Here is a 56,503-nt window from a genome sequence, read left to right on the forward strand (position 1 = left end):
GTTCATCGACGAGGGCCGGACCCATCTCGAGCGCGGTGACGTCGCCCCGTTCATCGAGGCACTGCCGGCCGCCAGCCGATGGCGGTGTTATGAGAACGTCAGCGAGCAGACCTGCTTTCTGGATATCGAGACGACCGGGCTCGACGCGACGATCAACGACGTGACGACCGTCAGCGTCCATCGGGGCGGCGAGACGAAAACGTTCGTCAAAAATCGAGATCTGACAGCCCGACGGCTCGAGACCGAACTCGAGGCGTCGTCGCTGCTTATCACCTTCAACGGCCAGCGTTTCGACGTTCCCTTCCTCGAGACGTGTTACGACCTCGAGGTGACGACACCGCACGTCGATCTCATGTACCCCTGTAAGAAGATCGGACTCGACGGTGGCCTGAAAACGATCGAACGCGAGCTCGGAATCGACCGTGACCGACCCGACCTCAGCGGCCGAGATGCCGTCCGCCTCTGGCACGAGTACGAACGCGGCGACGAGGGCGCACTCGAGACGCTCGTCGAGTACAATCGCGCGGACACGCGAAACATGGAGCCGTTGATGGAAATCGTCGCAGATCGGCTCCACGAGACCGTCTTTGAAGCTGCCTGTGTCGACGAATAACGGGCCAGCTGTGCGTCGATAGGTACCTATACGGCGATTGATACCGTCGACAGTCGACAATGGGCGACGATATCGGCAACAGCGACGACAGCGACGATTATGTGGTGGCGATCGACGTCCGGCTCCGAGATATCGACTTCATGGGCCACGTCAACAACGCGACGTACGCGACGTATCTCGAGGAAGCCCGCCAAATGTACTTCAGAGACGTCGTCGGCGTCTCGCTGGTCGACGTCGGAACCGTTCTCGCAAATCTCGAAATCGATTACGTCCGACCGATCGAGGCCGACGCGGACGTTACGGTTGCCCTCCGTGTACCAGACCTCGGCACCTCGAGTCTCCCGATGGAGTACGAGATTCGGGCAGATGGGAATCGAGCGGCGACGGCGCGAACCGTGCAGGTGCTCGTCGATCAGGAGACGGGCCACTCGAAGCCGATTCCGGACGACTGGCGAGCGCGGATCGCCGCGGCCGGGAGTGACGATCGGAACGACTAACTCGATCTCCACACCGATACACGATAACTGTGCGATGGGGTGTGTATCGACGGTCAGCAACTCCGAGAGTTACCGGGTGCCGTCTTGCTCGACGGCCTCGACCTTGCCACTGCTGTCGACGATGATCTGATAGCCACAGAAGGGGAATTCAACGGACCCATTGGCTCGCTTCGAACCGTCTTCTCGGGGCGCAAAGAGCATATCGAGCGCTTCCGGATTGATCACATCGTACAGCGCATCGTACTCCGGCGGTTCGATCTCCATCGGGTCGACGCCCTCTTGTTCGGCAACGGCTGCGATAACATCGAAACTTACTGAATGCAGATCGGCAGTGTCCGTGCGATCGACTGAGAGTAGCATTGGGCGGACTCTTACTGTCATCGACTATAAATCCTCTGACGTCAATCTGAACTTGATGTATAGATCGCCACTCTAATGTACAAACTCGATCCTTAGTGTATATATTACGAGCTTATACTAGTATGATATTAGCACGGTGATTATATTTGTATTTCTTCACGTAGTAATATTCAATCTACAGGCACCCATTGTAGCCACATACGCGATGTCTCACCGGGTGCGACCGCTTTCGAAACGTTCGTGAACGGCGTGTTACCGAACATATTCGGAAGTGGAGTTTCACCGAGTGAACCCATCCATCCGATATGGCAACCGAAACAGCTCAGAAAGCGCGAGAAGAGCAGGGCCAGCCACAAACGACCGTCACCGTCCGCTGTACTGGTCACATCCGCGACGCCGTCGGAACCCACGAACTCGAGTTCACGTTCGCGGGCGACCGACTTCGGGAGTTCCTCGAGGCGTTCTTTGCGGTCTATGACGTCGAAGACCTGCTTATCGCCGAAACCGAAGCCGATGCGACCGCCCACGGCTGGGCACCGGTCCCCGACGACCTCCCTGGGACCTGGCGCAAGAACCCCGAGGGCGATCAGACCCGGACCTACGCCCGCGTCTGTATCAACGGTCGGTTCAACGAACACTTCGAGGGGTTCGAGACGACACTCGCGGACGGCGATCGGGTCGCGCTGATCTACCCGTTTATGTTCTGTTGTTGAGCGTGGCCAGTTCGGCCAAGGCGTGAGGATCCGAGTCGCCTAGAACTGGTGAATCGCGTTCTGGCGGTTGGCTGCTCGGTCGCGGCCGCGGTTACGGGGCTGTGTTGCAGGCTCGGGTCGTCCCTGCCCGTCTGCGATTGCTAACACGTCGCCGTAGTCAACGATGCCATCGCCCGTCGTGTCGAGCGCGCGCTGGACAGCCGTTTCGACGGGGCCGACGTACCCGACACAGGCGATGTAGGCGTCGCGCGGACCGCGTGGGCCATTGCGTTTTATCCGTTGTTCCCAGCGCTCTAAGTCCCGTCCCTCGGGCATCTCGAGGGAGTCGCCAAACAGCATGAGCGCCGTGATGGTCGCTGAGAGGTCGGTGTTGTCGAACCAGCCAGTAAAGCGACCGTCCCCGAGACCGGCAGCGACCACTAACTGAGCAGGGCCGGTGTGGCGTGTCGACGCCCAGCCAACGCCGAGGTAGTCGGCGGTGATCTCGGCGACAGCATCCGAGAGCGCCCAGCCGTCGCTCCCACGTTCGTTTTCGATTCGGGTCGCCTCCTCGGCCGTGATGGTCACATCGAGCGTCTCCTCGATGACCGCACGAGCCGATTCGCCGTTTTCGATACGCTCGGCGATCGCACCACAGGATGCCGAGGCGTTCTTGATGCACTTGCGGGCGATAGGGGCACCGTAGTCCGTCCCGGTCGCCATCCCGCCGGTCTCGTGGTCGGACGTGACAACGACGAGCGTGTCGTCCCGATCAGCGGCGTACTCGAGCGTCCACTCGACGACCTCGTCGAACTCTTTGGTCTCGTCGACGGTCGTCTGTACGTCGTTGCCGTGTTCGGCGTGGTCGATTCGGCCACCCTCGACCATGAGGAAGTAGCCTTCCTCGCTTTCGAGTCGGTCGACGGCTGCTGCGGTCATCTCGGGCAGCGACGGGATCGTGTCGGGGCGATCGAGCCGGTAGGTGATGTGGCTGTGATCGAAAAGCCCCAGCAGCTTGCCGTCGTCGGCTGTCTGAAGGTCCGAGCGGTCGTACAGGACGTCGTATCCGATCGTCTCGGCGCGCTCGAGTTGATCGTCATCCCACTCACGCCGGCCGCCGCCGAGCAGGACGTCAATCTCGTTCTCGAGGTACTGATCGGCGATATCGCCTTCCTGTCCGCGGTTGGCGACGTGGGTCGCATACGTCGCAGGGGTTGCGTGAGTCAGTCGCGTGGTCGTGACGAGACCAGTCTGTTTGCCGACGGCCTTCGCGATCTCGGCCTGTCCCATGACGGTCGTCAGTTCGTCGCTATCGGCCCCATCTGGACCGTACACGCCGACCTGGCCGTTGAACGCCTTGAGGCCGGTCGCCAGTGCAGTGCCGGCAGCGGCGGAGTCGGTGACCGCTCCGGACCGCGAACTCGTTCGGTTGAATCCGGAATCGACGAACTCCTGCATCGAAAGCTCGTTCTGAACTGCCTTCGACATCGTCAGGTCGTCGTAAACGGTGCTCGTCGTCTCGATGGGATCGAACCCCATCCCATCACCGATGAGGACGATGACGTTGTTGACCCCAGGATGCCCCCGTAGCCCGTTCCCTTGGTTGCCGTTCTCGGCCGTTACCTGTGTGGTTCCCGTCGAACCGAGCAGTCCTGCCGCAGCCAGCGTGCCCATGAAGTGTCGTCGTCGCATGATGCAGGTGATCGATCGGAGAGCAGCGCATAATACGTTTATAATAGAGATAAAATAATCTCCTAATGTGCGTGGAGAAGATTAAAGAAAAACAGTGAGTAACGATATCATACATCTCTGTTCGTGACGATCGGAGACCCACTCACGCTCACCGTCTGAGAACAGCTACGAACTGTCGGTTCCAGCTGTCGAATCGCCGCTCGAGAACGCGCACCGACGGTTCAGCGACCGGTCAACTAATCTGCAGCACCACCGGTCGCCGCGAGCGCCTGCAGTCGCGAACCGCCGCGGCGCTTGCGGCGGCGACGCTTTCGAGGTGTTTCCAACGGCCCGTCTTCGGTTTCACGGACGAATAGCTCCCACTGTTGCTCCAGGTCGGCCCGTCCGGCCATCTCCACCCGCTCGAGTGGCCGAACCTGTTCGTGGCGCCCGGTCGAAAAAATCGACTGCTGGTTGCGGCTGTTCGATTGCCGCGGCGTTACTCGAGGACGACCAGTACGTCGCCCATGTCGACGCTCTGGTCCTCTTCGATGGCGATTTCGGTGACGGTGCCGCCGTTCGAGGCCACGATGTCGTTTTCCATCTTCATCGCCTCGAGGACGACCAACACGTCGCCGGCAGCGACCTCGTCGCCGACCTCGACCTTGATGTCGAGGATCGTGCCCTGCATCTCGGCGTCGACGGTCTCGCCGTCACCCTCGATTTCGGTTTCGCTACTCGAGCCACCGGCCGGCTCCGGACGGCTGGCCTGTGCGTTGCCACCGGTATCGATGTCGCCGGCCGGAATCGCGGGTGCGCCGTGTTCCTCGAGTTCGACCTCGAAGCGTTTGCCGTTGACTTCGACGGTGAACTCGCGTTCGACGCTCTCCTCGTCGTCGCTTTCACCGTCGCCGGTGTCACCGCCCCACTGCTCTTGGGCGTCGTCGATGCGACTCGGATCGAGTTCATCGTCGAGATACTTCGTCGTGTGTGTGCTTTCGACGAAGCGCTCGTCGGTGAGCATCAGGCGGTGGAAGGGGATAATCGTCGGGATGCCTTCGATCTCGTACTCCCGCAGGGCACGCAGCGAGCGCTCGAGACACTCGTCGCGGTCCTCGCCCCAGACGACGAGTTTGGCGATCATCGAGTCGTAGTCGGTGACGAGTTCGTCGCCCTGACGCAGCGCGTCGTCCATGCGGACGCCGACGCCGCCCGGCGGATCGTACGTCTCGAGGGTCCCGCCGGTCGCGGGCGCGAAGTCGTTGGCCGCGTTCTCGGCGTTGATCCGGAACTCGATTGCGTGGCCGTCGATCGAGACATCGTCCTGTTCGAAGTCGAGTTCCTCGCCGGCGGCGATCTTGAGCTGTCGTTTGACGATGTCGATCCCCGAGATCTCCTCGGAGACGGTGTGTTCGACCTGAATCCGGGTGTTGACCTCGAGGAAGTAGAAGTTCGTGTCCGCCCCGAGTGGGCCGTCTCGACCGGGTTCCTCTTCGACGAGGAACTCGACGGTCCCGGCGTTGGTGTAGTCGGCCGCGGAGACACCGCGACGGGCTGCTTCGGTTATCTTTTCACGTAGTGCATCCGACAGCGCCGCCGACGGGCCTTCCTCGATGACCTTCTGGTGGCGGCGCTGGAGCGAACAGTCACGCTCGCCCAGATGGCAGACGTTGCCGTGCTGGTCGGCGACGATCTGAACCTCGATGTGACGCGATTTTTCGAGGAAGCGCTCGAGGTAAACCGAATCGTTGTCGAAGTAGGCCTCACCCTCACGCTGGGCGCTCTCGAGTTGGTCCTCGACGTCGCTTTCGTCTCGGACGACCTTCATCCCGCGGCCGCCACCGCCGCCTTCGGCCTTGATCGCGATGGGGTAGCCGTGTTTCTCCCCGAACGCTTTGACTTCCTCGTGGTCGGTGACGGGATCGGTGGTTCCGGGCACGATCGGAACGTCTGCTTCGTCCATGATCGATCGGGCCTTGGTTTTCTCGCCGAGGGCTTCCATCGAGTCGCCGGACGGGCCGACCCAGGTGATGCCCTCAGTTTCTTCGACTTTGCGGGCGAACTCGGCGTTCTCCGCGAGGAAGCCGTAGCCGGGGTGGATGGCGTCGGCGTCCGCTTTCCGTGCGGCATCAATGACGGCCTCGTGATCGAGATACGAGTCGGCCGCACGGGCCGGGCCGACGTTGTACGCCTCGTCGGCATAGCGGACGTGCCCCGAGTCCTTGTCGGCCTCGGAGTAAATCGCGACAGTCCCGACATTTAGCTCCTCGCACGCACGCATTACTCGAACGGCGATTTCCCCACGATTCGCTACCAGAACCTTCCTAAACATTCCTGTGAGAACCAACGCGAAGCCCCTACCTTACTTTTTCGCAACGGGTCGCTCGAGGATGGATATCACAGTCGCTCCAGGAGGCGGAAACTGTGTGCCTAGCTAATAGGACGACGATGAAGACGAAGATGAGGAGTGGGCGCGGAGTCGCTCGTTCCCGGGAAACGAGCGTGCGACGGGCCGGAGCGACGCGCAGTGCCGGTCGTGACGTGAAAAGCGCCGTCAACCGGCATCCGTACTACCGAGGCGTAGAATAAAAAGACAGCGGTCGATCTTCTGGACTCTGGACGGCTATAGTCGCCGGTCGCGAAGCGCCGGAAACTCCTCGCGGACCCGCTCGAGCGCCCCGAGATCGAGCTCGGCCATCACCAGCGCCGGCTCGTCGCCGCTCGAGGCGAGCGTGGTTCCCCACGGGTCATAGACGGTCGATCGGCCGAGCAGCGTCGCGTCCGCGCGCTCGAAGTGGCCGGAGCCGTTAATCGTCGCGACGAACGCCTGGTTTTCGATCGCGCGCGCTCGCGAGAGCGTCTGCCAGTGTTCGACGCGGGGGTAGGGCCATGCACTCGGAACGAGCACCAACTCCGCGCCGGCGTCGATCAGTTGCCGGTAGAGTTCCGGAAATCGCAGGTCATAGCAGGTCGTTGCGCCGACGGTGACGCCACCGATCGTCGCCGTCTCGATGCGCTCGCCGGGGACGAGCAGCTCCGATTCCGCCGACTGGTAGCCAAAGAGGTGGTGTTTTCGGTAGACGAGCTGTCGGTCGCCGGTCGCATCGAACAGCGCAGTGGTGTTTGCGAGCCCCTCGTCGGCCGGTGTCTCGACGGTTGCAGTCGCCGCTAGATCCTCGACAATACTTCCCGCGAGGACGGCAATCTCGTGGTCGGCAGCGGCCTCCCGCAGCCGTGTGAACGTCTCGCCCTCGAAGGGTTCAGCGTGGCGCTCGTAGCTGTCGAACGCGAAATAGCCCACGTTGAACAGTTCGGGGAGCGCAACGAGGTCAGCACCACGCGAGGCAGCATGTGAGACCGCTTCGAGTGCGCGTTCGACGTTCGCCTCGATCTCGGTCGCCTCGACGTGGATCTGGGCGAGTGCAACGCGAAGTGTGTCGTTGGTCATCATCGGTCCTCGGATTGGGTCGTCTGCAGGTCGCGCTCGAGCGTGCGTCGGAGGTTCTCGAGTTCGCCATCCAGGTTGCGTTTGAAGAATTTCTCGACGCCGGGCAGTTTGCCGTCGACGACGAAGTGGTTCTCGAGTCGCGTACCGGTGTCGGTCTCGACGATCTCGTGTTCGCCGGTGACGGTCATCACCTTCGATTTGCCGACGAACTTGACGTACGTCGGCGGCTCGCGCGTGACGTCTTCGGTTTCGACGCGAACCGTTTTGCGCACGAGCGGGATCGGTAACTCGACGTGCCACGTCACCCGTCGACCGTCCGGATCGTCGACGGAGTACTCTTGGACAACGCTGATTGCCCGCGCACGGTTTTTTGGATCGGCAATAAACGCCCAGACGTCCTCGGGGGCTGCCGACAGCTCGAACGAACGGTCGACCCGTACAGTCATGCCACTAACTGAGACCGTCTGTGATAAAAAGACCGCGGCCCAGGCTCGAACATCGAACGCGGCGTCGCAAGCGAAGCGATCAACTGAGCGTAACTTTCCACGTGGTCGAGCGAGCCCGACCCCACTTCTCGATATCGACGTCGTCCGATTTCTCCGCGAGGTGGGGGAGCCGAACGCCGACCTGTTTCGACGAGAGTCCGATTGCGTCGGCAATGTTTTTCGCCCGGAAGTACTGTTCACCTCGGGCGGCACTCTCTCTGAGATACGAGAGAATTCGCTGCTCTTCGTCGGAGTAGTCGGTCATCGTCCGTAGCCGCCTATACGGTGTCGTTGCTCTTAACTGTTGGCGGACATTCGGCGACCAACCGCCGGACAGGACCGGGATCGAGGCGCAGTTCTAGTAGAGGTGGATCCCGACGACTGCGAGCGAACTAAAGATCATTGCCGCTGCAAAGCCCCATGCTGCCGTGGTATCCGGTGCGCCGGTAAACATCAGCAGTGCGCCGATGGTTGCAGCCGTGCCAAGCGCAAGCGCTAGTCCAACATTCATGTCCGTCGTTGACTCGGTTTCAGTGGCCATACTCGGGGGTTGTGGGTGATGCATATTAAAGAGTTTGACAGCAGAATGCTCGAGCCACCGGGGCCGGAACCGATACGGGTTGCTGTACCGATGTCCCGGCGCGACCGCAGGACTGCTCGTGGTTGCGCCGGAACTGACGTACAGTAGACCGTATGAAGGTGGTAGCCCTCCCAACCGCGATCTTACTGAGAGACGGCAGCCGGCTCAGAACCGGCTCGTTCGGCCGGCAGCCGACCACGGATCCGTCGGCGCGTCACGAGGCACACGGACGGTCCGACTCTGGTGGGCCTGTACGCGGCCAGCAAACGACCAGCGCTTGCCCTCCCAGGTCTCCCCGCCACTTGCCGCCGCTGCCGCGGCGACAGCGAGCGCGTGATCGTGAAGATGTGCCCCGATTGCGGCGGCGATCGCGGCCGCTTCTTCTTCGGTGGCGTCGTCGGGAATATCGAGTTCGACGTCGGAGAGGACCGCCTCGAGCGAGGCAGGTTTGCCGGCCGATGGCTGTGGTCCTGAATCGGCGGCGTATCTGTCGTCGACTTCGACGTTCGACTGTTGTGACGTCATCTTACAGAGGGATGTTCCCGTGTTTCTTCTCCGGTTGCTCCTCGCGTTTCGTCTCGAGCATCTCGAGGTCGGCGATCAGGCGTGGACGCGTCTCGGTTGGCACGATGACGTCGTCGAGGAAGCCTTTGTCCGTCGCCGTGTAGGGGTTGGCGAACTCCTCGCGGTACTCCTCGATGAGTTCGTCACGGAGTTCGTCGGGGTTGTCGGATTCGGCGAGTTCGTTCCGATACAGGATGTTGACGGCACCCTGTGGCCCCATGACGGCGATTTCGGCGGTCGGCCACGCGTAGTTGACGTCTGCGCCGAGGTTCTTCGAGGCCATGACACAGTAGGCCCCGCCGTAGGCCTTCCGGGTGATAACCGTCAGCAGTGGGACGGTCGCTTCAGAGAAAGCGTACAGCAGCTTTGCGCCGTGGCGGATGATCCCACGGTGTTCCTGATCCGTACCGGGCATGTAGCCAGGAACGTCGACGAAGGTGACGATCGGGATGTTAAACGAGTCACAGAAGCGGACGAACCGCGACCCCTTCATCGAGGCGTCGACGGTGAGCGTGCCAGCGTTGACTCGAGGCTGGTTTGCGACGATACCGACCGAACGACCGTCGAGTCGGCCGAAGCCGACGACGATGTTCTGGGCGAAGTTGTCCGCAACCTCGAAGAACGAGCCCTCGTCGACGACCGAGTCGATGACGTCGGTCATGTCGTAGGGCTTTTGCGGGCTCGGCGGCACGATGGTCTTTAATTCCTCGTCACGCCGATCCGGATCGTCCCACGGCTCGACACGCGGTGGGTCCTCGACGTTGTTCTGGGGGAGATACGAGAGCAGACGCTTGATGTCGTCGAGCGCCTGTTCTTCGCTCTCGCAGGCGAACTGGGCGACACCGGTCTTGCCGGCGTGGGTCATTGCCCCGCCCAGTTCCTCGTGAGTGACTTCCTCACCGGTGACGGTCTTGGTGACGCCGGGGCCGGTGATGTACATGTGGCTCGTGTCTTTCACCATGAAAATGAAGTCGGTGATCGACGGCGAGTAGACTGCACCGCCCGCACAGGGGCCCATAATACCCGAAATCTGTGGGACGACACCGCTGGCTTCCTGGTTGCGCCGGAAGATTTCGGTGAAGCCAGCGAGACTCTTGACACCTTCCTGAATACGCGCGCCGGCAGAGTCGTTGAGTCCGATGACCGGTGCACCAACCTCCATCGCCATGTCCATTACCTTACAGATCTTCTCGGCGAACACCTCGCCGAGCGAGCCGCCGAAGACGGTAAAGTCGTGTGCGAAGACGAAGACGGTTCGGCCGTTGACCTCACCGTAGCCCGTGACGACACCGTCGCCCGGCACTTTCTTCTCTTCCATGCCGAACTGGCTGGTCTGGTGGGTCCGGAGCTGGTCGAACTCCGTGAAGGTTCCCTCATCGAGGAAGTAATCGATCCGCTCGCGGGCGGTCATCTTCCCCTTGTCGTGTTGTTTTTCGATTCGATCTTCGCCGCCACCAAGGCGAGCCTCTTCGCGAAGATCCTCGAGTTCGTCGATGCGCTCTTCCATCGTCATGCTCGAAACACCCCTATCGGATTCATACGGGTTTCTGCGAGGACCAACAGGAAAAGGATTCCGTAACTCTTTCACGATTAATAACCGGACGAGGGGGAACTGATAGCAGGGGTATAAAAAGTTATATCTGACCGCTCTTTTAATCAGGGGGATATGGTGCAACGCGAGACATGGGCAACAAGAACAGGCTTTATTCTGGCTGCGGTCGGGAGTGCAGTCGGGTTGGGGAACATCTGGCGATTCCCGTTCGTTACGGGTGAAGGTGGTGGATCGGCGTTTCTGTTGGTCTATCTCCTTTTCGTGGCACTGATCGGGTTTCCGGCGATTCTGGCGGAGTTCGTCGTCGGCCGCAAAACCGAACGGAACCCGGTCGGCGCGTTGATGGAACTGGGCGGTAACACGTGGAAATACGTCGGTGGTGTCTTCATCGTCACCGGGTTCGTTATTCTCTCGTACTACAGTGTCGTCGCAGGGTGGTTCATTCGGTACTTCCTCGAGGGCTTCCGCGGCAGCTACGGGACCCTCCTCGCGGGACACGAAAGTGCCGCAGCCGAAGCCGGAGTACCAGCGGCCGCGGTCCTGTTTGGCGAACTGTCGACCGGGCTCGACGCCTTCGTCTTCCACACGCTGTTTATGGCAGTGACGATTGGCGTCGTCGCACTCGGCATCCGACGCGGGATCGAACTCGCAGTGAAGGTGATGGTGCCGGCGATCCTCATCTTGCTCGTTGGGATGGCTCTCTGGGCGTTTACGCTTCCCGACGCTGGTGCCGGCTACGAATACTACCTCTCGCCGGAGTTCGGCGTGATCGCCGACAACTGGGCGACGTTGCTGCCAGCCGCCGCCGGACAGGCGTTCTTTACCCTCTCGCTTGGGATGGGTGTGATGATCACCTACGCGTCCTATCTCGGTGAAGACCGTAACCTGACCAAAGACGGACTCACCATCATCGGCTTCGACACCGGAATCGCGTTCTTGACCGGGTTAGTCGTCTTCCCCGTCTTCTTTGCGGCAGGGATCACTGAGCCGGGTGAGGGTGGTGCCGGTGCGATCTTCGTCTCGATGACCGAGGCGTTTGCGACCATCGGTGGCGGCCACATCCTTGGCTTGCTCTTTTTCGGCACTGTCGCGATCGCAGCACTCTCGAGTGCCATCTCGCTGCTCGAGGTCGTGACGGCGTACGTCATCGACGAGAAAGGCGTCGAGCGATGGAAAGCAGCACTCGGTATGGGCGGAATTATCTACCTGCTGGGAGTGCCAGTCACCTACGATCTGATCTTCCTCGACCTGCTCGATGGTTTCGCCGACGGCATCCTGCTGGTGTTCGGTGCGCTCATGCTAGTGATCCTCGTCGGCTGGATCACACCGAAAATCGCCATCGAAGAACTCGAGAAAGGAATCGGTAACCTCGGCGGACTCGGGACGGCCTGGATCTGGGCGATTCGTGTGCCGATCCTCATCGTCCTCGTCGTCACGCTGTATCTGGGTGTCGAGGGCTACGTCGAATTCCTCAGCAGCGACTTCGCTGACTGGATCGGCGCGAACCTGTAACGGACGACGACTCTTTTCGCGATTGTCACGTCTCGGCGTAGACGGGCACCGCAGCACCGCTTGTCACTGCTGTGCCGTCGCTACAGAGGACGGCAAGCATATCCGCGATCTCGGCCGGCTCAACCCACGAGTTGTGATCCGCGTTGGCATCATGGAATACGGTGGCTCCCTCTCGGAGGACTGCATCCCATGGTTGAGCGACAGATAAAACGGTCATAGAGCACACGACGTTACGGCTGTTTCTTTCCGCCTGGTCTCATCGAAACGGTGTGGCTCTACGGTAGCGATTGCACGATTTCTCCACATGTGGTCGTATCGTGCCATGGCGATACGAAGTCGAGACGGTATCCTGTCCGATACCGTATCAATATAGATACTGTTCGGGAAAGGTATATATAGAAGACATTGCCACAATTACCCATGGTGCAGAGACTCAATCGAAGACGTGTTCTCGGCGGTATCGGTGCGACAGGTGTTGTTGGCCTCGCCGGCTGTATCGGGGATGAGGGCGACGTTGAGTCCGGGGGACCGGACGTCCTGAACATCATTGGCTACCCGGAGAGCGGAATTCAGATCTTCCGTGATTTCTACTCCGACTTCGACAACGGAACCGAGATCATCGTACCTGACGGGATGCAAGATGGGGACCTTCCGAACGAAGTCGGCAACGAAATGGCAAACGTTACCGGGACGGGACCGTCCTCGGACGGCCCGAACGAAGACGCGTACACCGACCTCTACGAGGACGAGTACGACGAAGCCCCAGGAGTTTTCACCGCGCACACGTTCGACGCCGTTGCCGTGTGCATCCTGGCGAACATCGCGGCCGGCGAGAACGACGGCGAAGCGATCCGCGGCCAGATGCGACGGATCGCAAACCCCGAGGGCGACGAGTATGGACCGGGCGAACTCGAGGACGCAGCCGCAGCGGCTGCCGACGGCGAAAACATCAACTATCAGGGGGCCTCGAGCACGGTCGACTTCGACGACGTTGGCGATCCAGCGGAGGCAGCCTACGACGTCTGGGAGTTCGACGACGGTATCGAAACGGTCGATACGGTCACGTTCGAAGGATCGGAGCCCGGCGGCGAGATGGACGACGACGCCCCCGGCGGAACGGACCGCGACGACGTGATGGTCTCGATGTTGCTCCCGGAGACGGGTGACCTGGGACAACTCGGAACACCGATGGCCCAAGCGGGCGAACTCGCAGCAGACCAGTTCGCCGGGACCGATTTCGACATCGATCTGCAGGCCGAGGACACCGAGACGGACGAGGACACCACCATCAGTAACGGCGGTGCCCTCATCGACGCCGGCTACCCGACGATCGTCGGCGCAGGTTCGTCCGGTAACACCGTCTCCTTCGTCGGGAACAGCAGCAGTGCAAACGTCGTTCAATGTTCGCCATCCAGTACGGCGCTCAGCCTCTCGAATATCGACGACGACGGCTACTTCTTCCGGACTGCTCCCAGCGACCTGTTGCAGGGGCAGGTCATGGCCGAAGTCGCAGCGAGCCGCCTCGAGGCGGACACGGTCGCGACGCTGTACGTCAACAACGACTACGGCCAGCAACTGTCTGAGCAGTTCGTCGACGCATTCGAAGAGGAGCAAGGTGGCGAAGGACTCAACCAGGTCTCCTTCGAATCCGAACAGGGGTCATACAGCGGCGAGCTCGAGTCCGCGCTGTCGGACTGAGCGGCGATCGAACCCCGATCCGATTTTTGACTGGTATCGTCTCTCTCGAGTCATAGTCACCGCCGTTCGTCTGATTCCGAGACGATCGGAGTGATAGACCACAGGGCGGCGGCGCGCGCACGAACCCATGGTGGGGAAAGCGAGTTCCGAGTTAAACCGTTCGCGCGAGCGCTCAGTGAGCGAGCGCGCGCTACGCGGCGCGAAAAAACGAATCAGGTTCTGCCGGATCGAGGACGTGCTAGCCGCCGAGGAACTGCTGGCGGACCTCCTCGTCGTTCAATAGAGCGTCGCCGGAGTCGACGTACCGGTTCTGGCCCTGGACGAGTACGTATCCCCGGTCACACCGACGAAGGGCTTCCTTCGCGTTCTGTTCGACGACGAGCAACGCGGTCCCGTTGTCGTTGATCGCGTCGACGTGATCGAACATCTCGTCCACCAGATCCGGCGCGAGGCCGGCGCTCGGTTCGTCGAGCAACAGAAGGTCCGGATCGAGCATCAGCGCTCGCCCCATCGCGACCATCTGCTGTTGGCCGCCGCTCATCGAGCCAGCTTTCTGGTCCTTGCGCTCACGCAGGATAGGAAACTGATCGTAGACGCTCTCGAGGGCCGCCTCGGGTACCTCGTCCAAGATGTACGCCCCCATCTCGAGGTTCTCCTCGACCGTCAACGAGGGAAAGACGTTGTCGTTCTGGGGGACGTAACCGATTCCCTGGTGGATGATTTCGTCGGGCGTCCGACCGGTTATCTCCTCGTCCCGGAACTCGATCAAGCCGCCCATGTACGTTGTCAGCCCGAAGACGGACTTCATCGCCGTCGACTTCCCCGCTCCGTTGGGGCCGACGATGACGACGTACTCTTCTTTGGCCACCTCGAGGTCGACGTCGCTCAGGATCTGCAGGTCGCCGTACCCCGCGTCGAGGCCGCTGACGTCGAGCATCGACATCAGACGTCACCTCCGAGGTACGCCTCGATGACTTGCTCGTTCGAGGTGATCGTTTCGGGGTTCCCTTCTGCCAGCACCGATCCCTGATGCATCACGATGACGCGTTCGCAGTTTTCCATGATAAGGTCCATGTCGTGTTCGACGATGAGGAACGTGTACCCCTCCTCGCGGAGTTCGTGGATGTGGTCGAGGAGTTTGTGCTCGAGCGTTGGATTGACGCCAGCGAACGGTTCGTCGAGCAACAGCATCTCCGGTTCGATCATCAGCGCCCGCGCCATCTCGAGCAGTTTCCGCTGGCCGCCCGAGAGGTTGCCCGCCTTCTCTTCGGCGATATGTTCGATCTCGAAGAACTCGAGGATGTCCCACACCCGTTCGAGCAGTTCACGCTCCTCCTCGATGACGTCCCGCCGGGCAAACGGCATCACCGACCGCCACAGTTGTTCGCCTGACTGCTGTTTCGCCGGCAGCATCAGATTCTCGAGGACGGTCATGTTGGCCATCTCGCGGGCGATCTGGAAGGTTCGGACGAGCCCGTAGTCGGCACACTGATAGGGCCTGATACCGGTAATATCGTTTCCCTGGAACCGGACCGAGCCGCCATCCGGCCGGTGGATACCGGTGATGCAGTGGAACGTCGTCGATTTCCCGGCACCGTTCGGACCGATCAGTCCGGTCATCGACCCCGATTCGACCTCGAAGCTCGCGCTGTCGACGGCCGTAATCCCGCCAAAGCGCTTGACGAGTCCGTCGACTTTCAGTTCGACGTCGTTCTGTTGTCCCTCCGGTTGGACGGTATCGCTTTGGGATCCGATTTCGGTGTCGCTCACGACGAATCACCACCGCGACCGGCCGTGCTATCGTCGTTCGACCGTCTTATCAACGGAATCGCCGCAGCCGTCTCTTCACGATGGCCGAGTAACCCCTCAGGTCGGCGATGCATGAGGAAGACAAGCGCGACACCCATCAGGACGAACTGGAGCGTCTGGAACTCTTCGAAGGTGTAGCGCACGAACGGGGCAGTGTTCCCCGAGAGGATCGGTGCGACGGACCCGGCGAACGTATTCGGCGCGTCGCCGAACGTGATGACCTGTTCGACGAGTCGGCGGAAATACTGTGGTCCCTCGAAGAGGATGGCGACGAACAGCCCTGAGCCGAGCACGCTGCCGGTGTTCGAGCCTGCGCCACCGATGATCAGCGCGATCCAGATGTAGAAGGTCACGTGCGGCCGGAACGCCTCTGGCGTGACACCCGTTCGGCGGAATCGCCAGAGAATACCGGCCAGTCCCATCAGCGCACAGCCGAGCACGAACACTTTGATCTTGAAGTGGTTCGTGTTCTTCCCGAGCGATTGGGCCGCCTCCTCGTCCTCGCGAATCGCCTTCAGCACGCGGCCGAACGGCGACCGACTGGTTCGCTGAATAAGCCAGTATATTCCGGTCAGCACGATCACCAGCACCATCGAGTAGGCCAGTGCTCTCGCCTGTCTCGGACCAAACCCGAACAGGCTGTTCGTCAGATCGACGAACGAACTGAACACCTCGAGTTCGAAGATCACGTTCATCGGATCACCGTAGTTTCCGATGAGCCCTCGGCCGCCCCCGGTTCCGAGTTCGATGCCGAACAGACTGAACTCCTGTAACGCACCGGAAGTGATTCCGAGGCGAACGATCTCGGCGAACGCGATAGTCGTGATCGCGAAGTAGTCAGCCCGCAATCGGAGTGCCGGTATCGCCACAATCAGTCCGGCGAGACCCGCGGCGACGACGCCGCCGACGATCGCGACCGGCATCGGAAGGCCGAGACCAGCGTACTGTGCCGCACCTGCCGGATCCGTCGGCTTCGCCAGCATCATCGTCACGTACAGACCGACTGCCATGAAGCCGGCAATACCGATATTGAAGATGCCGGTGTACCCCCAGTGTAAATTCAACGCCAGCGTTACCATCCCGTAGACGGCGATCAGGTACGTCATCCGCCGCAGCGTGTTGACGATCCCGTCGAGCGAGTAGCCCAATGCGAGTCCGATCAGGGCGTACGTGAGGTAGATCACGCCGAAGATGGCGAGGATTTTGACGGCGTCGTGTTCCCACAGCGTCTCCAGTCGGACTCGAGTGTCCGTGGCGTTCGTACTCATGCTGTCGTCTTCCCTCCGAAGAGTCCGGCGGGTTTGATCATCAAGACGAGAATCATGATCAGGAACGCCGTAATGGTTGTAAAGTCACCGCCGGGGAGCCACACCATCGAGAGGTGCATGCTGATCCCGATGGTCAGGCCGCCGAAGATGGCGCCGTAGATCGAGCCAATGCCACCGAGGATCACCGCGGCGAAGATCAACAAGAGGAGCAACCAGCCGAACTGCCAGTCGATCGTTCCCGTCCACAGCACCATGAGGTAGCCGGCACTGCCAGCCAGCCCACCGCCGATCATCCAGGTCCAGCGGATGATCTGTTCCGTCGGAATCCCCGTCACGAGCGCCAAGTCCCTGTTGTCCGACATCGCCCGCATCGCTTTCCCGAGTTTCGTCCGCTGGAGCATCAGGTGTACGCCGAGCATCAGTGCAATGGCCGCGATGATCAACGTGGCGTCGTGAGCATCGACTGAAACCCAGCCGTCAACCAACAGTAAATCCAGCGACGGGAGGTCACCGCTGGTCGTTCCGCGGGTTCGGTTCGAGTACACGAAGACGATGAGATAACGGAGCGCGAAGGCGACCCCGATGCTGGTGATCAACAGCGGAATCCCCCCCGACCCGCGCATCGGCTTGTAGGCGATCCGGTCGATTAGATACACGAACAGTGCAGTACCGACACCGGCGACGAGTAATCCTGCCATTATCGCGACCGGTGTCGAAGTGATCGTGATCTCGAGTTGTGAACCCCCGACACCGCGCTGTGGGCCGACGAGTACCAAGTGACCGAAATTGGCGGTCCCCCAGCCGGCGACAAGATAGGTAACACCCCACCCGAAAAACGCACCCGACGTCACGTAATCCCCGTGTGCGAAGTTCGCGAAATTGAGGATGCTGTACGTCATCGAGAGCCCGATCCCTGCGAGCCCGATAATGAGCCCGTAGAGCGTCCCTTCCACCGCGTATCGAGCGACACGCGAGATACTGTACGTTCCATTCAGGATCCCGATAAACAGATCCCCTAGCAACAGGAACGCGCCGAGTCCGACAACGAGCGTAAGCAACTGCTCAGTGGTCATCCCTCGGCCACGATCGATCACTGTATCAACGGTAGACATTCACAAACCTCCGTGCTGGTCGCTAGATTCTGCGTATGTGTGTTATATGTTGTGGTAGGTAACGGCTATTGTTAACATCAAAAACACGATTTGTGAGGCCGAGAGCGAGTTGGGAGTCGTCATATTGCATCGCTTCGCTCGCTCGGGTGAGAGAGTACAGTGACAATCGAGAGGATAGCTATTGTATGGTACAACGGGAACGTCCTCACCCGCGTGGTTTTCAGGCTTCGCCGTAGACGGGCACCGCAGCACCGCTTGTCACCGCTGCCCCGTCGCTACAGAGGAAGGCAAACATGTCCGCGATCTCGGCCGGCTCGACCCACGAGTCGTGATTCGCGTCGGGCATCATCTCCCGATTCATCGGCGTGTCGATCACGCTCGGCATCACGCAGTTTGCCCGAACCGTCCCGCGGTTTTCCTCTGCGAGCGTCTCCGTGAGCAGGCGAATCCCGGCTTTCGTGATTCGGTAGGGGCCGTCGCCCTCGCCGCCCTCGAGCGATGAGCGTGCGCTCACACTGACGATCGCCCCCGCCGTCTCCTGAAGGTGTGGAAGAGCGTGTTTCGAGGCCAGAAACGCCGTTTTCAGATTGATGTTCATCAGCATTTCGAACGCCTCGAGGTCGGTATCCTCGATGTGCTCACCACCGCGCCACGTGCCCGCGATGTTACAGAGGTGGTCGATCCGGCCGTGGTCGTTGACGATGCTCGAAACGAGGCGAGCGACGTCGTCCTCATCGGTCAGATCGGCCTCGTAGAACTGGACGCCCGAATCGGGCTCGAGCAGGCTGTCCTCGTCGTCGGGGGCGACGATGTCGACGGCACAGACGGTTGCGCCAGCGGCTCGGAATCGATCGACGACGGCACTTCCGAGCGCGCCGCTTGCACCCGTCACGACGGTAACAGTGTCGTCGAAATCGACATCGAATTCGGCTGTTGGTGACATACCACATGTACTTCGGCGGCCTCGCAGATTAATCACGGGGTGACCACTCACGAAAGCGACAAATCATAGGGGTTCTCGTCGCCAGCCGGGTATCGCTGCCCAGCTGTGCAGGTTCCGTGGCTCGGTTTCCGTGCCGTAACCCGCTGAACGGCTCCGAGAACCCCTATCAGTCGACCGATGGCACCAACGCCGATCAGGAAGTGATCGGCGGTAAGGCAGCGTGCCTAAACCAAAACGCCGCGATGGCGTCGACCATGGCAGCGTACTCGTCGGGGTCCGTCGGCTTGATGAGATAGGCGTTTGCCGCGAGTTCGTAACTCTCGAGGATATCCTCGGTGGCGGTCGAACTTGTGACGACGAGAACGGGTAGCGAGGCAAAGCTCGAATCGTCTCGAATCGCCTCGAGAAACTCGAGCCCACCCATTCGGGGCAGATTCAGATCGAGAAGGATGAGGTCCGGGACGGACTCCGTCTCGTGGTCGTGTCGCGTCGAGAGGAACTCGAGGGCGTCGGTCCCGTCGGTTGCGACGTGAATCGTCGTTTCCATCGATAGCTGCTCGAACGCGTCCTGTGTAAGCCGGGCGTCGCCGGGATTGTCCTCTACCAACAGCAGTTCGATCGGGTTCTCGAGCCCCCCGCTCATGCGTCGATCACCACCCGATACCACAGCATCGGAGACGTCTCGAAGCCATCAGGAACGATACTCGTTCACCCGTAGCGTCGACACCCGGTTAAGCATACGTACTAAATGCTTTGGAACTCGCACCCGCTTTCGGCCGAAAACCGAGCGACAGCAACGGGATCACTAGCGTCGGATTCGGAACCGAACTGCTGTGACGGTGACTGCAACGCCTCAGTCGCTGACACAACGAGTCACTAAAGCCGTTTGCCACCAACGTGGCAGTGAATGCGCCTGATCGCCCACCGCGGATTCGCCGCGACGGCACCCGAGAACACGATCGCAGCGGTCCAGTCCGCAGCCGAGTACGCAGACGCCGTCGAGTTCGACGTTCGTCGCTGTGGCTCGGGCGAACTCGTCGTCATCCACGACGAGACGATCGATCGCGTGACTGGCGGCACCGGCGCGGTCGCCGACACCTCACTCGAGGCGCTCCAAACCTACACCGTCCTCGACTCCGAGCAACGGGTGCCGACGCTCGAGGCGGTACTCGAGGCGCTCCCACCAACGGTCGAAGTCAATCTTGAGCTGAAGGCCTCCGAGATCGCTGCGGACGTCCTCAAGGCCATCGCCGACGTCGAGAACCGCGTCGTCACGACCTCGTTTCTCCTGTCCGAGCTACGGACGATCCGCGAGCTCGATCCGGGCCAGCCGTCGGGCCTGCTCGTTAATCGCCACCTCGAGACGCCCGTCACGACGGCCATCGAACTCGACTGTGACGTCATCGGCGCGAACTACTGGCGGTGTCTGTCGACGTGGCTCGTCTCCCGTGCGAAGGCCGTTGATCTCGAGATCCATGCGTGGTCGCTCGAGCGACGGCTGACGGCGAAGCTCCTCGAGTGGCGAGGCGTCGACTGTGTGTCGGCGGATCGACCGCTCCGGGTCACATAAGGCCTGGCTACTCGCCAACGGTGGTCACCACGACCGTCCGCGTGCGCGGCCCATCGCACTCGACCAACAGCACGGATTGCCACGTGCCGAGTGCCAACTCGCCGTCTTCGACCGGAATCGTCACGTCCGGCCCAATAAGTGCTGCCCGGAGGTGAGAGTCCGCATTTCCATCGAGCTGATCATGAGCGTGACCCTCGTCGGGAACGAGTTCTCGAAAGAACGACTCGAGGTCGTCGCGCAGTCGTGGTTCGTTCTCCTGGACGAGGAGGCCAGCCGTGGTATGCTGGACGAAGGCGGTTACGGTGCCCGACTCGAGGTCGTCGGGGACGGCGTCGGCGATGCGATCGGTTACGTCGACGGTCGTCAGCCAGGCGTCGGTTTCGACGGAAAACGTCGACTGGGGCATACGAGTACCGACGCAGGCCAGCCTCGATTAGTTTGGGGGCAATTAGGAAAGTCGATCCAGCGCCCAGTCGGCCCGTTCCCGGACGGTCGATGCGGGATCTTCGCTGGCGAGCGTCGCGAGTCGGTCCGTCGCCCCCTCGACGTTACCGTGGCCGAGGGCGACACACGTGTTCGCTCGCACGCGTTCGTGATCATCCTCGAGCAGCGCGAGGAGTTGCTCCCGTGCGGGATCGATTGCCGCCGGCATCGCGATCGCGATGCGAGCGAGCGCCACCGCGGCGTTAGCACGCGTCTCCGGGTCGTTACACTCGAGGGCAGCCGTCAGCTCCGGACGGGCCGATTCGACCGCACCGGGCTCGATGTGGGCCACATCGGCGAGACAGCCAATCGCGTTGTTGCGCAGCGTGTCCTCGTCGTGATCGATGAGTGCCACTGCGTGGTCGACGAACTCGAGCGTCGGCAACGACGCCTCGGCGTTGGCCAGCCGACCCAGCGCCGAGAGTGCGGGTCCACCGTTTGCGTCTGGGTTCGTCGCGAGCGCGTCGGTAAGGACGGGGACGGCCGGTTCGATCGCGGCCGGCCGTTTCATCGACAGCTGCCTGAAAACACGAACGCCCCAGCGGTCGTCGGCCGGTCGACGGTCGACCACGTTGGCGATCGTCTCCACGTGATCGACGATGACGGCCGGTTGCTCGGCTGCGATGGTCGCGAGACAGCGAAGCAACTCGCGCGTCGCCGGCTGTTCCGGGTTCTCGGCCGCAAACGAGACGATTCCATCGACCGATGGTGCGACGTCTGTCGGTGACTCATCCGCAAGCTCCGCCAGACAGTAGGCGACCTCCTCGTGACACTCGAGTGCAGGTTGTGCGAGCAAGCCCCGAAGTTTCGGAACTGTCGGAATACACGCAGCCGGCTGGTCCCCCAGGGCGTCGCGGATCGTCTCGACGGCCGCCCGTTGCTCGGCTGGATCGTCCGTATCGAGTCGTGCAAGAACTGATGGCAACTCGAACGCAGACACCTCGGTTCGCCGTTGTTGGATCGCGTCGCCCCCTTCCCCATCCATAGTATCCCCAGCATGTGTGATCGACGGCAAAAGCTTTCGGGATTTGATGCGAACAGTAACGGACAAAAAACCTATCAGGCAAGCCACTCGTCCGGCTTCGTATCGTAATCGACGTCGTCGGCCGCGAGATGGTCGACTTCTTCCCACGGGACGTCCTCGACGGTCACATCGGTACCGTCGTACCGGAGCAGTTTGCCCCGTTCTTCGGGTTCGGGTTCGCGATTGCGCCGCTTTGCCACCTCAATATCGTGTTCGTCGACCTCTTTGACGATCGTCAGCAAATTCACCGGCCGACCCCAGAGTTCGAAGATCCGCTTGAGCGTCTCGCGGGCCTGCCCGAGATCGAGCATGACGCCGTTGTACTGGTGGCCCAATAGGAGTTCGTTCGCGTTGTTGTAGTTGCCGTCGTAGACCGCGATCGTCGGCTTCCCGAAGTTAGTAAACTGCAAGAGCAGCTTCTTTTTGACGTCTTCGGCGGCGTCGCTGGCAACGTGGAACTGCCCGGTCGCCTGGGAGTGTTCGTAGGTGAAGTAGTTGTTCTCCGTAATGAACTCCTGTGTGAGGAACTCATCGAGGAACGTCACGTCGTTGTGGCTCTCGCGAATATCGTACATCCGATCCCAGCCCGCAGTGAACTCGACGTCTGCCAGCGCCTCCTCGACGCTCTCATAGCGCGCATCGTCGAAGAGATAGCGACCGATCTGTTCGACGTCGTTCTGACTCACACGCGTCAGGAAGCCACGGTGTTGGCGCTTGACCAGTGAGTAGTGGCGGCGGGCCAGCCCCTCGTAGGTCAACACCTTCCAGGGGTACTGCTCGACATCGATCTCGCCCTCGCGGGCCGCTTCGAGCGCCTCGTGGTCGACCCATTCGTCGGGCACGCCCTCGAGAGCGTCGAGCGTCTCGGCGGTGATCGTGTCGATCGCTTCGGGCGGCTCGAGCGTCTCGAGGACGCCCTCGAAGTCGACGACGTCCATCAGGTTGCGCCAGGAGACGCCCTCGACGCGCAGCAGTCGCTCGAGCACCTCGCGACGGTTCGTCCGGTTCTCGACGTACTCCCAGAGCTCCATCCCGAGGCTGTAAGGGTTGAGCCCGCCCGACGCAAGGACTTTCGCCATGTGGTCGGCGTAGTTCATGAACTCGTCGTCGCCGGCAAAGACCTCGTCGGTCATCATCGTCGACTCCCAGTAGGCCGCCCAGCCCTCGTTCATCACCTTCGTCATCTTTTGGGCGGCGAAGTAGTACGCCTCCGCGCGCATCATATCGAGGATGTCGCGTTGCCACTCTTCCATCTCGACTGCCCGACCGGTCTCGCCGTCGTACTGTTTGCCGTGTTCGCGGACAAAGGCAAGGACGTCTTTCTGGGGGGTTTCCGGGAAGCTGACGGTCTCGTCCTCGGCCTCGAGTTTCTCGAGCCACTCGTCGTCGAACACTTCGCCTTTGACCTCCTCGGAGAAGCCGAGTTCGTCCAGTTTCGCCGCGAGATCCTCATCGATCGCTTCGGCCGGCCCATCGACATCGAGGCGACGCGTGAACACCTGGTGCTGGTCGATGTTATCCTCGAGGGAGAGACAGTGGTCGATCCACTTCTCGACCTCGGCACGGTCGATCTCGGGATCGGACATGTACTCGTCGATCGCCCGCGCGTGGCGTTCGAGCATGGCCGCGGCGTTGACCGCCGCCTGGTCGGCGCGGCCACCGGTAAAGAGGCCGAACCACTCGTTGTTCGCGAAGAAATCGGAGTGAGCCTCGACGTGGGTGATGACGGCCTTCTGGTCGGCCAGGGTATTCGACTCCTGGAGGAAGGCATGCGCCGGGTTGTCGTTGTTGACGATCTCGAAGGCTTTTCCGCCGCCGTACTGGCCTTGTTTCTGTTGCTTGTCGTACTGCATCCCCCACCGCCAGTGCGGGTAGCGACTCTGGAAGCCTCCGTAGGCGATGAGTTCGTTCATTTCGTCGTAGTCGATGATCCAGTACTTGACCGCGTACGGCTCGAGGCCGAGTTTCTGGGCCAGGTTTCTGGCCTCCGTCACCGGTTCCTCTAAGTCGCTGGCGATCGCCTGTTTGCGGAATCGATCCGCGTTGGAGTTGCGTTTACTCATCTGTTTCACCCTCCGTCGAGAGGATCTCGTAGATCGCGTCGGTCACATCGTCTTTGGTGTTGACGTACGCCACCGCGACGTCGTCGGAATCAGTTCCGAAGTGGCGCTCGAGTTCCTCGGCGTGGGTGGCGTTGATCGCGTTGCCGCTTGGCTGGGTTTCCACGTAGGCGTGGAGATTGGCGGGGATCTCCTCCATCATCGGGATGACGCGCTCTTCGGTGTCATTGCTCGAGTTCTCGGAGTCGCCGGCCGCGAAGACATAGCGGTTCCAGTCGCTCCAGGGGTACTCCTCTAACAGTTCGGCGGCGAGTTCGTACGCACTCGAGATCTTCGTCCCGCCGCCGGAGCGGATGCCGAAGAAGTCGTCGCGTTCGACCGCCCAGGCGTCGGCGTCGTGGGCGATGTAGATGAACTCGGCGTTGTCGTACTTGCCCTGGAGATACCAGTCCAGTGGCGTGAACGTCCGTTCGACGAGTTCGCGTTTCTTCTCGCGCATCGACCCCGAGACGTCGCGGATGTTGACGACGACGACGTTCTTCTCTTTTTCCTCGATGATCTCGGGGTAGCGGTAGCGTTCGTCCTCGCGGCGGAAGGGGACGTGTTTGATCCCCTCCCGGCGGATCTTCTGCTGGACGCTCTCGCGTTCGACGTTCGCTTCGACCGCCTCGATCGAATCCCACATGCCCCGTTCCTCGTCGGGAATGTCGTTGTAGGCCTCCTCGACCCACGCCATCGACACCGGCAGGTTCTCGCCGCGGGCCCACTCGAAGACCTCGCGGGGTTCGATGCCCTCGACCTTACAGAGTTCGCGCAGGAACTCCTCGTCGAAGTCCATCGCGAGTTTGCGCTTGAGCCCCTCCTTGAACATCCGCTCGAAATCGAGCGTGCTGTCGGGCCCCGACCGGGTGAGGTCGGTAAACGGCCCCTCTTTCTCCTCGATCACGCGCTTGCCCTTCGGCTCCAGGTCGAGGCCGAGTTCCTCGTCGAGTTCTTCGGCGAACTCCTCGGGGTCCATCTCGTAGTACTCGTGGTCGCCGCCCTCCTCGCCGGGGTCGCCGTCGTCACCGTCGTCGTCACCCGGCTGTGGCTGGGGCTGGCCGACCGGCTGGCCGGTGTCGGGCGTTCCACCGTCGCCCTGGCCGACACCGCCCTGGTCGCGCTGGTCGTACTCGAACTCCGGCAGCGAGACGATCTTGACCGGGATCTGGATCGATCCACGGCCGCCAGCGAGGTCGCCGTACTGAATAAAGTCGGCCAGATCCTCGCGACGCTGTTCGCCCACTTCTCGGAATCGCTCGAGGTCATCTCTCAGTCCCATCGGTAGCTCACCTGTCCCATAACGTGTCTGCTGGTTAGTTCGGCCGACGCCTCGGAGTAGTCGAAGCGCTCGACCATCGTCTCGATCGTCTGTGCTTTGACTGTCTCCGTCTCCGTTCCGCTCGGTGGGTCATCCCACTGCCGGGGATCGAAGTCCTCGAACGTTCGTTCGACGTCGTCCCAGTCGTGGCTCTCGAGGACGGACTTGATCACCGGAATCGCGGTGAGATCGACGTCTTCGACGGCGAAGTCCTCGTCGCGGTGTTCCCACGCGTGGCGGTTCAGTGACGTGATCACTTTCTCACGGCGGAAGTTCCGGACGCTTTCGCGCGGTACGTTGCCGTCGTACTCGGCCTCGGAGAACCGGCCAAGGTGTTCGACCTCGAAGAGCTTCATTTTCAGCGGATCCGGCTCGATGCGCTCGCCGCGGTCGTTGTACAGCGGTTCGTCGGTTTCCCACGCGTAGACGTTTTCGACGTACTCGGCGACGGTCTCCTCGTCGACGCGTTTGTCGTGCATAATCGCCTCGATGACGTCCGACTCCTGACGGTCGAAGATGTAGTTTTTCACAGGCACGATCCGGTTTTCGAACTCCGAGCGCTCGCCCATCGAGAAGACGGGTGCGTCCGCGAGTCCCTCGGCCATCGTGTTCAACACGTCTCGTGGCATCACGACGTCCTCGACCGATAGCTCGGCGTGGTGGCGGTCCCGGTCGGTCTGGAGGAGTTCCGCGAGGGTATCCCGCGTGTAGGTCACTGGGATCCCGTGTTCGCCGTCATGGGCCTCGCTATCGAAGTCAAACTCGTCTTTCTCCCGGCGGGAGTCGCCTTCCTGCAGAAAGCCCTGATCGAAGATCAACGCCTTGTCGACCAGATCGAGGCCGTTCGGCAGGTTCTCCTCGTCGAGTCGGGTGACGACGGCATACAGCGCGGCCGCCTCGATCGCGTGGGGCGCAAACTCCTGGTGGCGCGTCTCGCCGGCCTGGTCTTTGACCGTCACCGACACCGGCTCGCGAATCCGTTCCTCGAGGTCGGCGTAGCTCTCGGCCTCCCAGACTGACGTCTCGTTGGTGAGTTCCCGACGGATGAGTTCACACTCGAGGCTGAGATTCGTCAGGTAGCCAAACTGGTGTTTATCCAGTCGGCGCTTGAGTGCCTTCAGCGGGTCCATCCCGTTCCGGTCGGAGTGCTGGTTGAGCTGGGCCTCCAGGTCGGGATTCGAGATGATCAGCATCTGGGTGTCGACGTCCATCCCGATCCCCTTGTCCAGTTTGACCGACTGCTCGTCGGGGACGTTCAACAGCTTCTGGAGCAGGTCGGCGTGTTGGGCCGCGTCCTCGACGATCGTCAGGACGCCGTTGCCCTGCGAGAGGACGCCGTCGTAACTGAACGCCTGTGGGTTCTTTCGGCCCCGCGAGTCCAGTTCCTGCAGCATCCCGTGCATCCACGAGCCGACGAGTCGTTCCTTCGGCGACCCGTCGTCTTCGGAATGGAGGACGCCGACACCCTGGCCGACGTCGACGACGTAGTTTTTCACCCGGAGATGGTCGTCGTCGGTGATCGCCGAGAACAGCGCCTCCTTACCCTCTCGGCGGTAGCGTTCCTCGAGGAAATCGTACGCCTCCCGCGAGAACGGATCGAGTTTCGAGTCGACCCGGACGGGAACGTGGTCCTCGAGTGAATCGTTGAGATCCGCAAGCAGGGTCTCGCGGACGTCCGCGGGGAAGACCGACAGCGGGTGGGCCTGTACCGGACTCTCATACCAGTGTTTGTCGTCCATCGCGGTCGGATCGCTGTCGCCGTAGCTCAATCCGCGCTCGTCGGCTCCAGCGGTGGTCACGTTCCACTCGACGGTGTAGCGACGGCCCTCGGGTGTTTTGGAGTACTCGCACAGTCCGTTGACCAGACAGCGCTTGAGCTCTGATTTCCCCGTCGCCGTCGGCCCTTCGAACCAGATGATCTTCTCGTCTTTCGCCCGGCCCGAAGCGATCGATCGCAGATCGTCGACGAACTCGTTCAACACCTCCGTGTTGCCCAGGATCGCGTGTTCGCCGTCGTTGTGTGGATCGTCGAAGAAGCGATAGCGCTCGTTCTCCTCGCCTTCCTCGACCACGGTTCGGGTGCCCGCGGCCTCGATCGCCTCGAGGAGGTACTTCGAGGCGTGGGAGGCGATCGTCGGGTTCTCGAAGATCCGATCGACGTACGCCGCGAGGCTCATCGGCTCTTCGTAGGTCTCTTCTAGCGTGCGGTCGGCCTCGGTGACGTAGTCGTTGCCAGTCATGTTAGTCTTCGATCTCTGCTTTGGCGACCTCCGCGCCGGCGAACTCGAGTACCTCTTTGGCCCCGTCCTCGGAGTAGCCCTGTTCTATCAGCGCGTCGATCCACGACGAGCGCTCGTCGTCGTCGAACTCGTTGGCGCTGACCAGCGCCGAGAAGTTGATGTTGTGTTTCTTGTCCTCCCAGAGCTTGCGCTCTAGGGCACGGCGCAGGCGTTCGTTGTCCTGTGGGTTGAACGCCTCGCCCTCGCGAGCGCGCCGGGAGACCCAGTTGCTCACTTCCTGGCGGAAGTCCTCCTTGCGGTCCTCGGGGATGTCGAGTTTCTCCTCGACGCTTCGGAGGAACGTCTCGTCGGGTTCCTGTTCGCGACCCGTAAGCTCGTCTTCGATCGTGTCGTCGTCGATGTAGGCCATCACGTGGTCCATGTACTTCTCGCCCTGGCGCTGGATCTCGTCCAGGTCGTAGGCCAGTGCGTGACGGACGTCCTCGATGGCGCGTTCCTTGTACTCCTCGCGGACGGTCTCGAGGTAGCGGTAGTACTTCTCGAAGTTGTCCTCGGGGATCGAGCCGTGGTGCTCTAAGTTCTCCTCGAAGAAGTTGAACACCGTCAGCGGCGAGAGGAAGCCGCGCTGGCGGTGTTTCGAGTCCATGATCGCCTCGGCGATCTCGTCGCCAATAAACCGCGGCGAGATCCCGACCATCCCTTCGCCGATCTCGGCTTTCGCGGCGGCTTCCTCGCGGAGTTTTTTGACGTCGATGTCGTCGCCCTCGTCGATCTCGTCGTTGTACGCCTTCGCTTTCGAGAGCAGATCGATCGTCTCGGTGTCGGGTTCCTCGATTCGCGTGAGGACGCCGAACAGCCCCGCCATCTCGAGCGTGTGTGGCTCGACGTTGATGTCGGGGACGTCGGCGTTGTTCAACATCTTGTTGTAGATCTGGGCTTCGTCTTCGTAGGACAGGACGTACGGGAAGTCGATCCGCTTGGTGCGGTCATTGAAGGCTTCCATCTTCTCGTCGCCTTTCTTGTCCTTGTACTCGGGCATGTTCGTCCGGCCGACGATCACCTGGTCGATGTCGATCCGCGGGTTGTTTTTCGGCTTGATCGTCTGCTCCTGGGTCGCATGCAGGAAGTCATAGAGGAACTCCCGCTGGAGTTTGAGCAACTCCTCACCGGAGAAGATCCCGCGGTTTGCGTTACAGAACGCGCCGGAGTAATCGAACGCGCGCGGGTCGCTTTCGCCGTAGATAGCGATCTTCGAGTAGTTGACGTCTCCCGTCAGTTCGGTTTCGTCCTGGTTTTTCTTGTCCTTGGGCTCGAACGTCTCTAAGCCCTGGCGCTTGTTCTCGTCGGCGACGAGCCGGATGATCTCGACGTGGTTCTCGAGGACGGCCTGCAGGTCGTCGTCGTAGTACGCCAGCAGCTTGTCCATGTAGAACTCGCTTTCCGGGTCCAGCGCCTGCTCGTTCTGGATGGTGTACGGCGCGTCCAGACGCTCGTTTACGTCGTCGATCACGTGCTGGCGCTGTTCGACGGGCAGAAGGACGAGCGGATCCTGGTTCATCGGTGATCGGACGGTGTCGTCAGCGGGGTCCTGGTCTTTGATGACGTCACAAAGGTTGGACCAGCGGAAGGTGTACATCCGCCCCTCATCGCGGAGCGTGTAATCCTCGAAGTATCTGCGCACTTGCTTGTCGAAGTGGGATTTCCCGGAGCCGACCGGTCCAAGCAGGAGTTTGATCCGCCGTTCCGGCCCGAGTCGGCGGGCACCCGACTTGACTTTGTTCACGAATTCGTGGATCGACTGATGGATCACCTTCCCGTAGAACGTGTTCTCACCGTCGTTCAGCGGGTCCTCCGAGGCGAGGAGGTACTCGACCATCCCCTCGGTCTCGTCGTAGGTCGTCCCGTAGTAGTCGAACATATCCGCGACTCGCTGGTGGGCGTTGCGAGTGATTTTTGGATCCTCGTACAGCGCCTCGAGGTACCAGTCGAAGGACTTGGTTTCCCGCAGGTCTGCGGGCATCGATTCCTTGTAATCCGTACTGAGCGTCTCGAGTGTCTCGATGTCACCGGTCATGGTATCATTGCCAGTTGCGGGTTCCCCCGTCTGCATCGTCCCAGGTGGACGGTTCTGAAGCGGACGTCGGTCGGCCAGCCGTGGCATCGTGGCCGAACAGTCGGTATCCGTCGAACTGCATTCCCGACAGACACACGGGACTGCGACGTTCGGGTGGCACGTCGAGTGGCAGGCTCGCAGTGCGTTCCGAACCGCAGCGGGCGGCAGTCTGTCGTGTCATATGTGATCGACCACCACGTTATCGTCGCGGACGCCCGTATCACGGACATGAGCAACGATGCGTCGGGGACGGACGCGGGGTGGATCGGTCCATCGGACGGATACCGATAGTATTTAATGAGTGAGTAATCCAGCTACTTAAATTTGGCCCCAAAAGATATTTATTAGGATCTTATTACAGGCAAATACCGCCAGAATAGTAGACTGTTACTTGCTACCGTGCAGCTTGTTCGGCCGAGTGGCATATAAATTGCCGGCCTGCAATGGCCGGGAATGCTCGCGCGCGGTCGGCGCGCAGCCCACGGATGTCGACAGTATATACGGATGCCAGCGGTATCTAGGGTATGACCGACACGCCGATCGACGACGCCGAACGCATCCGCGAAGCGCTCGTGGACGGCTGGGAAATCTGGAGCCACGGCGATGACGGCCGCCTCGTGCTTGCTTACCGGCCGGACGTTTTCAACGGCGACGACTTTCCCGCGGCCTGTCTCCCCACGCTGTACGTGACCCACGGCAAGCGAACCCGTCGCCCGGGGACGAACCCGACCAGTCGAGCCGACGACACCGACTGGTATGTCACCCTCTATCTCGAACCCGACGTCATCGCCGCAAACGAACGGTTCCCGACACGGAACGACGCCGTTGCCCGCGCCCTCGAGCGTGCCCGAGCGTTTGACGACGGTGAAATCGACTACCGCGGCTGCTACCAAGTTCCCCGTGAGACGTACTTTGACCGATTAGACGCGTTGACCGGGTCCGAGGGAGACGGGTGCGCCGATTCCGAAACGACGTGACTCGACATGCGTGACTCGAGCGACGGCTCGCCCGGACGTGAGTCTTAACCGCGGCCGGAAACTACTCACCACCATGTCTACTGTTACGCTCGTCGGTACGCGGCTCGCCGAGCCGGGCACCGAGTTCGTCTACCACGGCGAAGCCGACGGCTGTGCCGGCTGTCCCTATCGGAGCCAGTGTCTCAATCTCGAGACGGATACCAAGTATCGAATCACATCCATCCGGGAAAACGCACAGACACTCGAGTGTGCGATGCACGACGGCGGCGTCCGCGCAGTCGAAGTCGAACCCGTCTCCGTACGCGCGAACATCACCTCGAAAGGCGCGTTCGCCGGCAGCAAAACGAGTCTGCCCGGTCCCTGTCCGTACGTCGACTGCCCGAGCCACGAGTACTGCGAACCCGACGCCGTCGAGTTCGACGAGGAGTATCGCATTCGGGACATCCTCGGCGACCCGCCACACGAGATCTGTCATCTGGATCGATCACTCGAGTTAGTCGAGTTAGACACCAGCGAGTAGGCGTCTCACCGGTCACAACTCGAATGCAGGGACGGACGACACGGACCGGGGTGTTTTTGATCGATCCACCCTAACCGTGAGTCATACACGTGCTGTCGGTTGAACTCCACGCTCACTCATCGTTGTCCTATGACGGTCGTGACCCGGTCGAGTTGATCTTAGAACAGGCAGACGCCGTCGGCCTGGACGCGATCGCCGTGACCGACCACGACGAAATCGACGCCAGCCTCGCCGCCGCCGAACGCGCCCCCGAGTACGGACTGGTCGGCATTCCGGCGATGGAAATCTCGAGCAAGGCCGGCCACATTCTGGGCTTTGGACTCGAGGAGGCGGTCCCGCCCGGCCTCTCCTACGCATCGACCCTCGAGGCGATCCACGACCAGGGTGGGCTCGCGGTGATCCCACATCCATTCCAGGAGTCACGCCACGGCGTGATGGCTCGCGTGTCCCGCGACGAACTCGCCGAGGGCGATGCGATCGAGATCTACAACTCCCGGCTGCTGACCGGCCGGGCGAACCGCCAGGCCGAGCGCTTTGCGAAATCCCGTGAGCTGCCGATGACTGCTGGCAGCGACGCACACATCAGCGAGATGGTCGGCCAAGCCGTCACCCGCGTCGACGCCGACGACCGCTCCGCCGACGCGATCCTCGAGGCGATCCGCGATGGTCGAACCTCCGTCGAAGGCAAACGAACGCCGTGGCGGATCAGCTTCCGGCAGGCTGCCGGTGGCGTCTCACGACGGGTCAGAAACGGCTTTCTGGGGCTGTTTCGATGAGCCCGACAGTACGCGGTGCCGACGCCGAAACCGTCCGTCGAGCGCTCGAGCACGGCGAGCCGTTACCGGGGACGGTCGGCTTTGCCGGCGAACTCGACGGGCTACTCGTCCGTGACGTCCTCGGCCGGGTGCCGCTGTACGTCGACGCCGATCGTACTGTGGCGAGTCCCGCGGCCGCCCAGTGGGCGTTCGAGCCCACATCCCTCGAGTCGCCCGAACTGCTCCCACCGGGGTCGACGCTGGATCTAACTCCGGCCGACGCCGATCCCGAGCGACAGTGGACGCTTCCCGAGCCGCCGCTCGAGACGGACCACGACGCGGCACTCGAGACCCTCTCGAGTGCGATTCGGACAGCAACCGATGTGGCTCGAGAGAGCGACCGTGAGGTCGCAGTCGCCTTCTCCGGCGGTGTCGACTCCGCGCTGGTCGCCGAACTGCTGGACGCGCCGCTGTTCGTCGTTGGCTTCCCCGACAGCCACGACGTCGAGGCTGCCCGAACAGCCGCCGACGCGATGGGACGCAAGCTGACCGTCGTCGAACTCGAGCCGGCAGACCTCGAGCGTGCCGTTCCCGACGTCGCCCGCGCGATCGGCCGAACGAACGCGATGGACGTCCAGATCGCCCTGCCGCTGTATCTCGTCGGCGAACACGTTGCCGCCGAAGGCTTCGACGCGCTGGCGGTGGGACAGGGGGCCGACGAACTGTTCGGCGGCTACGAGAAAGTCGTTCGCCTCGACCACCGCGTCGACGCCGAGACGACCCGCGGAGCCGTTCGCGAGGGGATCGAAACGCTGCCCGACCAACTCCCCCGCGATATCCACGCAATCGAGGCGACGGGACTCGAGCCAGTTGCGCCCGTGCTCCACGACGCCGTCGTCGACGCCGCACTGCGACTGCCCGATTCGTTGCTGGCCGACGAGACCGTACGCAAACGCGCGCTTCGACTCGTCGCTGCCGACGTGCTCCCCGAGGAAGTCGCCATGCGGGACAAAAAGGCCGTCCAGTACGGCAGCCTCGTCGCCCGCGAACTCGATCGCCTCGCCCGACAGGCCGGGTACAAACGCCGGATCGACGACCACGTTACGAAATACATCCGTTCGCTGCTCGAGGACGAACCGGTTCCGCCAACGGAGTGAGAGATGGCGTCGAAGCCGACCTCAGCGGCCGTGTCGCTGCTCGTGTCGATCACTCGTTCTCGAGAGCAGCTTCAACTGCCAGCTCCCCGCGAACAGTACCATCCCTGCTGAATCGCCGCCAACCTATTTATGTCCGCTCGGTGGCCGTCTCCTATGGCAGAGACGACCGATCACGACGAACAGGTTTCACGGGACGAAGCCGCTGATCTGGTACAGGAACTCGCACAGGAAATTCGGAGTGAGGGTCCCGCGGAGGTTCGCGTCGGCAACAAGCTGTTGACGCTGTCACCACCGCCGGAACTCGAGTACGGGATCGAAGTCGAAGAGCGCTCGCCAATGCTCGGTGGACCCCGTGAGAAAATCACGGTAACACTCGAGTGGAAACTCGAAACAGAGAGCTGACACGCTGTACTCGAGTTTCGATCAAAATCGTATCGCCCAGTCGAGAGACTAGTCTTCCGTTTCGGTCGGAAGCGCGTTGTCCGGCTCCCCGCTACCGACGTTTTTCGCGACCGTCCGGCGGTTGACCTCGCCAATGCGATCGGAGACCTCTGCGACGAACTCCTCGACGGTCTCCTGGACCGGACTCGAGTCGTCTTTGACGAGTGCTCCCTCACTGCCCTCGGCACCGAAGTCGGGGTGGATCGGGATCTGGCCGAGCAGCGGGATGTCGTATTTGTCGACGATGGTCTGTGCCCCTTCGGTGCCGAACAGGCCGTGTTCGTCGCCACAGGACGGACAGACGAACGAACTCATGTTTTCGACGACGCCAAGCACCGGCGTGTCGTGTTTGTTGAACATCTGGATGCCTTTCCGGGTGTCGTCGAGGGCCATCTCCTGAGGCGTCGTGACGACGACCGATCCGGTCACGGGCATCGACTGCAACAGGTTCAGCGTCGCATCACCGGTACCCGGCGGCAGGTCGACGATGAGGTAGTCGAGACGGCCCCACTCGACGCCCTCGAGGAACTTCAGCATGAACTTGTTGACCATCGGGCCGCGAAGAATCGCGGGATCGTCCTCGTCTTCCATCATAAAGCCCATGCTGATGACCCGGACGCCATCGGAGCGGGGCGGCACGATATCCTCACTCGGCGTGACACCGGGTTCGCTCTCGACCGGCAGAATCCGTGGCACGTTCGGCCCGTGAATGTCGGCGTCGAGCAGGCCAACCATGGCACCGCGTTTTTCGAGGCCCGCCGCAAGGTTCGCGGCGATCGTCGTCTTGCCAACCCCACCCTTCCCAGAGGAGACCGCGATAACGTTGCGTACTCGAGGAAGGACCTCGTCGTCGAACCCGTGTTCCGAGCCGACGTGTGCTCGCAGATCCGCCGTAAGTCCGGCCTCGCTGACGACTTCACGGATCCGGTTGCCGAGTTCCATCTCCGAGGGTGCATACGGCGCGTTCAGCGCCAGCGAGATCCGAGCGGTCTCATCCTCGATGGTGACGTCGTTGATCAACCCGAGCGAGACGATATCCTCGCCGATGTCCGGATCTTCGATTCCCTCGAGTTCGATCTTGAGTTCGTGTTCTGTGATACTCATAGGAGTGGAGTGCGTTACTCGGTAATATGGTGTCCAAACGGGATACGTGTGATGGTTTGGGAACCGAATCACGCACTCGCCGGATCGGGCAAACAACGGATCCGCGGCGTGTTAGACTCCCGGCAACTCACCGTAGAAGATGATGCCGATCAACACCGTCAGGACGAGCATGGAGGCCCACATGCTCGTCGCGATGCCGACCAGATACGAGACCCCGAGCAGTCCCGTTTTCGTCTCTCGGGGAGAGCCAGCGAACCACGCGACGAGCATAACGTAGATAGGAAGCAAGATGACGGCGAAAATAATGTACGTCCCGTCATTGGGAAACCCAGTCAACCCTGCAGTGCCCTCGTACCCGTGGTAGAGGACTGTCGCCAGCGCGGTCGAATATGTCATACGCACGATTTGTGATCCGGATTGGTGGTGATTTCCCCTGAGTGTGCAGGGTGATCATGATAACAGATGCCACGATAGCTATCAAGAGTCATGGCTACCGTCTCGGAGTTCTGGAACGTCGAGGCAAAAAACGAGACGAAAAATCGGTTCGTCGGGAGCCGATCCAGTTACACCGAGTGACTTACAGGAAGCCGAAGATCGGTGAGTCAACGGACGGTCCGGACGCACCGAGCGGCTCCGGCATCCCGCCGTAGAAGACGATACCGATGATGACGGTCAGGATGAACATCCCGATCCACATCTGCGCGGTGATACCGATGAGGTAGGAGACACCGAGCATTCCGGTCTTCGTATCGCGTGGGTCGCCGGCGAACCACGAGATGACCATGATGTAAACCGGCACCAGGATGACCGCGAAGATCAGGTAGGTCCCGATGTTCGGAAAGCCGGTCAGTCCTTCAGTGCCGCTGTAGCCGTGGTAGAGGACGGCATCCATCAGTGCTGGAAGTGCAGTACTCATGCTTTCACCTCCTTGGTCGTCTCGGATTCATCCGTGTCGTGGCCATGTCCGTGATCGCCACGGAGGTGTTCGACCGCGTGGAGTTCGACCACGGGAACGAGCTTGGAGACGACGAGGAAGATCAACACGACCAGTCCCGTCGTGCCGACCAGCGAGAGCCACTCGATCGCACTTGGGAAGTACTCACCGGGCGTTGCAGCGTAAATCTCGAACGTCGGATGGAAGAAGCCCTCGACGACGAACAAGATCTTTTCGATCAGGGTTCCCGTGAGCACTGCGAATGCAGCGACGATGGCTCGCGTCCTCGAGAACAGCGATGGACGGATCGTCTGCGCGAAGATGAACGCGAGCGTCAAGAAGACCAGGCCCATCGAGAGCTGGTAGAGCGGATGAGCAAGCGTCGCCTGCTGTGCGACGCCGACGTTGACCGGGGCCTTGAACAGGCCGACGACGTTCTGCTGGAGCTGCAGCCAGAGGAACAGCAGGGAGAAGAATCCGAGCCACAGGAGCAGCCCGCGGAAGACATCGTCGGTCATGATGTGGTCCCAGTCGTAGGCACGACGGAACGCAGCGGCGACGATGATGACGCCGCTGATCGCGGAGGTCAGTGCGATGGTCAGGAACTGTGGCCCCTGCACGGCACTGAACCAGCCGGGCATGCCAGGGAGCACTGCGAACAACCACGGAATCACACCGCCGTGAAGCAAGAGCGGTGCCATGATGATGATCGCAAGTGCGAGCCACCAGACCATCCGCTCGACGACTTCGTCTTCGTCTTTGGTGTAGCCGAGGGTCATGACCTTGTAGAACGGTTCGAAGTGGTCCGGCAGCTGATCACGCAGTCGCGTGATGTCGTACCGAAGCGTCAGTGCGAGGTACGTCGCCGTCAGCACGAAGTACGCCGTAATGACAGTCACGTCCCACACCAGCGGCGAATTGTTGACCGTGATGTGGTAGTGACCGAGCACGCTCGTGACCATTCGGTCCGGACGACCCATGTGGACCAGAATGTAGAAGCCAGCCGCCGAGAGGCCAGCGATCGTCAGCAGTTCGGCCAGTCGTGCAACTGGCATGTATCGATCCATATCAAGCAGGCGAACCGCAGCCGAGAGGATGATCCCCCCGTGAGCGATCCCGACCCACCAGATGAACGCGCCGATGTACAGCCCCCACGTCACACCGCCACCGGAACCCCAGTCCGAGAGGCCGGTGACGGCCATCCCGTTTGCCAACTGGTACATCCAGGCGACGAGGAAGGCACCGAGTGCCAGCGCAGCGGCACCGAACAGCATGAAGTACTTCTTCGAGACGTTATTGACCGGCCGGAGGATGTCCGCCTCGGATGGCGTCTTGGTACTCATAGACTCACCCCGGCGTCACCGACAGTCTTCTCGTCGAGGACATCTTTGCGGTTGTCCGTTCCGCCGATGTCGGAGTAGGCAACGGGGCCTTCGACCTGCTCGGCCTCTGGACCGGGTTCGTTGCCGATGTACGTGACGTTCGGGTTCGTCCCGACGTCTTCGAGCAGTTTGAACGTCGACGCTTCGCCGCCGGCGTAGGCTTCGAGCACGTTCTGGGCGCTCCCCTCGTCGGTGATCCCCGCTTCGGACACCCACGGCTCCTCTTCGCCGTCGAGCAGCGCCAGCGACTCTTCGACTTCAGCAGGCGTGATCTCGCGGGATTCGTAGCGGTCGACGACGGCCTGAACGCCCTCTTCGGCGTCCGTGATGACGGCGTCGATCGCCGTGTTGGCAGCGTCGAGGTCGTCCGAATCGACGTCGCCTTCGCTTGCATCGCCGAGCAGGACGTCGGCGAGCGTGCCGAGTTCCTCATCTTCGAGTTCGGCGAGCGCATCAGCATCACCGATGATGTCGATGACGACCTCGCGGAGTTCCTCGTCCTCGAGCGTCAGCTCGCTCTCGGCGAGTTCGCCCTGGATGAACAGGGCAGCCTGGATCTCGTCGTGGTCGCCGTCCTCGAGATACTCCATCTCGAGCAGTTCGACGTCGCCCTCGAGGAAGTTATAGGACTCCTGGACGTTCTCGCGGTTGGGACTCTGGCCGTCGACCATGCGCTCTGCACGGGTCTGAACAACGTTCGTGAGGTACTGCTGTGGTTTGCTCTCGGGGTCGTTCATGTCGCCGAAGTTGATCGCTTCGGGCGGGCAGGCGTCCTCACAGGCCGTCGTGCCGACCTTCTCGTCACCCATGTGCCCGTCCTGTCGGGTCGGACACATGGTACACTTGCTCATCACACCACGGGGGGCACGGCTGTCGACCCAGCGATCACGGTGATCGGTCATGTGATCGCCGTCCATGCCCATGTCATCTGCCGTCTGTTTGATCTCGTCCGTCGAGACCGATGGTTCGTCCCACTGGAAGTAGTTGACACCGTAGGGACAGGCAACCTGACAGTAGCGACAGCCGATACAGACGTCGTAGTCGGTCAGGACGAGGCCGTCCTTGTCGCGGGTGTGACGGGCCGTCGTCGGACAGACCTTCTCACAGGGTGCGTCAGTACAGTGCTGACACGGTCGGACGAGTCGGTTTCGCGACCCGGAGTTGTCCCCGTCGGGTTCCTCGTAGTCGAGGACGTACATCCAGTTGACACCCTGGTCGGTCTGGTTCTCTTCCTGACAGGCAGCGACACAGGAGAGACAGCCGTCACAGCGCTCGAGGTCGATAACCATCCCGAGCTGGGTGCCGTCGTTTTCGACTTTCCCGTAGCTTGAGTGGTCGTCGGCCGCGGCGAGGTTCGCCTCGGGACCGTCGTCGACGGTGCCCCACGCACCGAGTCCGACGGCCGCCGCACCGACACCCATCTTCTTCATCGTCTCGCGGCGACTCTCTTCGCCGTCGCCCTCGAAGGCCTCGAGCATCCGAGTCGCAGTCCCCTTCTGTTCTTCTTGGGCCTGCTCGTAGGCTGCTTCGGTTGGGCGGTCGTCGACGCCGAACTCCTCCATCACGTCGTCGTGATACATCTCGTGGAATTCGGCTTCGGAGAGCTCACCTTTCGTGACCCGCATCGCGTCCTGGGCCATCTTCATCCCCAGGTCGCTGTCGTACTCGGTGTCATCGAGCATCTCCTCGAGTTCGCCTTCCCACTCGTTACCGAGCGGGTGGAATGATTCATCGTCCGTGCTCATTCTGGTCGAACACCTCCGGACGAGAATCCGTTCGATACAAAGTAGTTACGCGCCGACACGTAGTTAAATACGGTCATATGTGGATCCTCTACCCCGGACTCACAACTAGATACGGTTGAAGTATAGACTTGATTTCCACGACATGAGAATGGATGCGAACATATTCGTGTATATATAAAATAAAAAGAGACAGACGAGCCGCTCGATCCGACGGAGACGGTTGATAGTCTGAGACAGGAACGGTGTCTCAGATTGGTACCGAACCCGACAGCTCTCACACTGGTTTTCGAGCCGTTCGAGCGGACGGTTCCGCCGACAGTCTCAACTGCTCGCGAGTTGGTCTTCGAGTGACTCCTCGGAATCGAAATCCGGGAGATCATCGACGAACCGCTTGATGATTCCCTCCTCGGCCCGGTGGAGTGTCTCGCTGCAGGTCGATTTCGCGATCCCCAGATGGTCTGCAAGCTCCGTCAACGAACAGCGCCGGGGTGTGTCGTAGTAGCCCGCTTCGACGGCGGCCACGACGACCTCGAGCTGTCGATCCGAGAGCAACTGACTCTCGTGGAGTCGCTCACGGACGTGTTCGATTCGGTAGCTAAGGCCGTATCGCTCGAACTGGTCGACGAGTTCGGCGAGGCGGTCCCGCGAGCCGGTGACCTCGATCGTCGCCTCGCCGTCGACGATCTCAACGGGGAGTTCGATTGGGATCCCCGACTCCCGTGCAGAGAACAACAACAGTGGGGCCGTCGTTTCGAAATGAACTGTCGCCTCGTTGTTGCTCGACTGGGCGAGCGTGACCTCGAGAATCTGGGGATGGTCGCGCATGTCCGCGACCACGTCGGCGACTTCGGGGCCAGAGATTCGGACGAGCGCGAACCCGGTCTCGGAGCCGGGGACGGCTGCAAGCACCCGAAAGGTCGTTGTCGGATACGCCGTCGACAGCTGCTGGATCCAGACCTGTTCGGGCATCGTGAGTGTGAGTGTCGCCTGAGCCATACGAACGGTTTCGTTCGATGGTATATACCCGTGCTGCCGAATAGAGTACCCTCAGTTCCCAGCTCCTGGGAAGCTTGACAACTCGAGACATTCGACTCCGTCCCACAGCCGTTTGTCGAACTGGACACGACAGCCAACAGATCAGCTGGCAAGCGACAGCCAGTCACACAGTAGCTCGGACAACTGTGTCGGCCGCTCGTGTTGCACCCAATGGCTCGTCGCTGGGAGGAGTTCGAGACGGCTGATCGGACAGTGCTGGTCGCTGTCGACTGCCAGTTCGGTCGTCAGTGCCGTGTCATTCTCGCCCCAGACGATCATCGTGGGGGCGTCGACTTGTTCGCTCGGCAGTGGCTGCGGATACCGGGCCGCCGCGCGATACCAGTGTATCATACCCGTGAGTGCACCGTCTCGGTCCCAGGCAGCGCGATAGTGTTTTCGCTCCGATTCGGCGAACGTCTCCGGTGCGGCGGTCTCCCGAAGCGCCCGCTCGAGCAAGGAAAAGTCGTCGCGGCGACAGGCGAGTTCCGGGATCCACGGAAGCTGGAACACGAACACGTACCAGCTCCGGCGCAGCTGGTCTGGATTCGAACGGAGATGGTGGCGATAGACGCCCGGATGGGGCGCGTTGACGATTCCGAGTCGATCGACCACGGACGGGTACCGAAGTGCGAGCTCCCAGGCGACCATACCACCCCAGTCGTGGCCAACGATGTGAGCCTGATCGCGACCCTCGCTGGCGACGAGTGCGACGATGTCCCGCGAGCACTCACGGATTCGATATGCTCGGACTCCCGCCGGTTTATCGCTCAGATTGTACCCTCGCTGGTCGGGAACGAGGACCCGGTAGCCCGCGTCAACGAGCGGTTCGATCTGGTGTCGCCAGCCGTACCAGAACTCGGGAAAGCCATGGAGCAAGACGACCAGCGGATCGGCGTCATCTCCAGCTTCGACGACGTGGATCCGAACTCCATTGATACGTCTCACGGTGGATTCCGCCTCGACCGTCGACAGCAGTGTCGCATCCGTCTCGAGGCACTCGGCCGAACGCGATTCCATATCTTGTGTGGCGACGGTGGGCGTAATACCGGTTGGGGTCAGGTCCAGACACGGAGACAATCACTCGAGCAGAAATGGAGGTCGATCTGCGTGTCGGGCTCGTTCGAGACGTGGGTCGTCAGCGTGTAGGCAACCTCTGCCGAGTCACAGTTGTCACAGCGCATACGAGACCGATCATGAGCGGTGATATTCAGTATGCTGTGAGTATCATCGTCTGGAGACAGGTAACCACAGCATACCGCGAGTCAAAAACACGTTGCCGACGCGCGTCGGCACCGAGCTGACCCGGTCAGGCCGGGGCGTCGTCTTCGGCCTCGAGCAACTCGTGATACCGGTTGCGGATGGTGACTTCGGAGATGCTGGCGACGTCGCTGACGTCGTTCTGGGTGACTTTCTCGTTGGTCAGCAAGGCGGCGGCGTAGACGGCGGCGGCGGCGAGGCCGACCGGTGACTTGCCGCTGTGAATCCCGGTTTCCTTGGCCGTCGCCAGGAGGCTGCGAGCGCGGCGTTCGGTCTCGTCCGAGAGGTCGAGGTCGCTGGCGAATCGTGGCACGTAGCTTTCGGGATCGGCCGGCTGGACCTCGAGGCCGAGTTCCCGGATGACATAGCGGTAGGTGCGGGCGATCTCGTCTTTCTCGACGCGGCTGACAGCCGCGATCTCGTCTAAGCTGCGTGGTGTGCCGGCCTGCCGGGCGGCGGCGTACAGCGAGGCCGTGGCGACGCCTTCGATCGATCGACCCGGCAGCAGATCCTCCTCGAGGGCGCGCCGATAGATGACCGAGGCCGTTTCGCGGACGTTTTTGGGGAGACCAAGCGCCGACGCCATGCGGTCGATCTCGCCGAGTGCCTGTTTGAGGTTGCGCTCTTTGGAGTCGCGAGTCCGGAACCGTTCGTTCCACGTCCGGAGTCGCTGCATCTTCTGGCGCTGGCGGTTCGAGAGGGATTTCCCGTAGGCGTCTTTGTTCTGCCAGCCGATGTTCGTCGAGAGCCCCTGATCGTGCATCATGTTCGTCGTCGGAGCACCGACGCGGGATTTCTCGTCTTTCTCGCTGGCGTCGAACGCACGCCATTCGGGACCGCGATCGATCTCACCTTCCTCGACGACGAGTCCACAGTCGTCACAGACGGTTTCGGCGTGTTCGGCATCGGAGACGAGCCGGCCGCCACACTCCGGACACTGCTCGCGTTCTGGCGTTCGCTCACGCGACTCAGTCGACTCACGCTGGCTTCGCTCACCGCTCCGCGTTCGAATCGTGGTATCTGTCATTGTGTTGGGTCACAACGATCGCTGGAAAACGCTCTATCGTGGACGGTATCATAGTCTCGCCGTCACTTAAATTCTTCGATAGTATCGGGAGACGAACGGGCCGCTACGGCCCGCTGCCCTCGGTCGAACGTTTCGCTATCGAAACCCTTACTCCCTACTGGCAAGTGCGAGCAAGCATGAGCGACGACGCCGTCAGTCCCAAGGAGGTCCGCCACGTCGCGGAACTGGCTCGCGTCGGCCTCGACGACGACGAGGTCGACCAGTTCACGCGACAGTTTGCGGACATCCTCGAGTATTTCGAGACGCTGGACGAGGTGCCAGAGGTCGACCGCGAGGCCGACTTGACGAATGTGATGCGACCCGACGAGGTCCACGGCTCGCTCGAGCGCGAGGCGGCCCTCGAGAACGCTTCTGAAACCGAAGACGGCTACTTCAAAGGCCCGAACGTATCCTGATCATGTCGGATAAGATCTTTATTACCGAGGAGACGATCGACGGCGCAGAGAGCGGTCCGCTCGCGGACACGACCGTCGCGGTCAAAGACAACATCTCGACCGAAGGCGTCCGGACGACCTGTGGCTCGCGGATGCTCGAGGAGTACGTTCCACCGTACGACGCGACGGTCGTCTCGCGGCTCAAGGAGGCTGGCGCAACCATCGTCGGCAAGGCGAACATGGACGAGTTCGGGATGGGGACGACGACCGAAACCTCACATTTCGGGCCGACGGATAACCCGGCTGCACCGGGCCACGTCCCCGGCGGCTCGTCGGGTGGCTCGGCCGCCGCCGTCGCTGCGGGCGAGGCCGACGTCGCGCTCGGCTCCGATACGGGCGGGTCGGTCCGCTGTCCCGCCGCGTTCTGTGGAGTCGTCGGAATCAAGCCCACCTACGGACTGGTCTCGCGCTACGGGCTCGTCGCCTACGCCAACAGCTTGGAACAGATCGGTCCATTCGGCCGATCCGTCGAAGATGCCGCCCGACTCCTCGACGTCATCGCTGGCAGCGACGACCGGGACGCGACCACTCGAAGCGAAGGTGATGACTCGAGCTACGCCGACGCCGCCACTGGCGACGTCGATGGGCTCCAGATCGGCGTCCCCACGGAACTGCTCGAGGGCGCCGACGAGGGCGTCGTCGAGACGTTCTGGGACGCCATCGCCGACCTCGAGGCACAGGGCGCGGAATACCACGAAGTCTCGCTGCCCTCCGTCGAACACGCCGTCGAAGCCTACTACGTGATCGCGATGTCGGAGGCCTCGTCGAACCTCGCGCGGTTCGATGGCGTTCGCTACGGTCACGACGCCGACGCTGAGGGCAACTGGAACGAGACCTTCGCCCAGACCCGCGAGGACGGGTTCGGCGACGAGGTCAAACGCCGCATTCTGCTTGGCACCTACGCGCTCTCGGCTGGCTACCACGACAAGTACTACAAGAAGGCCCAGGACGCTCGCGCGTGGGTCAAACAGGACTTCGACGAGGCGCTCGACGAGGCCGACGTGCTCGCCTCGCCGACGATGCCGATCCCACCGTTCGAACTCGGCGAGAGCCTCGACGATCCGCTCCAGATGTATCTCGCCGACGCGAACACCGTCCCCGTCAACCTCGCCGACCTGCCCGCAATCTCGGTACCCGCCGGCGAGACCGACGGCCTCCCCGTTGGCCTCCAACTCGTCGGCCCGGCGTTTGGCGAAGAGCGCCTGATCCGTACCGCGAGCGCACTCGAGTAACGCGACCGAGCCGCGGCTCTTTTGCGACTGCTCTCGAAGGTCTCATCGAGAAAGCCGTCGGCAAACGTCGTGTCGGCCGAATCCGTCGAAAAACGTCTCGTCAGTTGAATTACTGTTCGTACGCGAGATTCATGATCCACTGCGAGAAGGCGTCGCTGTTGGGATCGACTTCTTCTTCGCCGATAAACGGCGAGAGCATATCGCCAGCCATCAGCAGGGTAAAGTCAAGATCGCGTGCGGTCGGCGTGATGTGGTAGGTGTTGTGGCCGTCGTACACCGTCTCCTCTCGATTGACCAGTTCCTTCTCGACGAGCGACTCGACGATCCGGCTGCCCTTTCGCGAGGAGACGTCCAGTTCCTTCCAGAAGTCGCTCTGGTGAATGCCACCGGTCTGGCGAACGAGTTCGAGTCCGGCCCGTTCATCTTCGGAGAGTTCGGCTTCGATCGCGGAAACGCTCACGGTGACCACCTCTCCGTACTCGTCGCTACAGGCAGGAGTGCGTCCATGTACGTACGAGGCACATCGAGGCGCTTAAATGTGCCCTTCGACGTCGCAATCTGCCTCGACCGCGGACGGACTCGTGTCCGTCTTCGATTCGAGGGCGACGGGTTCGTACGCCGTCTCACAGGGTGGGCCCGGCGCGAACGCATACTGCGTCGTCTCGGGGCCGAGGGCGATCAGCGACGACGATTTCGTGCCGAATCCGTTGCGGTGGAGACAGACGCCGTACTCGTGATCGCCGAGGACGTCGCCGGCGCGCTCGAGCCACGTCGAGACTGACTCGCCGTCCTCGACCGCCAGCGTCTCACGGACCGCGAGGGCGTTATCGGCCTGTTCGCGAGCAACAACGAGGTGATCCGACGGGAGCTGGACGGTGTCGTTGACTGCGGCATTAACAATGACCTGCACACCGGGTTCGAAGTCGATGCGTGAGAGAGTGCCGTTCCACTGGTAGCAGTAGGCAGCCGACTCGTCGGCGACGACGAGATTGAACGCGTCGTACTCGTCCGTCTCGGTTGCCGCCTCGATCGTTTCGGCCGCTGCCGCCGCGGACTCGGCAGCGAGCACGTCGGCGACGAGCAGGCCACGCGATCGCTCGGCGGCGAGGTCGGCGTCGGTCCACTTGTTCGTAATGCCAGCGAAGACGCCGTGTTCGTTGTAACCGATCCACGTGCCGCCGGCTTCGGCGTCTCTGGGAGCGACGATCAACGGCTCCTCACGGTAGACGCCGGGAGAAACCGACTCGCGCTCGAGGGCCTCGTCTCGGTTGGCGGCGACTGCCACTGGCGCGTCGTCGAAAACCTGCCAGGCGAGGGTCAGTGTACACACAGCCGAAAGAACGAACGCCATCGACTTATACTGTCGGACAGTGGCCGCTGACGGCTCAGACGCACTGCTGTCGGTCAGTGTCGGCTCCCCCGCGACCCACCCTTCGAGACCACCGGGAGATCGGGACAACAGACCCGATCACACGTCGGTCCCCGCCTCACGCAGACGATCACGAACCGCCTCACGATCAACGGTTCCCGACGCGGTTCGGGGCAGGGTATCGACAACACCGATCGTCTTCGGCCGTTTGAAGCCGGCCAGTCGCGTCTCGCAGTGCTCGAGAACCGACTCGAGGTCGAGTTCGGCGTCCCCATCGCGGCCGTCGCCGTCGGCGGGGACGACGAGCGCCCCGACGCGTTCGCCCCACTCCGAATCGTCGAGGCCGACGACGGCGGCGTCCTCGACGGCCGGATGGGAACGAACCGTCTCGAGTACCTCGCCGGGATCGACGTTCTCGCCGCCGGTGACGATCCGGTCGCTCCGGCGGTTGAGCACCCAGAGTCGCCCGTCTTCGTCCTCGTAGCCGACGTCGCCAGTGTGGAGCCCGTACGCGCCGACTGCGGCGTCCGTTTGCGCGGCCTCGAGATAGCCCGGCGTCACCGTCGGCCCGGAAACGACGAGTTCGCCCGCCTCGCCGGCCGGAACCGGCTCGCCCGCGTCGTCGACGACCGTCACGTCGGTAAATAACAGCGGTTGGCCGACCGTCCCCTCGTGGCTCGCCGCCTCCGCAGGTGTCGCCGTCGCGATCTGGGAGGCCGTCTCGGTCATCCCGTAGGTCGGGTGTGTCGGCACGCCGGCCGCCTGGCAGCGCTCGAGCAGGTCGCTCGAGGCCGGCGCGCCGCCGAGGAGGACGAATCGCAACGAATCAGTTGGCTCCCAGCCCGCATCGAGCAGCCGTTTGCACATCGTCGGCACTAGCGAGACACCCGTGATGTCATACTCCTCGAGGATGCGAGCGGTCCCGTGGCGGTCGAACGAGCGCTGGACGACGACCGTCGTGCCGTAGAGTGCCGACCGCAGGACGGGGGCCAGCCCACCCATGTGGTACATCGGGAGACAACACAGCCAGCGGTCGCCCGGATCGACGCCCAGTCGGAACGCCGACGCGGTCGCGCTCGCGACGAGATTGCCGACGGTCAGTCGGACGGCTTTGGGCTCGCCAGCGGTGCCCGACGTGAACATGATCATCAACGGATCGTCGCGCTCGAGCGAGACGGGGTCGACCGTCGGCGTGGCGTCCGGATCGCCAGCCTCGACGCTCGCGAACAACCGTCGTGCCCGTCCATCGGCTGACTCGTCGACGGTCAGAACGGCAGGCGACTCGGTCGCCGCGCCGGAGTCGAGCGCATCGGCGACCTCGAGCGCCGTCGACTCGGTGTCGGCCTCACAGACGACGGCTGCGGGGGCCGTTCGGTCGACTTTCCCGGCGAGTTCGGCGACCGTTTCGCGGACGTTCAGCGGAACGATCGTGACCCCCGTCCGCATCGCGGCGAAAAAGACGGTGACGAACGCGGGTCTGGTGTCCATGAGCACGCCGAGTCGCGGCCGGTCGGAATCCGTCTCGAGGCCGGCGAGCGAAGCAGCGACCTGATCGACCCGACGATCCAGTTCTCGGTAGGTCCACGTCGTTCCCGTCTCGTCGTCGATCAGCGCCGTCCGTTGTGGGGTCGCGGCCACCCGATGGGAGAGCAGATCGCGAGTCGGCCAGTCGACCGGTTCGCCCATCACTCGGCCCACACCCCCTCGACGCCGAGGCCCTTCGCCTGCGGGACGACCGCCAATCCTTTCTCGAGTAAGACGGGATCGCGACCCAGATCGTCGGCGAGCAACGAGGCCGTGGCCAGCCCGCAGGCCGGCACGTTCGGGATCGACGCGGCGAGATGGACCGCGCCCGTTCTGGCGACGACGCCGTCGATCGTCGTCGTCACGATCGGCGTGATCTCGAGTTCCTGGACCCACGCGGCGATCTGTCGAGCGATATCGATCCCGCCGAGCGCCATGGGTTTGAGAACGAGCACGTCGGCTGCGCCCGCCTCACAGATCGCGTCGACGCCGTGTTCGAGCAGCCCTTCGTCGATGGCGATCGCGACCCCTTCGCCGGGTTCGAACTCCCGGAGCGCGGCATGGCCCTCGAGTGCGCCCGCCGGCAGCGGTTGCTCGAGGATCGAGACGTCGAGGTCGGCGAAGGCCGCGAGCGCCGTTTTCGCCTCGGTGTAGGTCCAGGCCTCGTTCGCATCGACCCGCAGTTCGACGTCGGGGCCGACGGCCGTGCGAGTCCGCTGGAGCCGTTCGATATCCGTCTCGACGTCTCGAGCGCCGACCTTTATTTTACAACAGTCGAAACCGCGGTCGACGGCCTCGCTGACCGCTCGAGCGGTCTCGTCGGGCGTGCCGTCACCGATCGTCGCGTTGACCGGCACCCGGCCGACCATCGGGCCCCTCCCGATGTGTCGATACAGCGGCGTCGCCTCCCGGCTGGCTCGAAGATCCGCGAGCGCGAGCGTGACTGCGTGTCTGGCCGCCACCTGTTCCTCGACGGCCTCGAGCGCCGCAGTTGGCCCATTTTCGATCGCGACGCTTGCGCGCTCGAGAGCGGCCTCACAGTCCGCGATCGACTCCGTCCAGCCCGCAAGGGGCGTGGCTTCGCCGTAGCCGACTGCCTGCTCGTCTTCGTTGGCAGTCGACGCGACGATTCGGACGAGAAAGCCATCACGCGAATCGATCGTTCCGGCGGCCGTCTCGAGTGGACTCGCAAGTTCGAGCGAAAACGACTGGTACTCGAGTTTGCAGTCGAGTTCGCGATTGACGTCGACTCTGTCAGTCATAGCACCACCCCGACGGCGAACAGCACCGAATAGATCGCGAGGAGTTTTCCGGTGCCCTCGAGGGCGGGGTTGAGCGCCTCGCCATCAGTACGCGTCAGAATCGTCTGGGTGACGACGGCAGCGTAAGGCAGCGACACAAGCGGGAGCAAGACCGTCGGGCCAAAGCCGGCGGCGAGCCAGAACCACAGCGGCGTGACGTAGGCGAGCGCGAGCAGGGCGACGTACTCCGCGCGACTCCAGCGGTAGCCGAGTCGGACCGCAAGAGTTCGCTTTCCGGCCTCGACGTCGGTTTCCCGGTCGCGAATGTTGTTGACGACGATGATCGCCGTCGAAATGCCGGCCACCGGGAGGCTGGCGACGAACGCCTCGAGTGTGATCGTGCCCGGTGGAATCGTCGTCGGCAGCGGTCCAACGGGGGCGACGGCTACGGCCTGGACGTAGAACGTTCCCATCACGGCGACGATGCCGAAGAAGACGAACACGAAGGGATCGCCGAGTCCGTGATAGCCGAGTGGGTAGGGGCCGCCAGTGTAGGCCCAGCCACAGAAAACGCTCACCAGCCCGATAACGAGAATCGGCAGCCCGCCGACGGAGACGAGATACGTGCCGGTAAGAATCGCCAGCGCGAACGTCACGATCGTCGCCAGTTTCACCTGCTCCGGCGCGATGATTCCTGCCTGCGTGACTCGAGTAAACCCCTCCCGATCCTCCGTGTCGGCACCCTTGATCGCATCGTAGTAGTCGTTCGCGAAGTTGGTCCCAATCTGAATCAGCGCCGCACCGATAAACGCCAGCACCGCCGGCAGCGGGGCAAAGACGTCCGCGTGGACCGCAAGCCCCGTGCCGACAATCACCGGGGCTGCGGCCGCGGGCAAGGTCTGGGGCCGTGCAGCCAGCAGCCACGCCTTCGTCCGTGAGATGTCGACCTCGGCCGTACTCATTACTCGAGTCTCCGACACGCGGACGTGTCAACGTTGGCATTGCGGTTAGCTGACTCGTCGCCAGCGACCCGGGCGGAGACCAACGATGGTGTGGTCAGTCCAACCGACGGACGGCGAACAACAGCACCGCACCGACCGCGAGCAGCGCCGATGGAACTGCAAAGCCGGCGACGGGGTCGATCCCACCATCGGTGCCATCGATCGTGATCGTCGCGTCGCGTTCAAAGACCGCCTGTGAATACTCACTGATGTCCATTGCCGAACCGTCCGTGAGTTCGACGGTTTCGTTCGTTGATGAAGCGTCCTCAGCGACCTCGAGTGTAATCGTCGCAGCCGTGTCGGTCGTTTTCGCTCCGTCACCTGACGGCGTTCGCTCCTGATCGATCGTCGCCAGTCCCGCCTCGTCATCGATTTCGACGGTACCGTCGACTGTCGCATTCGAGTCGCCTGCCGCTAGCATTGGCCCGTGGTCGACGTCAGCCACACTGAAGACATCGGGATCGTACGCGATCGTCGCAGACAGCTGGTCGATGCCCTCGCCGACATAATTCCCGTGACTACTCACGACGAACTCGAGGGTGACGGTCTCACCGGCGTCAGCGTTGCCCTCGCTCGGCTCAAGAAAAAAAATGGTCACGCTGTCACCGGCCCCGACAGTCGCTGGGACGACCGCGCCGACAGTAAGCGTACAGACACACACCACAGCGAGGACGACCGAGAGACGGGCTACTGTCGGTCTCGTCATGCGTCTGACTCCTCCGGGACGGTGAACTCGAGTGACGGCATCTCGAGAAACGCCGTCTCGTACCCCTGGTGGCGGGCGACCTGTGGCGGCGACTCGATCGTGACCGTGACCGAGTCGCCCGGCTGGAGAGCCGGGAGCGATGCGCCGTAGTGGAGGTCGTACTCGCTGTCGATGGTCTGCTCGAGGGCGACCCCGTCTGCGTCGCCGACCGGTTCGCCCTCGCGGTCGACCGTCACGGACATGGCCATATCCGCGAGCGGCACGCGGTTGTACGGCGTCCGTGGCGAGACGAGCAGATACTGCTCGTCGCCGTCGGCAAGCCGGGAGCCGGCCTCGAGCAGCGTCACGAGAACCGCCGCATCGCCGCTTCGGGGGAGATCGGTGTCGACTCCGTCGGTGGGCTCGAGCCGGGTGCCGGGATACGCCTCGGCGGACGGCAGCGCGGAGTCGGGGACGTGACCGTTGTCGTGATGGTGGCCATCGTCGTCGTGGTCGTCGCCGTGCTGTCCGTCATCGCGCCCATGGTCCATCGGCTCGAGTGCGCCGCGTTCGCCCCACTCCGATTCGTCGAGATACTCGACGCCGCCGACGACCTGGTCGCGAAACGCCTGGTCGTACTCGAACTCGAACGTCGCCGTTTCGCTGTCGGTAAATCGACCCTCGAGGTCGCCCGTCGTGTGCGTCGGGATCGGCGGGAGTTCGACCTCGACGGTGTAGGTACCGTCGTCCTCGAGGGGAACGTTATCGCCGAAGTGAAAGCCCATCTCCTGGGAGATCATTGGCCAGGGCGACTGGGGTGAGCCGATCTGGTCGCCATCCTGAAAGATCCGGATCGTCGCGCTGGTATCGACCGGGAGGACGATTCCTGTGTCGTCGTCCCAAAGCGTGATCATCAGGTGGACGCCCCGGCCCTGCTCGGGATCGACGCGTTCGACGTCGTCCTCGCCAGTGCCGCCTGTGATGAGCCAGAACGGGTGGGGGTACGATAGCATCGGCGCGAGCGTATACTCGCCGGCCGTGATCGGCTCGAGCATCCGCATCGATTCCCGATGTGTCGGGCGGTAGACTGCCGCGGGCGGATCGTCGATCTCCGGAAATCGCGGCATTTCGGCGTCGTCGCCGTTGTCGGGGTCGTCCCTGTCCTCGTCTTCGTCATCGCCGTCGGTTCCCAGACAGCCCGCCAGCGCGAGGATACCCGTTGTTGCGCCTGTCCGCTGAACGAACGTCCGTCGGTCGAGGTCGTGGTCGTGCATGGTATGGTCGTGCCGTCGTGATCGGCGTGTCCCGTCGGTCCTACTGCGGGTTCGTCGGCGGTAACGCCCGGAGCGAGCGCGGTGGAAGCAGGTAGTTCCCACGTCGGTCGACGAAAATGTAGCTTAGAATCCCGTTGTTCGCGTTCCCCACATCGAGGTCGGCGCCCGTCATCGCCTCGCGAACGCGAACGAACTCGTCGATTCCGTGCTGGAGCGAGAGGAAATGGACGCCTGGGCGATCCCCATCGACGGTGTTGAAGTCCCGCCGCAACAGCGGTGGTTCGCCGTCGATCCTGCCTCGAGCGGCCTTTTGGGCGTGGCCGACGACGCCATCTCGAGCATCTGCCTCGGTCGCGTCGATCCGCTCGTCGGTTAGCCCGTTCGTGGTCGTCAGCTTCTCGCCGACGTCGCCGACCAGCTCCTCGTCGGCGTGTTCCGGGCTGAACAGCTTCCGAACCCGCATGGGGTGGCTGTCCTGCTCGAGCCAGGTCCGAAGCTGGGTTTCCAGCGACTCGATATGCTGTGTCGTCGCGCCGGCGAACGGGCCGTCCTCGATCGTCACTCGATCTTCGGTCGCCTGACTGTCTATGAATCCCGAGCGAAAGCCCATAAAAAAGGGCGCGTCCTCGGGAACCGAGTCGGGGACGCCCGAGACGTCGGTGTGTTCGGCGGGGAGTCCTGCCCCGACGAAGCCGGACCGGCGCTGCTCCTCGAGGCGTTCGAACACACCCGTTAAATCCGTCTCGACCGCGATACCGTTGAGGTCGTCGTGGTCACCGAACAGGCCTTCTTCGGCCTCGAGGACGACCTGCGAGTGGTCGCTCGCGAGGTGGAGTACAGCGTCGAACTCATCGAATACGGGGTTCTCGGCGGCGGTCAGCGCCGCTGGCTCCGGGAGGGCGACCGACTCGGGAAGCGAGTCATCGAACCGATCGAAGTACGCCGGTGTATAGCCGATAGTAAAGACCAGTCCCTCGTTGCTCCACTCGTAGGCGCGCTCGAGCGTCCGCAGCGCGTCCTCGACCTGCGCTCGAGCGGCGTCCGTCGGCTCGTCAACCAGCGACAGTGGGAGCAGGACGTGATGTTCCGGCGACTGGACGTTGCCGTCGTCGTCCCGTGAGAGGACATCGTTCCAGGCGTGCTGTCGCGCCGGGAGCGACTCTGGATCGTCCGTTCCAGTAGGAACGTCGACCGCGCCGCTCTCGGAGACGCAGGCGCTGAGTGCAGTCGCGCCGCCAATGGCGACCAGCGTCCGGAGGTAGTCCCGACGGGACAGTGCGGACCGATCGGGGAGTGTCACTAGCAGTGTCTCCGGGCCGGAACGCCCAAAGCATTGTCCTTTCCGCCGAATATACCGTAATTGGTGACAGCGCCATGATCGAGCGCTGATCCGTTATATTGGGCGTTTTCGTCCCGGAGCAGCCACTGCTGAACGGATTCGAGAACGCAGTTGGTCGTAGCTGTCGGCAGTTATTTCTGGCAGTTCGACAGTTCTCGAGGCGAGACTACAGTCAGTAGTGCCACGGGTAGTCGTCGAAGTCGGGGTCACGCCCCTCGACGAACGCGTCCCGTCCCTCCTCGGCCTCGTCGGTCATGTACCCCAGCCGGGTCGCCTCGCCGGCGAAGACCTGCTGGCCCACCATCCCGTCGTCGGTCATGTTGAACGCGTACTTGAGCATCCGCATCGCCGTCGGGCTCTTGGCGTTGATCCGGTCGCCCCACTCGAGGGCCGTCTCCTCTAACTCCTCGTGGGGAACGACCTCGTTGACCATCCCCATCTCCGCGGCCTCCTCCGCATCGTAGGTCTTCCCGAGGAAGAACACCTCGCGGGCTTTCTTCTGGCCGATCTGTTTGGCGAGGTAGGCCGACCCGAAGCCGGCATCGTAGCTCGCCACGTCGGGGTCGGTCTGGAGGAACTTCGCGTGTTCCTCGCTCGCCAGCGTCAGATCACAGACGACGTGCAGCGAGTGGCCGCCGCCGACGGCCCAGCCCGGGACGACGCAGACGACGACTTTCGGGATGTGACGGATGAGGCGCTGGACCTCGAGGATGTGTAGCCGCCCCTGTTCAGAGGCCCGCTCCTCGTCACCGTCGTACTGATAACCGTCCTCTCCCCGGATCGTCTGATCGCCGCCGGAACAGAACGCCCAGCCGCCGTCTTTCGACGACGGACCGTTCCCGGTTAGCAGGATACAGCCGACGTCGGTCTGGCGTTTGGCGTGCTCGAGGGCGTCGTAGAGTTCGTCGACCGTCCCCGGTCGGAAGGCGTTGCGAACGTCGGGGCGGTCGAACGCGATCCGGACCGTTCCGGAGTCGACCGCGCGGTGATAGGTAATGTCGGTGAACTCGTCGTTCAGGTTCGCGACCGGTTCCCATTGTGCCGCATCGAAGCGTTCTGAAACCATTGGCTCGCAGTTGTCGACAGCGGATGAAATAGGTTCGTGTCGGCGATGCCGCTCACGACGCGATCGGTAACCGAACGGTGAACACGCTGCCCGTGACCGCCTCGTCGCCGGTCTGTGTCCGCTCATCTGTGGCCCATCGCTCTGTTCTGTCCGCGACCCAGACGTCCCCACCGTACCGATCGACGAGCGTCCGGACCAGATACAGCCCCAGCCCAGTTCCATCGCTCTCGAGGCCCTTCTCACCCTCCTCAAAGATCGTCGCTTTGCGTTCGTCGGGGATGCCCGGTCCGTTGTCCGCGATCTGGACCTCGACGTCGTCGCCTTCGACACTCGCAGACACCGTTATCACTGGAATCTCTGCATCGTTGTGTTCGATCGCGTTCGTCAACAGGTTCCGAAACACCGACTCGAGCATGTCGTCGGCGACGACCTCGAGGCGGGGAATCGTGCCCTCGGTCGTCACAACCGCGTTCTCGTAGGTTGACCGGATCTCGTCGAGTTCGTGCTCGAGCGTGTACCGGAGCCGGACCTGTGTCGGTTCGGTATCGGCCTGTAACATCACCTCGGAGACGTCTCTGGCCGTTTCGGTGATCGCGACGGCATCGCGTGCGCTTGCCAGGACCTGGTCGACGTACTCACGGCCTGCCTCGTCGACGACCTCCTCAAGCATCTCCGCGTAGGCCAACACCAACTGGAGGTCGTTGCGGATGTCGTGACGGACGACCTGGTTGAGTACCTCGAGGTTGTCCCGCTGGGTCTCGAGCTGTCGTTCGTACTCCTTGAGCTCGGTCACATCACGGGCATATCCCAGCACAGCCGCGTCGCCGGTCCCGGCGATTTCGTAGGGGAGTTTAGTCGTCTGGAGGATCCGCGTCTCGCCGTCGGCAGTGGTCAACGCTTCCTCGGAGCCGTGCATCGGCTCGCCGGAGTCGATGACCGCGATGTCGTCCTGGTGGAACTGGCGAGCCTGTTCGGTGTCGGGGAGCAGTTCGACATCCGTCTTCCCCTCGACGGCCGAGCGAGGGCGGTCGTAGTAGGTCGCAGTCGTCTCGTTTGCGAGGATGTACTCGCCATCGCGGTTCTTGACGAACAGCATGTCGGGCACGAGGTCGATGATCTGCTGGAGTTCGTCACGCGCCTGCTCGAGGGCTTCCTCGTACTGTTTCCGGTCGGTAATATCCTGAATCGTGCCGCGGATACGGACGGTCTCGCCGTCCTCACACTGTGGATCGCCACGGACGTGGACCCATCGACTCTCGCTTTCGTCGCCAAGTCGGAGCTCGAGATCGTACGGCTCGCCGGTGTCGATGGCCCGCTCGAACGCCTCTCGAACGACTGGCTGATCATCCGGATGGAACTGTTCGATGCCCTCGCCTGGCCCCGGTTCGTACTCTGTTGGCAGCCCGAAGATCCGACAGACCTGTTCGGTCCACCACCCTCGTTCAGCCTGCAGATCGGTCTCCCAGGCACCGATCGCGGCGATTTCCTGTGCCCGCTCGAACAGATCGGTCTGGCGTCTGCGCTCGCGCTCACGTTCCTTGCGCGCGGTAATGTCACGGGAGAGTGCCAGAATCCGTTCCGTCTCGTCGAGCGTGATTTTGCTGATCCAGACCTCGACTGGGTACGTCGAGCCGTCTTTTCTACGGTGTCTTCCCTGGACTGTCGCCGTCTTCCCGACGTCCATGGTCGTCCACAGCTCACGAAGTTCCTCGAGATCATCCTCGACCTCGATATCGCCAACAGAGAACGAGAGCAGTTCCGCCCGGCTGTAGCCGAGATCCGTGGTCGCTCGATCGTTGACGTCGACGATGGTCCCGTCCGTGTCGTGGACGAATATCGCGTCCGGAGAGCGATCGAACAGGACACGAAGTCGCTCTTTGCTGTGTTCAAGCCGCTGTTGGCGCTCCCGTCGCTCGGTAATATCGCGGACGACGCTGACGACACGTCCGTCCTCGAGGTGGGCAAGCGAGAGCTCTTTCGGGAAGGTCGACCCGTCTGCGCGGACGCCAGTTGCTTCGCCACGCCACGCCCCCTCTTCGGCAAGCGTCGGGACGACGTCGTCTTCGAACCGCTCGATTTCGTCGTCCGAGAGCAGCGTTCGCCAGTCGGTACCGATGAACGCCTCGCGGTCGGCGTAGCCGTAGATCTCGGCGTGGGCCTCGTTGGCGTAGATACAATTCCTGTCGTCGTCGAGAATCGCCATGCCGTCCATCGACGCCTCCATCGCGGCTGCCTGCCCGAGGACACCCTGGGCTCGCTCCTGGTCAGTCATGTCGACGAACAGCGCGTGGGTGCCGATCGTCTCGCCGGTCGGGTCCCGCCGTGGCGTCGACTGGAGCTGCGTCGACAGCCGTTCCCCATCACGGGTGATGAGCGTTCGCGATTCGGTCACGGACTCGCCTGCCCGCGCCCGCTCGTGACCACCGGTTGCAAGCTTCGTCGCCGACGGCTCGGCGTACACGTCGGCGAGTGGCTGGCCGCGTAGCTCCTCGCGAGCGTAGCCGAGTTTCCGTGCAAACCGTCGATTGCAGTCGTCGATAACCGGCTCGCCGTCTTCGGGGTCGGTGCGTGTCAGCGCCACCATCACCGGCGCTTCCTCGAACAGTTCCTGATACTGCGCCTCGTACTGGGTTTGCAACTGGACGCGGTGGTAGGCGTGGGCAATCGTCTTCCCCAGCTCCGCCAGCATCGCTTGCTCGTCCGGCTCGAACACGCCCGTCCGGTCCGCATAGACGTTCAGCACGCCGTAAAGCGTGTTTTCGTGGACGAGTGGCACGGCAGCACTGGCCCGATAGCCGCTCTCGAGGGCGTCGTCGCGCCACGATTCGTACGCCGGATCCGACTCGAGGTCCTGGACGACCTGCAAGGAGCGCGTTTGAACCGCCAGACCCGTCGGGCCGCGACCGGTCGCTGTGTCGTCCACCGTGATCTCGAGCCCGGAGAGATATCCCGACTGATGGCCTGCAGAGGCGCGGGGGACGACTCGTTCGTCGGCGTCCCGATACTCGCCGATCCAGGCGAATACGTACGGCTCAGCGTCGACGAGCATCTCGCAGACGGCGGTATCGATCGCCGCTCGAGACGTCGCGTGGACGAGTTCGGACTGGACGTTCCTGACGAGCGCTGCCACACGTTCGTACTTCCGCGCTCGTTGTGCGGCCGGCCGCTGCTCGATCGCGTCCATGATCGTTTCCGCCAACTGATCGGCCGTCGTCTCCGCATCGAGTCGCAGATAGTCAGTAACGCCGGCCGAGATTGCGTCGCTCGCCACCGCCTCCGACCCCTCTCCG

General features: G+C 62.4%; 55 protein-coding genes and 1 pseudogene (2 of these 56 running past the window's edge). 13 read left to right on the forward strand and 43 right to left on the reverse strand.

All coding sequences use genetic code 11. From position 1 onward, the window contains the following. On the forward strand, window positions 1-613 hold the 3' portion of the coding sequence (locus tag BW940_RS06065) for a ribonuclease H-like domain-containing protein (RefSeq protein WP_076608306.1). It extends 140 nt beyond the left edge of the window; 613 of the gene's 753 nt are visible here — the last part of the coding sequence; its start codon lies off the left edge, out of view; the stop codon is at window positions 611-613. Between the two features lie 59 nt (window positions 614-672). Next, the gene (locus BW940_RS06070) at window positions 673-1,110 is read left to right on the forward strand and encodes an acyl-CoA thioesterase (RefSeq protein WP_076608307.1); all 438 of its coding nucleotides are present in this window, start codon (window positions 673-675) and stop codon (window positions 1,108-1,110) included. A gap of 69 nt (window positions 1,111-1,179) precedes the next feature. Here BW940_RS06070 and BW940_RS06075 read toward each other — a convergent pair whose 3' ends face one another. Then, complete coding sequence (locus BW940_RS06075; protein WP_076608308.1) at window positions 1,180-1,470, reverse strand: HalOD1 output domain-containing protein; 291 nt, start codon at window positions 1,468-1,470, stop codon at window positions 1,180-1,182. A 305-nt stretch (window positions 1,471-1,775) separates the two neighbouring features. Between BW940_RS06075 and BW940_RS06080 the strand changes: the two genes are divergently transcribed. Further along, entirely contained in the window at window positions 1,776-2,183 is a 408-nt protein-coding gene (locus BW940_RS06080) for a MoaD/ThiS family protein (protein WP_076608309.1), read from the forward strand. Window positions 2,184-2,222: 39 nt separating this feature from the next. Here BW940_RS06080 and BW940_RS06085 read toward each other — a convergent pair whose 3' ends face one another. The 9 genes from BW940_RS06085 to BW940_RS06120 all read right to left on the reverse strand — a co-directional run bounded on the left by BW940_RS06085 (window position 2,223) and on the right by BW940_RS06120 (window position 10,417). Next, on the reverse strand, window positions 2,223-3,854 hold the full coding sequence (locus tag BW940_RS06085; protein WP_076608310.1) for an alkaline phosphatase: 1,632 nt from the start codon (window positions 3,852-3,854) through the stop codon (window positions 2,223-2,225). A 236-nt stretch (window positions 3,855-4,090) separates the two neighbouring features. Beyond that, the gene (locus BW940_RS21450; RefSeq protein WP_159440157.1) at window positions 4,091-4,246 is read right to left on the reverse strand and encodes a hypothetical protein; all 156 of its coding nucleotides are present in this window, start codon (window positions 4,244-4,246) and stop codon (window positions 4,091-4,093) included. Between the two features lie 86 nt (window positions 4,247-4,332). Beyond that, entirely contained in the window at window positions 4,333-6,165 is a 1,833-nt protein-coding gene (locus BW940_RS06090; RefSeq protein ID WP_076608311.1) for an acetyl-CoA carboxylase biotin carboxylase subunit, read from the reverse strand. Window positions 6,166-6,456: 291 nt separating this feature from the next. Next, on the reverse strand, window positions 6,457-7,281 hold the full coding sequence (locus BW940_RS06095) for a carbon-nitrogen family hydrolase (protein ID WP_076608435.1): 825 nt from the start codon (window positions 7,279-7,281) through the stop codon (window positions 6,457-6,459). After that, the gene (locus BW940_RS06100; protein ID WP_076608312.1) at window positions 7,281-7,727 is read right to left on the reverse strand and encodes an SRPBCC family protein; all 447 of its coding nucleotides are present in this window, start codon (window positions 7,725-7,727) and stop codon (window positions 7,281-7,283) included. The genes BW940_RS06095 and BW940_RS06100 overlap by 1 nt, the downstream gene beginning before the upstream one ends. 79 nt (window positions 7,728-7,806) lie before the next feature. Continuing rightward, on the reverse strand, window positions 7,807-8,031 hold the full coding sequence (locus BW940_RS06105; protein WP_006067615.1) for a DUF7123 family protein: 225 nt from the start codon (window positions 8,029-8,031) through the stop codon (window positions 7,807-7,809). A gap of 93 nt (window positions 8,032-8,124) precedes the next feature. After that, window positions 8,125-8,307, reverse strand: a complete 183-nt coding sequence (locus BW940_RS06110; RefSeq protein ID WP_076608313.1) for a DUF7525 family protein — start codon at window positions 8,305-8,307, stop codon at window positions 8,125-8,127. Window positions 8,308-8,511: 204 nt separating this feature from the next. Continuing rightward, complete coding sequence (locus BW940_RS06115; protein ID WP_076608314.1) at window positions 8,512-8,871, reverse strand: hypothetical protein; 360 nt, start codon at window positions 8,869-8,871, stop codon at window positions 8,512-8,514. Window position 8,872: 1 nt separating this feature from the next. Beyond that, window positions 8,873-10,417: an acyl-CoA carboxylase subunit beta gene (locus BW940_RS06120; RefSeq protein ID WP_076608436.1), complete on the reverse strand. Its 1,545-nt coding sequence runs from the start codon at window positions 10,415-10,417 to the stop codon at window positions 8,873-8,875. A gap of 159 nt (window positions 10,418-10,576) precedes the next feature. On the opposite strand from BW940_RS06120, the gene BW940_RS06125 reads away from it, so the two are divergent. Then, entirely contained in the window at window positions 10,577-11,974 is a 1,398-nt protein-coding gene (locus BW940_RS06125; protein ID WP_076608315.1) for a sodium-dependent transporter, read from the forward strand. Window positions 11,975-11,999: 25 nt separating this feature from the next. Here the strand turns inward: BW940_RS06125 and BW940_RS21030 are convergent. Continuing rightward, window positions 12,000-12,119 (reverse strand): annotated as a pseudogene (locus BW940_RS21030) (glucose 1-dehydrogenase); the annotation flags it as partial. A 275-nt stretch (window positions 12,120-12,394) separates the two neighbouring features. On the opposite strand from BW940_RS21030, the gene BW940_RS06135 reads away from it, so the two are divergent. Continuing rightward, on the forward strand, window positions 12,395-13,672 hold the full coding sequence (locus tag BW940_RS06135; RefSeq protein WP_076608317.1) for an ABC transporter substrate-binding protein: 1,278 nt from the start codon (window positions 12,395-12,397) through the stop codon (window positions 13,670-13,672). 238 nt (window positions 13,673-13,910) lie between these two features. Here the strand turns inward: BW940_RS06135 and BW940_RS06140 are convergent, their stop codons facing one another. The 6 genes from BW940_RS06140 to BW940_RS06165 form a co-directional block, all read right to left on the reverse strand. Beyond that, entirely contained in the window at window positions 13,911-14,615 is a 705-nt protein-coding gene (locus BW940_RS06140) for an ABC transporter ATP-binding protein (protein ID WP_076608318.1), read from the reverse strand. Beyond that, window positions 14,615-15,427 carry an ABC transporter ATP-binding protein gene (locus tag BW940_RS06145; RefSeq protein WP_076608437.1) on the reverse strand — a complete coding sequence of 271 codons (813 nt, stop codon included), beginning with the start codon at window positions 15,425-15,427 and terminating at the stop codon, window positions 14,615-14,617. Before BW940_RS06145 ends, BW940_RS06140 begins: the two co-directional genes overlap by 1 nt. Before the next feature lie 11 nt (window positions 15,428-15,438). After that, window positions 15,439-16,749, reverse strand: coding sequence for a branched-chain amino acid ABC transporter permease (locus BW940_RS06150; protein WP_076608319.1), 1,311 nt, complete (start codon window positions 16,747-16,749; stop codon window positions 15,439-15,441). Beyond that, window positions 16,746-17,861, reverse strand: coding sequence for a branched-chain amino acid ABC transporter permease (locus BW940_RS06155; protein ID WP_076608320.1), 1,116 nt, complete (start codon window positions 17,859-17,861; stop codon window positions 16,746-16,748). The genes BW940_RS06150 and BW940_RS06155 overlap by 4 nt, the downstream gene beginning before the upstream one ends. 220 nt (window positions 17,862-18,081) lie before the next feature. Continuing rightward, window positions 18,082-18,804 (reverse strand): SDR family oxidoreductase, encoded by a 723-nt coding sequence (locus tag BW940_RS06160; RefSeq protein ID WP_076608321.1) that lies wholly within the window; start codon window positions 18,802-18,804, stop codon window positions 18,082-18,084. 193 nt (window positions 18,805-18,997) lie between these two features. After that, entirely contained in the window at window positions 18,998-19,447 is a 450-nt protein-coding gene (locus BW940_RS06165; RefSeq protein WP_076608322.1) for a response regulator, read from the reverse strand. Window positions 19,448-19,711: 264 nt separating this feature from the next. Here BW940_RS06165 and BW940_RS06170 point away from each other — a divergent pair, with 264 nt between their 5' ends. Next, window positions 19,712-20,374, forward strand: a complete 663-nt coding sequence (locus BW940_RS06170; protein ID WP_076608323.1) for a glycerophosphodiester phosphodiesterase — start codon at window positions 19,712-19,714, stop codon at window positions 20,372-20,374. 7 nt (window positions 20,375-20,381) lie between these two features. On the opposite strand, the gene BW940_RS06175 is transcribed toward BW940_RS06170, so the two are convergent. The 7 genes from BW940_RS06175 to BW940_RS21035 form a co-directional block, all read right to left on the reverse strand. Continuing rightward, a complete protein-coding gene (locus tag BW940_RS06175) occupies window positions 20,382-20,780 on the reverse strand; it encodes a secondary thiamine-phosphate synthase enzyme YjbQ (protein ID WP_076608324.1) in 399 nt (132 codons plus the stop codon). A gap of 42 nt (window positions 20,781-20,822) precedes the next feature. Further along, a complete protein-coding gene (locus tag BW940_RS06180; RefSeq protein WP_076608325.1) occupies window positions 20,823-21,842 on the reverse strand; it encodes a HEAT repeat domain-containing protein in 1,020 nt (339 codons plus the stop codon). A 74-nt stretch (window positions 21,843-21,916) separates the two neighbouring features. Then, complete coding sequence (locus BW940_RS06185) at window positions 21,917-23,944, reverse strand: SpoVR family protein (protein ID WP_076608326.1); 2,028 nt, start codon at window positions 23,942-23,944, stop codon at window positions 21,917-21,919. Continuing rightward, window positions 23,937-25,262 carry a YeaH/YhbH family protein gene (locus tag BW940_RS06190; RefSeq protein ID WP_076608327.1) on the reverse strand — a complete coding sequence of 442 codons (1,326 nt, stop codon included), beginning with the start codon at window positions 25,260-25,262 and terminating at the stop codon, window positions 23,937-23,939. The genes BW940_RS06185 and BW940_RS06190 overlap by 8 nt, the downstream gene beginning before the upstream one ends. Continuing rightward, window positions 25,253-27,541, reverse strand: coding sequence for a PrkA family serine protein kinase (locus tag BW940_RS06195; protein ID WP_076608328.1), 2,289 nt, complete (start codon window positions 27,539-27,541; stop codon window positions 25,253-25,255). Before BW940_RS06195 ends, BW940_RS06190 begins: the two co-directional genes overlap by 10 nt. A 1-nt stretch (window position 27,542) precedes the next feature. Beyond that, window positions 27,543-29,615 carry a PrkA family serine protein kinase gene (locus BW940_RS06200; RefSeq protein ID WP_076608438.1) on the reverse strand — a complete coding sequence of 691 codons (2,073 nt, stop codon included), beginning with the start codon at window positions 29,613-29,615 and terminating at the stop codon, window positions 27,543-27,545. Between the two features lie 4 nt (window positions 29,616-29,619). After that, window positions 29,620-29,835, reverse strand: coding sequence for a hypothetical protein (locus tag BW940_RS21035; protein ID WP_143823873.1), 216 nt, complete (start codon window positions 29,833-29,835; stop codon window positions 29,620-29,622). A 343-nt stretch (window positions 29,836-30,178) separates the two neighbouring features. On the opposite strand from BW940_RS21035, the gene BW940_RS06210 reads away from it, so the two are divergent. The 5 genes from BW940_RS06210 to BW940_RS06230 all read left to right on the forward strand — a co-directional run bounded on the left by BW940_RS06210 (window position 30,179) and on the right by BW940_RS06230 (window position 33,465). Continuing rightward, window positions 30,179-30,631 carry a DUF5820 family protein gene (locus tag BW940_RS06210; RefSeq protein ID WP_076608329.1) on the forward strand — a complete coding sequence of 151 codons (453 nt, stop codon included), beginning with the start codon at window positions 30,179-30,181 and terminating at the stop codon, window positions 30,629-30,631. A 73-nt stretch (window positions 30,632-30,704) separates the two neighbouring features. Beyond that, window positions 30,705-31,151: a UPF0179 family protein gene (locus tag BW940_RS06215; protein WP_076608330.1), complete on the forward strand. Its 447-nt coding sequence runs from the start codon at window positions 30,705-30,707 to the stop codon at window positions 31,149-31,151. 89 nt (window positions 31,152-31,240) lie between these two features. After that, the gene (locus BW940_RS06220; RefSeq protein ID WP_076608331.1) at window positions 31,241-31,927 is read left to right on the forward strand and encodes a PHP domain-containing protein; all 687 of its coding nucleotides are present in this window, start codon (window positions 31,241-31,243) and stop codon (window positions 31,925-31,927) included. Next, window positions 31,924-33,063 carry an asparagine synthase C-terminal domain-containing protein gene (locus tag BW940_RS06225; RefSeq protein ID WP_076608332.1) on the forward strand — a complete coding sequence of 380 codons (1,140 nt, stop codon included), beginning with the start codon at window positions 31,924-31,926 and terminating at the stop codon, window positions 33,061-33,063. Before BW940_RS06220 ends, BW940_RS06225 begins: the two co-directional genes overlap by 4 nt. A 153-nt stretch (window positions 33,064-33,216) precedes the next feature. After that, complete coding sequence (locus tag BW940_RS06230; protein ID WP_076608333.1) at window positions 33,217-33,465, forward strand: amphi-Trp domain-containing protein; 249 nt, start codon at window positions 33,217-33,219, stop codon at window positions 33,463-33,465. Between the two features lie 48 nt (window positions 33,466-33,513). On the opposite strand, the gene BW940_RS06235 is transcribed toward BW940_RS06230, so the two are convergent. The 9 genes from BW940_RS06235 to BW940_RS06270 form a co-directional block, all read right to left on the reverse strand. Next, window positions 33,514-34,608, reverse strand: a complete 1,095-nt coding sequence (locus BW940_RS06235) for an Mrp/NBP35 family ATP-binding protein (protein WP_076608334.1) — start codon at window positions 34,606-34,608, stop codon at window positions 33,514-33,516. Between the two features lie 111 nt (window positions 34,609-34,719). Then, complete coding sequence (locus BW940_RS06240) at window positions 34,720-35,004, reverse strand: hypothetical protein (RefSeq protein ID WP_076608335.1); 285 nt, start codon at window positions 35,002-35,004, stop codon at window positions 34,720-34,722. 181 nt (window positions 35,005-35,185) lie between these two features. Next, window positions 35,186-35,524 carry a hypothetical protein gene (locus BW940_RS06245; protein WP_076608336.1) on the reverse strand — a complete coding sequence of 113 codons (339 nt, stop codon included), beginning with the start codon at window positions 35,522-35,524 and terminating at the stop codon, window positions 35,186-35,188. After that, window positions 35,521-36,885 carry an NrfD/PsrC family molybdoenzyme membrane anchor subunit gene (nrfD, locus tag BW940_RS06250; protein WP_076608337.1) on the reverse strand — a complete coding sequence of 455 codons (1,365 nt, stop codon included), beginning with the start codon at window positions 36,883-36,885 and terminating at the stop codon, window positions 35,521-35,523. The genes BW940_RS06245 and nrfD overlap by 4 nt, the downstream gene beginning before the upstream one ends. Continuing rightward, window positions 36,882-38,669: a 4Fe-4S ferredoxin N-terminal domain-containing protein gene (locus tag BW940_RS06255; protein ID WP_076608338.1), complete on the reverse strand. Its 1,788-nt coding sequence runs from the start codon at window positions 38,667-38,669 to the stop codon at window positions 36,882-36,884. The genes nrfD and BW940_RS06255 overlap by 4 nt, the downstream gene beginning before the upstream one ends. Window positions 38,670-38,990: 321 nt before the next feature. Next, window positions 38,991-39,665 carry a helix-turn-helix domain-containing protein gene (locus BW940_RS06260; protein ID WP_076608339.1) on the reverse strand — a complete coding sequence of 225 codons (675 nt, stop codon included), beginning with the start codon at window positions 39,663-39,665 and terminating at the stop codon, window positions 38,991-38,993. 141 nt (window positions 39,666-39,806) lie between these two features. Further along, window positions 39,807-40,721: an alpha/beta fold hydrolase gene (locus BW940_RS06265; RefSeq protein WP_076608340.1), complete on the reverse strand. Its 915-nt coding sequence runs from the start codon at window positions 40,719-40,721 to the stop codon at window positions 39,807-39,809. Window positions 40,722-40,759: 38 nt separating this feature from the next. Then, complete coding sequence (locus tag BW940_RS22340; protein WP_268875525.1) at window positions 40,760-40,885, reverse strand: hypothetical protein; 126 nt, start codon at window positions 40,883-40,885, stop codon at window positions 40,760-40,762. 125 nt (window positions 40,886-41,010) lie between these two features. Continuing rightward, a complete protein-coding gene (locus tag BW940_RS06270) occupies window positions 41,011-41,988 on the reverse strand; it encodes a transcription initiation factor IIB (protein WP_076608341.1) in 978 nt (325 codons plus the stop codon). A gap of 176 nt (window positions 41,989-42,164) precedes the next feature. Here BW940_RS06270 and gatC point away from each other — a divergent pair, with 176 nt between their 5' ends. Then, on the forward strand, window positions 42,165-42,443 hold the full coding sequence (gene gatC, locus BW940_RS06275) for an Asp-tRNA(Asn)/Glu-tRNA(Gln) amidotransferase subunit GatC (protein WP_076608342.1): 279 nt from the start codon (window positions 42,165-42,167) through the stop codon (window positions 42,441-42,443). A gap of 2 nt (window positions 42,444-42,445) precedes the next feature. Then, complete coding sequence (gene gatA / locus BW940_RS06280; protein ID WP_076608343.1) at window positions 42,446-43,714, forward strand: Asp-tRNA(Asn)/Glu-tRNA(Gln) amidotransferase subunit GatA; 1,269 nt, start codon at window positions 42,446-42,448, stop codon at window positions 43,712-43,714. Between the two features lie 109 nt (window positions 43,715-43,823). On the opposite strand, the gene BW940_RS06285 is transcribed toward gatA, so the two are convergent. From BW940_RS06285 to BW940_RS06330, 10 genes are all read right to left on the reverse strand, one after another. Continuing rightward, window positions 43,824-44,174 carry a helix-turn-helix transcriptional regulator gene (locus tag BW940_RS06285; protein WP_076608439.1) on the reverse strand — a complete coding sequence of 117 codons (351 nt, stop codon included), beginning with the start codon at window positions 44,172-44,174 and terminating at the stop codon, window positions 43,824-43,826. Window positions 44,175-44,246: 72 nt separating this feature from the next. Beyond that, window positions 44,247-45,044 carry an NRDE family protein gene (locus BW940_RS06290; RefSeq protein WP_076608440.1) on the reverse strand — a complete coding sequence of 266 codons (798 nt, stop codon included), beginning with the start codon at window positions 45,042-45,044 and terminating at the stop codon, window positions 44,247-44,249. 138 nt (window positions 45,045-45,182) lie between these two features. Then, a complete protein-coding gene (locus tag BW940_RS06295) occupies window positions 45,183-46,769 on the reverse strand; it encodes a class I adenylate-forming enzyme family protein (RefSeq protein ID WP_076608344.1) in 1,587 nt (528 codons plus the stop codon). Beyond that, window positions 46,769-47,869 (reverse strand): mandelate racemase/muconate lactonizing enzyme family protein, encoded by a 1,101-nt coding sequence (locus BW940_RS06300; RefSeq protein WP_076608345.1) that lies wholly within the window; start codon window positions 47,867-47,869, stop codon window positions 46,769-46,771. Before BW940_RS06300 ends, BW940_RS06295 begins: the two co-directional genes overlap by 1 nt. Beyond that, complete coding sequence (locus BW940_RS06305; protein WP_076608346.1) at window positions 47,866-48,810, reverse strand: 1,4-dihydroxy-2-naphthoate polyprenyltransferase; 945 nt, start codon at window positions 48,808-48,810, stop codon at window positions 47,866-47,868. The genes BW940_RS06300 and BW940_RS06305 overlap by 4 nt, the downstream gene beginning before the upstream one ends. Window positions 48,811-48,904: 94 nt before the next feature. Then, on the reverse strand, window positions 48,905-49,555 hold the full coding sequence (locus BW940_RS06310) for a cohesin domain-containing protein (RefSeq protein ID WP_076608347.1): 651 nt from the start codon (window positions 49,553-49,555) through the stop codon (window positions 48,905-48,907). Then, window positions 49,552-50,808 carry a DUF7350 domain-containing protein gene (locus BW940_RS06315; protein WP_076608348.1) on the reverse strand — a complete coding sequence of 419 codons (1,257 nt, stop codon included), beginning with the start codon at window positions 50,806-50,808 and terminating at the stop codon, window positions 49,552-49,554. The genes BW940_RS06310 and BW940_RS06315 overlap by 4 nt, the downstream gene beginning before the upstream one ends. Before the next feature lie 40 nt (window positions 50,809-50,848). After that, on the reverse strand, window positions 50,849-52,108 hold the full coding sequence (locus BW940_RS06320; protein ID WP_076608349.1) for a DUF7405 family protein: 1,260 nt from the start codon (window positions 52,106-52,108) through the stop codon (window positions 50,849-50,851). 211 nt (window positions 52,109-52,319) lie between these two features. Beyond that, window positions 52,320-53,213: a 1,4-dihydroxy-2-naphthoyl-CoA synthase gene (locus tag BW940_RS06325; protein ID WP_076608350.1), complete on the reverse strand. Its 894-nt coding sequence runs from the start codon at window positions 53,211-53,213 to the stop codon at window positions 52,320-52,322. A gap of 52 nt (window positions 53,214-53,265) precedes the next feature. Next, window positions 53,266-56,503, reverse strand: partial view of a PAS domain S-box protein gene (locus tag BW940_RS06330; protein ID WP_076608351.1) — the 3' portion only. The gene runs 254 nt beyond the window's last position; 3,238 of the gene's 3,492 nt are visible here — the last part of the coding sequence; its start codon lies beyond the right edge, outside the window; the stop codon is at window positions 53,266-53,268.

Source organism: Natronorubrum thiooxidans (assembly GCF_900156475.1).
In the GTDB taxonomy this organism is placed as follows: domain Archaea; phylum Halobacteriota; class Halobacteria; order Halobacteriales; family Natrialbaceae; genus Natronorubrum; species Natronorubrum thiooxidans.

Excerpts from the sequence above, each read along its gene's own strand:
- BW940_RS06070 (WP_076608307.1), top strand. The coding sequence starts at position 673 with ATGGGCGACGATATCGGCAACAGCGACGACAGCGACGATTATGTGGTG.
- BW940_RS06075 (WP_076608308.1), bottom strand. The coding sequence starts at position 1,470 with ATGCTACTCTCAGTCGATCGCACGGACACTGCCGATCTGCATTCAGTA.
- BW940_RS06080 (WP_076608309.1), top strand. The coding sequence starts at position 1,776 with ATGGCAACCGAAACAGCTCAGAAAGCGCGAGAAGAGCAGGGCCAGCCA.
- BW940_RS06085 (WP_076608310.1), bottom strand. The coding sequence starts at position 3,854 with ATGCGACGACGACACTTCATGGGCACGCTGGCTGCGGCAGGACTGCTC.
- BW940_RS21450 (WP_159440157.1), bottom strand. The coding sequence starts at position 4,246 with ATGGCCGGACGGGCCGACCTGGAGCAACAGTGGGAGCTATTCGTCCGT.
- BW940_RS06090 (WP_076608311.1), bottom strand. The coding sequence starts at position 6,165 with ATGTTTAGGAAGGTTCTGGTAGCGAATCGTGGGGAAATCGCCGTTCGA.
- BW940_RS06095 (WP_076608435.1), bottom strand. The coding sequence starts at position 7,281 with ATGACCAACGACACACTTCGCGTTGCACTCGCCCAGATCCACGTCGAG.
- BW940_RS06100 (WP_076608312.1), bottom strand. The coding sequence starts at position 7,727 with ATGACTGTACGGGTCGACCGTTCGTTCGAGCTGTCGGCAGCCCCCGAG.
- BW940_RS06105 (WP_006067615.1), bottom strand. The coding sequence starts at position 8,031 with ATGACCGACTACTCCGACGAAGAGCAGCGAATTCTCTCGTATCTCAGA.
- BW940_RS06110 (WP_076608313.1), bottom strand. The coding sequence starts at position 8,307 with ATGGCCACTGAAACCGAGTCAACGACGGACATGAATGTTGGACTAGCG.
- BW940_RS06115 (WP_076608314.1), bottom strand. The coding sequence starts at position 8,871 with ATGACGTCACAACAGTCGAACGTCGAAGTCGACGACAGATACGCCGCC.
- BW940_RS06120 (WP_076608436.1), bottom strand. The coding sequence starts at position 10,417 with ATGGAAGAGCGCATCGACGAACTCGAGGATCTTCGCGAAGAGGCTCGC.
- BW940_RS06125 (WP_076608315.1), top strand. The coding sequence starts at position 10,577 with ATGGTGCAACGCGAGACATGGGCAACAAGAACAGGCTTTATTCTGGCT.
- BW940_RS06135 (WP_076608317.1), top strand. The coding sequence starts at position 12,395 with ATGGTGCAGAGACTCAATCGAAGACGTGTTCTCGGCGGTATCGGTGCG.
- BW940_RS06140 (WP_076608318.1), bottom strand. The coding sequence starts at position 14,615 with ATGTCGATGCTCGACGTCAGCGGCCTCGACGCGGGGTACGGCGACCTG.
- BW940_RS06150 (WP_076608319.1), bottom strand. The coding sequence starts at position 16,749 with ATGAGTACGAACGCCACGGACACTCGAGTCCGACTGGAGACGCTGTGG.
- BW940_RS06155 (WP_076608320.1), bottom strand. The coding sequence starts at position 17,861 with ATGTCTACCGTTGATACAGTGATCGATCGTGGCCGAGGGATGACCACT.
- BW940_RS06160 (WP_076608321.1), bottom strand. The coding sequence starts at position 18,804 with ATGTCACCAACAGCCGAATTCGATGTCGATTTCGACGACACTGTTACC.
- BW940_RS06165 (WP_076608322.1), bottom strand. The coding sequence starts at position 19,447 with ATGAGCGGGGGGCTCGAGAACCCGATCGAACTGCTGTTGGTAGAGGAC.
- BW940_RS06170 (WP_076608323.1), top strand. The coding sequence starts at position 19,712 with ATGCGCCTGATCGCCCACCGCGGATTCGCCGCGACGGCACCCGAGAAC.
- BW940_RS06175 (WP_076608324.1), bottom strand. The coding sequence starts at position 20,780 with ATGCCCCAGTCGACGTTTTCCGTCGAAACCGACGCCTGGCTGACGACC.
- BW940_RS06180 (WP_076608325.1), bottom strand. The coding sequence starts at position 21,842 with ATGGATGGGGAAGGGGGCGACGCGATCCAACAACGGCGAACCGAGGTG.
- BW940_RS06185 (WP_076608326.1), bottom strand. The coding sequence starts at position 23,944 with ATGAGTAAACGCAACTCCAACGCGGATCGATTCCGCAAACAGGCGATC.
- BW940_RS06190 (WP_076608327.1), bottom strand. The coding sequence starts at position 25,262 with ATGGGACTGAGAGATGACCTCGAGCGATTCCGAGAAGTGGGCGAACAG.
- BW940_RS06195 (WP_076608328.1), bottom strand. The coding sequence starts at position 27,541 with ATGACTGGCAACGACTACGTCACCGAGGCCGACCGCACGCTAGAAGAG.
- BW940_RS06200 (WP_076608438.1), bottom strand. The coding sequence starts at position 29,615 with ATGACCGGTGACATCGAGACACTCGAGACGCTCAGTACGGATTACAAG.
- BW940_RS21035 (WP_143823873.1), bottom strand. The coding sequence starts at position 29,835 with ATGACACGACAGACTGCCGCCCGCTGCGGTTCGGAACGCACTGCGAGC.
- BW940_RS06210 (WP_076608329.1), top strand. The coding sequence starts at position 30,179 with ATGACCGACACGCCGATCGACGACGCCGAACGCATCCGCGAAGCGCTC.
- BW940_RS06215 (WP_076608330.1), top strand. The coding sequence starts at position 30,705 with ATGTCTACTGTTACGCTCGTCGGTACGCGGCTCGCCGAGCCGGGCACC.
- BW940_RS06225 (WP_076608332.1), top strand. The coding sequence starts at position 31,924 with ATGAGCCCGACAGTACGCGGTGCCGACGCCGAAACCGTCCGTCGAGCG.
- BW940_RS06230 (WP_076608333.1), top strand. The coding sequence starts at position 33,217 with ATGGCAGAGACGACCGATCACGACGAACAGGTTTCACGGGACGAAGCC.
- BW940_RS06235 (WP_076608334.1), bottom strand. The coding sequence starts at position 34,608 with ATGAGTATCACAGAACACGAACTCAAGATCGAACTCGAGGGAATCGAA.
- BW940_RS06240 (WP_076608335.1), bottom strand. The coding sequence starts at position 35,004 with ATGACATATTCGACCGCGCTGGCGACAGTCCTCTACCACGGGTACGAG.
- BW940_RS06245 (WP_076608336.1), bottom strand. The coding sequence starts at position 35,524 with ATGAGTACTGCACTTCCAGCACTGATGGATGCCGTCCTCTACCACGGC.
- nrfD (WP_076608337.1), bottom strand. The coding sequence starts at position 36,885 with ATGAGTACCAAGACGCCATCCGAGGCGGACATCCTCCGGCCGGTCAAT.
- BW940_RS06255 (WP_076608338.1), bottom strand. The coding sequence starts at position 38,669 with ATGAGCACGGACGATGAATCATTCCACCCGCTCGGTAACGAGTGGGAA.
- BW940_RS06260 (WP_076608339.1), bottom strand. The coding sequence starts at position 39,665 with ATGGCTCAGGCGACACTCACACTCACGATGCCCGAACAGGTCTGGATC.
- BW940_RS06265 (WP_076608340.1), bottom strand. The coding sequence starts at position 40,721 with ATGGAATCGCGTTCGGCCGAGTGCCTCGAGACGGATGCGACACTGCTG.
- BW940_RS22340 (WP_268875525.1), bottom strand. The coding sequence starts at position 40,885 with ATGCGCTGTGACAACTGTGACTCGGCAGAGGTTGCCTACACGCTGACG.
- BW940_RS06270 (WP_076608341.1), bottom strand. The coding sequence starts at position 41,988 with ATGACAGATACCACGATTCGAACGCGGAGCGGTGAGCGAAGCCAGCGT.
- gatC (WP_076608342.1), top strand. The coding sequence starts at position 42,165 with ATGAGCGACGACGCCGTCAGTCCCAAGGAGGTCCGCCACGTCGCGGAA.
- gatA (WP_076608343.1), top strand. The coding sequence starts at position 42,446 with ATGTCGGATAAGATCTTTATTACCGAGGAGACGATCGACGGCGCAGAG.
- BW940_RS06295 (WP_076608344.1), bottom strand. The coding sequence starts at position 46,769 with ATGGGCGAACCGGTCGACTGGCCGACTCGCGATCTGCTCTCCCATCGG.
- BW940_RS06300 (WP_076608345.1), bottom strand. The coding sequence starts at position 47,869 with ATGACTGACAGAGTCGACGTCAATCGCGAACTCGACTGCAAACTCGAG.
- BW940_RS06305 (WP_076608346.1), bottom strand. The coding sequence starts at position 48,810 with ATGAGTACGGCCGAGGTCGACATCTCACGGACGAAGGCGTGGCTGCTG.
- BW940_RS06310 (WP_076608347.1), bottom strand. The coding sequence starts at position 49,555 with ATGACGAGACCGACAGTAGCCCGTCTCTCGGTCGTCCTCGCTGTGGTG.
- BW940_RS06315 (WP_076608348.1), bottom strand. The coding sequence starts at position 50,808 with ATGCACGACCACGACCTCGACCGACGGACGTTCGTTCAGCGGACAGGC.
- BW940_RS06325 (WP_076608350.1), bottom strand. The coding sequence starts at position 53,213 with ATGGTTTCAGAACGCTTCGATGCGGCACAATGGGAACCGGTCGCGAAC.